The 53726-nt window shown below is 65.0% G+C and carries 60 protein-coding genes and 8 tRNA genes (1 of these 68 only partly in view); 43 read left to right on the top strand and 25 right to left on the bottom strand.

Going from position 1 to position 53726, the window contains the following annotated elements; translation table 11 throughout:
• The 3 genes from ABR323_RS06825 to ABR323_RS06815 all read left to right on the top strand — a co-directional run.
• Positions 1-586 carry the 3' end of a pilus assembly protein gene (locus ABR323_RS06825; protein WP_439448741.1) on the top strand. The gene continues 3209 nt to the left of window position 1, outside the view, so only the last 586 of its 3795 coding nucleotides appear in the window; the start codon falls outside the window, past its left edge; it ends in the stop codon at positions 584-586.
• Between the two features lie 13 nt (positions 587-599).
• Positions 600-1025: a type IV pilin protein gene (locus tag ABR323_RS06820; RefSeq protein WP_135272979.1), complete on the top strand. Its 426-nt coding sequence runs from the start codon at positions 600-602 to the stop codon at positions 1023-1025.
• A gap of 47 nt (positions 1026-1072) precedes the next feature.
• Positions 1073-1149 (top strand) — tRNA-Asn (locus tag ABR323_RS06815).
• 49 nt (positions 1150-1198) lie between these two features.
• Here the strand turns inward: ABR323_RS06815 and ABR323_RS06810 are convergent.
• Positions 1199-1693, bottom strand: coding sequence for a GspH/FimT family protein (locus ABR323_RS06810; RefSeq protein ID WP_439448917.1), 495 nt, complete (start codon positions 1691-1693; stop codon positions 1199-1201).
• A 164-nt stretch (positions 1694-1857) separates the two neighbouring features.
• Here ABR323_RS06810 and uvrB point away from each other — a divergent pair, with 164 nt between their 5' ends.
• The 3 genes from uvrB (at position 1858) to ABR323_RS06795 (ending at position 4236) form a co-directional block, all read left to right on the top strand.
• Positions 1858-3882 (top strand): excinuclease ABC subunit UvrB, encoded by a 2025-nt coding sequence (gene uvrB, locus ABR323_RS06805; RefSeq protein WP_135272980.1) that lies wholly within the window; start codon positions 1858-1860, stop codon positions 3880-3882.
• Between the two features lie 106 nt (positions 3883-3988).
• Positions 3989-4063, top strand: a tRNA-Val gene (locus tag ABR323_RS06800).
• A gap of 98 nt (positions 4064-4161) precedes the next feature.
• A tRNA-Val gene (locus ABR323_RS06795) sits at positions 4162-4236 on the top strand.
• Between the two features lie 97 nt (positions 4237-4333).
• On the opposite strand, the gene ABR323_RS06790 is transcribed toward ABR323_RS06795, so the two are convergent.
• Positions 4334-4666: a hypothetical protein gene (locus ABR323_RS06790; RefSeq protein ID WP_439448740.1), complete on the bottom strand. Its 333-nt coding sequence runs from the start codon at positions 4664-4666 to the stop codon at positions 4334-4336.
• A 182-nt stretch (positions 4667-4848) separates the two neighbouring features.
• Between ABR323_RS06790 and ABR323_RS06785 the strand changes: the two genes are divergently transcribed.
• On the top strand, positions 4849-4989 hold the full coding sequence (locus ABR323_RS06785; RefSeq protein ID WP_167796787.1) for a hypothetical protein: 141 nt from the start codon (positions 4849-4851) through the stop codon (positions 4987-4989).
• 60 nt (positions 4990-5049) lie between these two features.
• Here ABR323_RS06785 and ABR323_RS06780 read toward each other — a convergent pair whose 3' ends face one another.
• Together ABR323_RS06780 and ABR323_RS06775 are read right to left on the bottom strand one after the other, a co-directional pair.
• Positions 5050-5334: a hypothetical protein gene (locus ABR323_RS06780; RefSeq protein WP_439448739.1), complete on the bottom strand. Its 285-nt coding sequence runs from the start codon at positions 5332-5334 to the stop codon at positions 5050-5052.
• Positions 5335-5364: 30 nt separating this feature from the next.
• Entirely contained in the window at positions 5365-6132 is a 768-nt protein-coding gene (locus tag ABR323_RS06775; protein WP_439448738.1) for a MipA/OmpV family protein, read from the bottom strand.
• Positions 6133-6278: 146 nt separating this feature from the next.
• On the opposite strand from ABR323_RS06775, the gene ABR323_RS06770 reads away from it, so the two are divergent.
• From ABR323_RS06770 to ABR323_RS06690, 17 genes are all read left to right on the top strand, one after another.
• Positions 6279-6950, top strand: a complete 672-nt coding sequence (locus ABR323_RS06770) for a response regulator transcription factor (protein WP_135272984.1) — start codon at positions 6279-6281, stop codon at positions 6948-6950.
• Between the two features lies 1 nt (position 6951).
• Entirely contained in the window at positions 6952-8295 is a 1344-nt protein-coding gene (locus tag ABR323_RS06765; protein WP_439448737.1) for a sensor histidine kinase, read from the top strand.
• Between the two features lie 58 nt (positions 8296-8353).
• Entirely contained in the window at positions 8354-10753 is a 2400-nt protein-coding gene (locus ABR323_RS06760; protein WP_439448736.1) for a DNA internalization-related competence protein ComEC/Rec2, read from the top strand.
• Positions 10754-10756: 3 nt separating this feature from the next.
• Complete coding sequence (locus ABR323_RS06755) at positions 10757-11419, top strand: MotA/TolQ/ExbB proton channel family protein (protein WP_439448735.1); 663 nt, start codon at positions 10757-10759, stop codon at positions 11417-11419.
• A gap of 3 nt (positions 11420-11422) precedes the next feature.
• Positions 11423-11845: an ExbD/TolR family protein gene (locus ABR323_RS06750; RefSeq protein ID WP_135272988.1), complete on the top strand. Its 423-nt coding sequence runs from the start codon at positions 11423-11425 to the stop codon at positions 11843-11845.
• A complete protein-coding gene (msbA, locus tag ABR323_RS06745) occupies positions 11842-13590 on the top strand; it encodes a lipid A export permease/ATP-binding protein MsbA (RefSeq protein WP_135272989.1) in 1749 nt (582 codons plus the stop codon). The genes ABR323_RS06750 and msbA overlap by 4 nt, the downstream gene beginning before the upstream one ends.
• The gene (lpxK, locus tag ABR323_RS06740; protein WP_439448734.1) at positions 13590-14609 is read left to right on the top strand and encodes a tetraacyldisaccharide 4'-kinase; all 1020 of its coding nucleotides are present in this window, start codon (positions 13590-13592) and stop codon (positions 14607-14609) included. The genes msbA and lpxK overlap by 1 nt, the downstream gene beginning before the upstream one ends.
• Before the next feature lie 73 nt (positions 14610-14682).
• On the top strand, positions 14683-15456 hold the full coding sequence (gene kdsB / locus ABR323_RS06735; RefSeq protein WP_439448733.1) for a 3-deoxy-manno-octulosonate cytidylyltransferase: 774 nt from the start codon (positions 14683-14685) through the stop codon (positions 15454-15456).
• The gene (locus tag ABR323_RS06730; RefSeq protein ID WP_439448732.1) at positions 15453-15941 is read left to right on the top strand and encodes a low molecular weight protein-tyrosine-phosphatase; all 489 of its coding nucleotides are present in this window, start codon (positions 15453-15455) and stop codon (positions 15939-15941) included. Before kdsB ends, ABR323_RS06730 begins: the two co-directional genes overlap by 4 nt.
• Positions 15938-17350 (top strand): hypothetical protein, encoded by a 1413-nt coding sequence (locus tag ABR323_RS06725; protein ID WP_439448731.1) that lies wholly within the window; start codon positions 15938-15940, stop codon positions 17348-17350. The genes ABR323_RS06730 and ABR323_RS06725 overlap by 4 nt, the downstream gene beginning before the upstream one ends.
• Positions 17347-19191 carry an excinuclease ABC subunit UvrC gene (gene uvrC, locus ABR323_RS06720; RefSeq protein WP_439448730.1) on the top strand — a complete coding sequence of 615 codons (1845 nt, stop codon included), beginning with the start codon at positions 17347-17349 and terminating at the stop codon, positions 19189-19191. Before ABR323_RS06725 ends, uvrC begins: the two co-directional genes overlap by 4 nt.
• A gap of 18 nt (positions 19192-19209) precedes the next feature.
• Positions 19210-19836, top strand: coding sequence for a CDP-diacylglycerol--glycerol-3-phosphate 3-phosphatidyltransferase (pgsA, locus tag ABR323_RS06715; protein ID WP_004152330.1), 627 nt, complete (start codon positions 19210-19212; stop codon positions 19834-19836).
• A 328-nt stretch (positions 19837-20164) separates the two neighbouring features.
• Positions 20165-20240 (top strand) — tRNA-Gly (locus tag ABR323_RS06710).
• 138 nt (positions 20241-20378) lie between these two features.
• The gene (locus tag ABR323_RS06705; protein ID WP_439448729.1) at positions 20379-21485 is read left to right on the top strand and encodes an NAD(P)/FAD-dependent oxidoreductase; all 1107 of its coding nucleotides are present in this window, start codon (positions 20379-20381) and stop codon (positions 21483-21485) included.
• A 158-nt stretch (positions 21486-21643) separates the two neighbouring features.
• Positions 21644-21961, top strand: a complete 318-nt coding sequence (locus ABR323_RS06700) for a helix-turn-helix domain-containing protein (protein ID WP_439448916.1) — start codon at positions 21644-21646, stop codon at positions 21959-21961.
• On the top strand, positions 21954-23237 hold the full coding sequence (locus ABR323_RS06695) for a type II toxin-antitoxin system HipA family toxin (protein WP_439448728.1): 1284 nt from the start codon (positions 21954-21956) through the stop codon (positions 23235-23237). Before ABR323_RS06700 ends, ABR323_RS06695 begins: the two co-directional genes overlap by 8 nt.
• 113 nt (positions 23238-23350) lie before the next feature.
• Positions 23351-23426, top strand: a tRNA-Gly gene (locus tag ABR323_RS06690).
• A 67-nt stretch (positions 23427-23493) separates the two neighbouring features.
• Here ABR323_RS06690 and ABR323_RS06685 read toward each other — a convergent pair.
• The gene (locus ABR323_RS06685) at positions 23494-23841 is read right to left on the bottom strand and encodes a hypothetical protein (protein ID WP_439448727.1); all 348 of its coding nucleotides are present in this window, start codon (positions 23839-23841) and stop codon (positions 23494-23496) included.
• 190 nt (positions 23842-24031) lie between these two features.
• On the opposite strand from ABR323_RS06685, the gene ABR323_RS06680 reads away from it, so the two are divergent.
• From ABR323_RS06680 to ABR323_RS06665, 4 genes are read left to right on the top strand one after another with little or no spacing between them, the layout of a single operon-like run.
• Positions 24032-25495 carry an efflux transporter outer membrane subunit gene (locus ABR323_RS06680; protein WP_439448726.1) on the top strand — a complete coding sequence of 488 codons (1464 nt, stop codon included), beginning with the start codon at positions 24032-24034 and terminating at the stop codon, positions 25493-25495.
• Positions 25492-26631, top strand: a complete 1140-nt coding sequence (locus ABR323_RS06675; protein WP_439448725.1) for an ABC transporter permease — start codon at positions 25492-25494, stop codon at positions 26629-26631. Before ABR323_RS06680 ends, ABR323_RS06675 begins: the two co-directional genes overlap by 4 nt.
• Before the next feature lie 10 nt (positions 26632-26641).
• A complete protein-coding gene (locus ABR323_RS06670) occupies positions 26642-27370 on the top strand; it encodes an ABC transporter ATP-binding protein (RefSeq protein ID WP_439448724.1) in 729 nt (242 codons plus the stop codon).
• On the top strand, positions 27367-28287 hold the full coding sequence (locus ABR323_RS06665) for an HlyD family secretion protein (protein ID WP_439448723.1): 921 nt from the start codon (positions 27367-27369) through the stop codon (positions 28285-28287). The genes ABR323_RS06670 and ABR323_RS06665 overlap by 4 nt, the downstream gene beginning before the upstream one ends.
• A 9-nt stretch (positions 28288-28296) precedes the next feature.
• Here ABR323_RS06665 and ABR323_RS06660 read toward each other — a convergent pair whose 3' ends face one another.
• The 4 genes from ABR323_RS06660 to ABR323_RS06645 all read right to left on the bottom strand — a co-directional run bounded on the left by ABR323_RS06660 (position 28297) and on the right by ABR323_RS06645 (position 32007).
• Complete coding sequence (locus tag ABR323_RS06660) at positions 28297-28740, bottom strand: hypothetical protein (protein ID WP_439448722.1); 444 nt, start codon at positions 28738-28740, stop codon at positions 28297-28299.
• Positions 28741-30996 (bottom strand): T6SS immunity protein Tdi1 domain-containing protein, encoded by a 2256-nt coding sequence (locus ABR323_RS06655; protein WP_439448721.1) that lies wholly within the window; start codon positions 30994-30996, stop codon positions 28741-28743.
• A 173-nt stretch (positions 30997-31169) separates the two neighbouring features.
• On the bottom strand, positions 31170-31613 hold the full coding sequence (locus tag ABR323_RS06650) for a hypothetical protein (RefSeq protein ID WP_439448720.1): 444 nt from the start codon (positions 31611-31613) through the stop codon (positions 31170-31172).
• A complete protein-coding gene (locus ABR323_RS06645) occupies positions 31606-32007 on the bottom strand; it encodes a hypothetical protein (protein ID WP_439448719.1) in 402 nt (133 codons plus the stop codon). Before ABR323_RS06645 ends, ABR323_RS06650 begins: the two co-directional genes overlap by 8 nt.
• Positions 32008-32137: 130 nt before the next feature.
• On the opposite strand from ABR323_RS06645, the gene ABR323_RS06640 reads away from it, so the two are divergent.
• The 4 genes from ABR323_RS06640 (at position 32138) to ABR323_RS06625 (ending at position 33848) form a co-directional block, all read left to right on the top strand.
• Positions 32138-32213 (top strand) — tRNA-Gly (locus ABR323_RS06640).
• 142 nt (positions 32214-32355) lie between these two features.
• Positions 32356-32431: transfer RNA gene (locus ABR323_RS06635), tRNA-Gly, on the top strand.
• Between the two features lie 66 nt (positions 32432-32497).
• Positions 32498-32571, top strand: a tRNA-Cys gene (locus ABR323_RS06630).
• A gap of 161 nt (positions 32572-32732) precedes the next feature.
• On the top strand, positions 32733-33848 hold the full coding sequence (locus tag ABR323_RS06625) for a tyrosine-type recombinase/integrase (RefSeq protein WP_107432272.1): 1116 nt from the start codon (positions 32733-32735) through the stop codon (positions 33846-33848).
• On the opposite strand, the gene ABR323_RS06620 is transcribed toward ABR323_RS06625, so the two are convergent.
• A complete protein-coding gene (locus ABR323_RS06620) occupies positions 33836-34189 on the bottom strand; it encodes a hypothetical protein (RefSeq protein ID WP_107432273.1) in 354 nt (117 codons plus the stop codon). The two genes, ABR323_RS06625 and ABR323_RS06620, sit on opposite strands and share 13 nt — an antisense overlap.
• Positions 34190-34253: 64 nt before the next feature.
• Between ABR323_RS06620 and ABR323_RS06615 the strand changes: the two genes are divergently transcribed.
• Complete coding sequence (locus ABR323_RS06615) at positions 34254-34940, top strand: hypothetical protein (RefSeq protein WP_439448718.1); 687 nt, start codon at positions 34254-34256, stop codon at positions 34938-34940.
• Between the two features lie 28 nt (positions 34941-34968).
• Here the strand turns inward: ABR323_RS06615 and ABR323_RS06610 are convergent, their stop codons facing one another.
• From ABR323_RS06610 to ABR323_RS06555, 12 genes are read right to left on the bottom strand one after another with little or no spacing between them, the layout of a single operon-like run.
• Complete coding sequence (locus ABR323_RS06610) at positions 34969-35358, bottom strand: hypothetical protein (RefSeq protein ID WP_439448717.1); 390 nt, start codon at positions 35356-35358, stop codon at positions 34969-34971.
• A complete protein-coding gene (locus ABR323_RS06605) occupies positions 35358-37313 on the bottom strand; it encodes a DNA cytosine methyltransferase (protein WP_439448716.1) in 1956 nt (651 codons plus the stop codon). Before ABR323_RS06605 ends, ABR323_RS06610 begins: the two co-directional genes overlap by 1 nt.
• Positions 37306-38004, bottom strand: a complete 699-nt coding sequence (locus ABR323_RS06600; RefSeq protein ID WP_439448715.1) for a hypothetical protein — start codon at positions 38002-38004, stop codon at positions 37306-37308. Before ABR323_RS06600 ends, ABR323_RS06605 begins: the two co-directional genes overlap by 8 nt.
• The gene (locus tag ABR323_RS06595) at positions 38001-38393 is read right to left on the bottom strand and encodes a hypothetical protein (protein WP_439448714.1); all 393 of its coding nucleotides are present in this window, start codon (positions 38391-38393) and stop codon (positions 38001-38003) included. Before ABR323_RS06595 ends, ABR323_RS06600 begins: the two co-directional genes overlap by 4 nt.
• Before the next feature lie 7 nt (positions 38394-38400).
• The gene (locus tag ABR323_RS06590) at positions 38401-38889 is read right to left on the bottom strand and encodes a hypothetical protein (RefSeq protein ID WP_439448713.1); all 489 of its coding nucleotides are present in this window, start codon (positions 38887-38889) and stop codon (positions 38401-38403) included.
• Positions 38886-39125 carry a hypothetical protein gene (locus ABR323_RS06585; protein ID WP_439448712.1) on the bottom strand — a complete coding sequence of 80 codons (240 nt, stop codon included), beginning with the start codon at positions 39123-39125 and terminating at the stop codon, positions 38886-38888. The genes ABR323_RS06590 and ABR323_RS06585 overlap by 4 nt, the downstream gene beginning before the upstream one ends.
• A complete protein-coding gene (locus ABR323_RS06580) occupies positions 39122-39448 on the bottom strand; it encodes a hypothetical protein (RefSeq protein WP_439448711.1) in 327 nt (108 codons plus the stop codon). The genes ABR323_RS06585 and ABR323_RS06580 overlap by 4 nt, the downstream gene beginning before the upstream one ends.
• Complete coding sequence (locus ABR323_RS06575; protein WP_049400536.1) at positions 39445-39717, bottom strand: hypothetical protein; 273 nt, start codon at positions 39715-39717, stop codon at positions 39445-39447. Before ABR323_RS06575 ends, ABR323_RS06580 begins: the two co-directional genes overlap by 4 nt.
• Before the next feature lie 14 nt (positions 39718-39731).
• On the bottom strand, positions 39732-40052 hold the full coding sequence (locus tag ABR323_RS06570) for a hypothetical protein (RefSeq protein WP_199849305.1): 321 nt from the start codon (positions 40050-40052) through the stop codon (positions 39732-39734).
• A 2-nt stretch (positions 40053-40054) separates the two neighbouring features.
• Positions 40055-40204, bottom strand: a complete 150-nt coding sequence (locus ABR323_RS06565) for a hypothetical protein (RefSeq protein WP_439448710.1) — start codon at positions 40202-40204, stop codon at positions 40055-40057.
• Positions 40201-40566, bottom strand: a complete 366-nt coding sequence (locus ABR323_RS06560) for a hypothetical protein (RefSeq protein ID WP_439448709.1) — start codon at positions 40564-40566, stop codon at positions 40201-40203. The genes ABR323_RS06565 and ABR323_RS06560 overlap by 4 nt, the downstream gene beginning before the upstream one ends.
• Positions 40563-40787 (bottom strand): hypothetical protein, encoded by a 225-nt coding sequence (locus tag ABR323_RS06555; protein ID WP_049400533.1) that lies wholly within the window; start codon positions 40785-40787, stop codon positions 40563-40565. Before ABR323_RS06555 ends, ABR323_RS06560 begins: the two co-directional genes overlap by 4 nt.
• A 244-nt stretch (positions 40788-41031) precedes the next feature.
• On the opposite strand from ABR323_RS06555, the gene ABR323_RS06550 reads away from it, so the two are divergent.
• A complete protein-coding gene (locus ABR323_RS06550; RefSeq protein WP_125894680.1) occupies positions 41032-41571 on the top strand; it encodes a DUF4124 domain-containing protein in 540 nt (179 codons plus the stop codon).
• Positions 41572-41610: 39 nt separating this feature from the next.
• On the opposite strand, the gene ABR323_RS06545 is transcribed toward ABR323_RS06550, so the two are convergent.
• The 3 genes from ABR323_RS06545 to ABR323_RS06535 all read right to left on the bottom strand — a co-directional run bounded on the left by ABR323_RS06545 (position 41611) and on the right by ABR323_RS06535 (position 42907).
• A complete protein-coding gene (locus ABR323_RS06545; protein WP_279914214.1) occupies positions 41611-41775 on the bottom strand; it encodes a hypothetical protein in 165 nt (54 codons plus the stop codon).
• A 121-nt stretch (positions 41776-41896) separates the two neighbouring features.
• Entirely contained in the window at positions 41897-42451 is a 555-nt protein-coding gene (locus ABR323_RS06540) for a hypothetical protein (protein ID WP_279914212.1), read from the bottom strand.
• A 225-nt stretch (positions 42452-42676) separates the two neighbouring features.
• Positions 42677-42907 carry a hypothetical protein gene (locus ABR323_RS06535; protein ID WP_049423629.1) on the bottom strand — a complete coding sequence of 77 codons (231 nt, stop codon included), beginning with the start codon at positions 42905-42907 and terminating at the stop codon, positions 42677-42679.
• Positions 42908-42975: 68 nt separating this feature from the next.
• Between ABR323_RS06535 and ABR323_RS06530 the strand changes: the two genes are divergently transcribed.
• From ABR323_RS06530 to ABR323_RS06490, 9 genes are all read left to right on the top strand, one after another.
• A complete protein-coding gene (locus tag ABR323_RS06530; RefSeq protein ID WP_049423631.1) occupies positions 42976-43506 on the top strand; it encodes a hypothetical protein in 531 nt (176 codons plus the stop codon).
• A 407-nt stretch (positions 43507-43913) separates the two neighbouring features.
• Positions 43914-46328: a DUF5906 domain-containing protein gene (locus tag ABR323_RS06525; protein WP_439448708.1), complete on the top strand. Its 2415-nt coding sequence runs from the start codon at positions 43914-43916 to the stop codon at positions 46326-46328.
• Between the two features lie 342 nt (positions 46329-46670).
• Positions 46671-47315: a hypothetical protein gene (locus ABR323_RS06520; protein ID WP_439448707.1), complete on the top strand. Its 645-nt coding sequence runs from the start codon at positions 46671-46673 to the stop codon at positions 47313-47315.
• A complete protein-coding gene (locus ABR323_RS06515; RefSeq protein ID WP_439448706.1) occupies positions 47312-49237 on the top strand; it encodes a phage terminase large subunit family protein in 1926 nt (641 codons plus the stop codon). Before ABR323_RS06520 ends, ABR323_RS06515 begins: the two co-directional genes overlap by 4 nt.
• Complete coding sequence (locus ABR323_RS06510; RefSeq protein WP_197578046.1) at positions 49234-49551, top strand: hypothetical protein; 318 nt, start codon at positions 49234-49236, stop codon at positions 49549-49551. Before ABR323_RS06515 ends, ABR323_RS06510 begins: the two co-directional genes overlap by 4 nt.
• A 79-nt stretch (positions 49552-49630) precedes the next feature.
• The gene (locus tag ABR323_RS06505) at positions 49631-49846 is read left to right on the top strand and encodes a phage head-tail joining protein (RefSeq protein ID WP_015994693.1); all 216 of its coding nucleotides are present in this window, start codon (positions 49631-49633) and stop codon (positions 49844-49846) included.
• Position 49847: 1 nt separating this feature from the next.
• Complete coding sequence (locus ABR323_RS06500) at positions 49848-51338, top strand: phage portal protein (RefSeq protein WP_004152728.1); 1491 nt, start codon at positions 49848-49850, stop codon at positions 51336-51338.
• Positions 51339-51388: 50 nt separating this feature from the next.
• Positions 51389-53317 carry a prohead protease/major capsid protein fusion protein gene (locus ABR323_RS06495; RefSeq protein ID WP_197578045.1) on the top strand — a complete coding sequence of 643 codons (1929 nt, stop codon included), beginning with the start codon at positions 51389-51391 and terminating at the stop codon, positions 53315-53317.
• A 22-nt stretch (positions 53318-53339) separates the two neighbouring features.
• A complete protein-coding gene (locus tag ABR323_RS06490; RefSeq protein ID WP_049442274.1) occupies positions 53340-53705 on the top strand; it encodes a DUF2190 family protein in 366 nt (121 codons plus the stop codon).
• The last annotated feature ends 21 nt before the right edge of the window (positions 53706-53726 follow it).

Raw genomic sequence — 53726 nt, 5'->3', positions numbered from 1 at the left:
CAGCTTCTCGTTCGACAATGATCCGCAGGACATCACCGCGCAGTCCCTGTACGGCGTCAACGACATCAGCAAGGGGCAGCCTGACGCGACGATCGTCCCATCAGATCTGGTGGCCTATTCGGTGACCACCAGCGGCAAGCAGCGATCGATCACCGCCACGCCGTTCAGCGGGGCTGCACTCGGGTGGAGCATTGCGCTGCCGGGTTCGGGCGAACGCTTCGTCGGCAACCCTGCCGTGGCATCAGGCACGGTATTCATGCCCACCTACATGCCAACCTCGGGCGGTCGTGGCTGTTCAACCGAGGGCAGCAACTGGTTGTTCGGCCTCAACCCGATCTCGGGCGGTGCGTCGCTGGAGCTCGCGCGCGTCGGATCCATTGACGGGAAGGCGTACGGCCCGGGCGCAGCAGCAGTCAGCCTGGATACCGGCGGCACCGCGCCGGTAAAGGACGTCAACGTGTCGGTGATGCCGCGCCTGGACAAGGGCGGCGAACGCGCCTGCTGGATGGCGATCAACGTGGCAGGTGCTCCGACGATGTACGTGCCTTATCCCTGTGGCCGCCAGTCCTGGCGTCAGATCCAGTAACCAAGACACTCCCATGAGCCTGAATACTCTTTCCCGCACCCTGCGTCGTCCCGGCAAGCAGCACGGCTTCTCCCTCATCGAACTGATGATCGTGGTGATCGTGCTCGGCATCCTGGCGGCCATCGTGGTTCCCTCGTACCAGCAGTACATCCGACAGTCGCACCGTGGCGTGGCCAAAGCGGATCTGGTGGAGTACGCACAACGCGCCGAGCGCTATTACTCGGTGAACAACACGTACTCAGGCTTCGCTCTTCCCAGCAAGGTGTCACCGCGGGAAGGGGGGACCACACGCTATGCAATCACTTTCGATGGAAAGGCGTCCTCATTCACACTGACTGCGACGCCCCAGGGCAACCAGACCAAGGACAGCTGCGGCACGCTGGGCGTGGACCAGGCCAACCGTAAAACCGCCAGCGGCACCGTTTCCGACTGCTGGTAAATCGGGTGTTGATCTTCCCGTAAACGGCCAGTACAATGCGCCTCCCCGCCCGAATAGCTCAGCCGGTTAGAGCACTTGACTGTTAATCAGGGGGTCGTTGGTTCGAGTCCAACTTCGGGCGCCAGATACTGCAGAAGCCGCGAGAAATCGCGGCTTTTGCTTTTTCAGGCCTGTCAGCAGGGCAGGGCGCGGTCGACGCGTTCGCTGCGGGTGCGGCCGCCGTTGTTGACCACCAGCCTGCCATGCAGTCGGCTCCCCGCGCAGATGCGCAGGGTCAGGTTGGCGCCGGGGCTGCGTCCGTCAGGCTGGAAGAACAGCAACGGCCGTCCACTGCTGGTCTGGGCGACGATCGAGACATCCGAGCGGCCTTGATGATGGGCCAGGATGGCCTCCCGGGATTCCGGTGTGCCTCGCTTTCCGCCGCTGCGATAGATGATCCATCCGGCGCTCCAGTCGCGAGTACAGTGCTCACCGTCGTCGCTGGCGCACAGTCCGATCAGTTCACGACGCATCAGGGCTTCGCTGCGGGCACTGGAAAGGCTGGCGTGCAGGGTCAGCTGCAGTGCATCCGCGCGGTGCCGCAGCAACATCGGATGCAGGGCGGGCCAGCCCGCCGCCAGCAGCACGGCAAGTACGGCCACGACCACCAGCAGTTCGACCAGGTGCATGCCTTGCGGCGGAGGGGGGAAGAGGGGGCGGCGCATGTGTCCAGACTCCCCGACCGCCGCTGGCGGCACCATCAGGCACGGCCGCGCCCGCTTGCCCGGAAACCCCTCAGCCGGCCGTCACCGCTTGCCTCGTATACTCATCTTTCCCGGGAACTGGCAACACCATGAGCGACCGTTTTGAACTCGTCTCGCCGTATTCGCCGGCAGGCGACCAGCCTGATGCCATCGCCAAGCTGACCGGTAACTTCGAGGCCGGCATCGCCAAGCAGACCCTGCTGGGCGTCACCGGCTCGGGCAAGACCTACACCATTGCCAACGTCATCCAGAACGTGCAGAAGCCGACGCTGATCATGGCGCCGAACAAGACGCTGGCGGCGCAGCTGTACGGCGAGTTCAAGGCGTTCTTCCCGCACAACGCGGTGGAGTACTTCGTCAGCTACTACGACTACTACCAGCCGGAAGCCTATGTGCCCTCGTCGGATACCTTCATCGAGAAGGACAGTTCGATCAACGAGCACATCGAGCAGATGCGACTGGCTGCAACCAAGACGCTGCTGTCGCGCCCGGATGCGATCGTGGTGGCGACGGTGTCGGCGATCTATGGCCTGGGCGCGCCGGAAGATTACCTGTCGCTGCGCCTGATCCTGTCCAAGGGTGAGCGCATCGATCAGCGCGATCTGATCAACCACCTCACCCAGCTGCAGTACACGCGCAACGAGTACGAACTGCAGCGCGGTACATTCCGTGTGCGTGGTGAAGTGATCGACGTGTTCCCGGCAGAATCGGACAGTGAAGCCCTGCGCATCGAACTGTTCGATGGCGAGGTGGAAAAGATCACGATGTTCGATCCGCTGACCGGCGAGACGATGCGTAGCCTGCAGCGCTTCACGGTGTACCCGAAGACCCACTACGCGACCACGCGTGAACGGGTGCTGGCAGCGGTGGAGACCATCAAGGTCGAGCTGAAGGAGCGGCTGGAGCAGCTGTACGCCCAGAACAAGCTGGTCGAAGCACAACGCCTGGCCCAGCGCACCCAGTTCGATCTGGAAATGATGGCCGAGGTCGGGTTCTGCAACGGCATCGAGAACTACTCACGGCACCTGACCGGAAAGAACGCGGGCGAGCCGCCACCGACCCTGTTCGATTACCTGCCGCCCGATGCGCTGCTGGTGATCGACGAATCGCACGTGACCATTCCGCAGATCGGTGCCATGTTCAAGGGCGACCGTTCGCGCAAGGAGACGCTGGTCGAGTTCGGCTTCCGCCTGCCGTCAGCGCTGGACAACCGTCCGCTGCGCTTCGAGGAATGGGAGGCGCGCTGTCCGCGCAGCATTTATGTGTCGGCGACGCCGGGGCCGTACGAGTACCGCGAGGCCGGTGAAGACATCACCGAGCTGGTGGTGCGGCCGACCGGCCTGATCGACCCGGTGGTGGAGATCCGTCCGGTCGGCACCCAGGTCGATGACCTGATGAGCGAAGCCAATGAACGCATCAAGGCGGGTGATCGCGTGCTGGTCACCACGCTGACCAAGCGGATGGCCGAGAACCTCACCGAGTACCTCACCGAACACGGTATCCGAGTACGTTACCTGCACTCGGACGTGGACACGGTCGAGCGCGTGGAGATCATCCGCGACCTGCGCCTGGGCAAGTTCGATGTGCTGGTCGGCATCAACCTGCTGCGCGAAGGCCTGGACATGCCCGAGGTGTCGTTGGTGGCTATCCTCGATGCCGACAAGGAGGGCTTCCTGCGCTCCACCGGCTCCTTGATCCAGACCATCGGCCGCGCTGCCCGCAACGTGCGCGGCAAGGCGATCCTGTATGCGGACAAGATCACCCGCTCGATGCAGGCAGCCATCGACGAGACCGACCGGCGTCGTGCCAAGCAGGTCGAGTACAACGAAGAGCACGGCATCGTGCCGCGTTCGGTGGCGCGCCCGATCGTCGATGTGCTGGAAGGGGCCCGCTCCGACGCGGCCGAGAAGGAAGCGAAGAAGGGAAAGGGCAAGGGCCGTGCAGGCATTGCCGAGGACGCGGCCGACTATCGTTCGCTCAGCCCGGCCCAGCTGGCGAGCCGGCTCAAGGCGCTGGAGCAGCAGATGTACCAGCATGCCAAGGACCTGGCGTTCGAGGATGCCGCACGCGTACGCGACCAGATCCGGCAGCTGAAGGAGGCCAGCCTGGGCTAAGGTGGCAGCGCAGCATCATCTTCACAAAAGTATTGCGCTTCACGGCCGGCATCCGTAATATACGTGGCCTGCACCGACGCAATCGCGGACGTTCAGAAGCAAAAACGGGCGGTTAGCTCAGCGGTAGAGCACTACCTTGACATGGTAGGGGTCACAGGTTCGAACCCTGTACCGCCCACCACGACGTCTTCGAAAGAAGGCCGTCGTGAACTGCAAAGCCCGGCCCTGGCGCCGGGTTTTTACGTAGCAAGGCCAGCCTGCGGGCGGCAAGAACAAGATGGGCGGTTAGCTCAGCGGTAGAGCACTACCTTGACATGGTAGGGGTCACAGGTTCGAACCCTGTACCGCCCACCACCGGACTCCCGGCATTGCCGGTGCAGCGGTGGATCACGATGAAAGCCGGCCTCGGGCCGGCTTTTTTTCGTTTGTGCCTCTGGTCAGGAATTCCCTCTCAACGCGGCACGACCAGATCGTCGAGGCTGACCATGCGCTGCAGCTTCCAGTGGCCGTCCACGCGCTCCCAGAGCTGCGCAACGCGCGCCGTTGCGGCAGGCGTGTGCGAGCTGCTGGCGTGGCCTTGTGGCAGGGGCTGCCACTCCAGCCGCAGTACGCGGTCCTGGCGCAGCGGATACAGCATCACCGGCGCAGTATCGCGCCAATGTCCGGCGGCGGCCGGTTGCTGGGTTTCGGCGAGGTGAATCTGCTCGCGCAGCGCGTCCCCGGCGGGCCCATCGCCGGCGCCCAACAGGCTGGAGAGCAGCAGCATCAAGGCAAGCATCGGCATGGCACGGTGCTCCAGCGGGAAAGTGCACGCAGGCTGGCACGACATGCGGGGGAGTGCAGCCGGCCTGCGACGAAGGCCGGAATTGCGTCGCCAAAGACGGTGGGCGGCCGATGAATCAGGGCCGTGCCGGCGTAGACTCAGGCTTGGCGCGCAATCGCGCGGCCACTGAATGGAGATGTCGAATGAGCGATCACGTCCCGGTATCCAGGCCCAACCCGTTCTTCGAGCTGCTGTTCGGCGGCAACATGCTGGAAGGCACCTTCAAGGCCGTGATCTGGGTGGCCCTGCTGGCAGCGGTGCTGGCCTGGACCACGTTCGGCTGACTCCCGGCGGGCGATGCCACGCCGCCCGCCCGCCCGCGCAGGCGCAGGGAACCCCTTGGATCAGACGCTGAAGGCCTGCCGCAGGCTGCGCAGCGTCGCCTGGCGATGTTCCTTGGCAGTGGCTTCGCCCATTTCCAGTTCCTGCAGGCGCAGCCCGATCAGGGTCATGGACAGCGCATAGCCGCGTGCCGCGTCCGTCACGCGGGACAGGCCCAGTGCCCGTCGAGCCAGCGCGTTCACGTGCTCAAGGTCAGGCATCAGGCCGAGGTAGGCGCGCTCGGCGCTGTCCAGATCGGGTGCACGCAGGATCGCGTGCGCTTCGGTGGTGGGGGAGACGGAGGCCATGGGGGGTCCTTGTCCGTAACGGGTGCTCGTTCAGAACGAGCGCATCAGGGAAACGAAGGCTGACGTCTGTGTACCGCGTCGCGCCATCGGGCTGTCCTTCACTGCATCACCAAACCATTGGTTGGCGACCACGCCGGTCGCGCGCCACTTCGAGCCCAGGGGCGTGCTCACTGCGATCTGCAGGCTCGGCGACGTCGCACTGCCCGGCTTGTAGGCGGCAAGCCCCGAGCGCAGTGCTTCTTCGTCAGTGATGCCGTAGTAGTAGTCGAGCAGGCGCGCACTGGAGTGCACCACGCCGACCTTGGGCACCCAGGTGAAGCGACCGGCCTGGATCGGATAGCTGTAGTGCAGGCGCGACTCGATGCCGCCGCCATGGCCGGTGACCTCGCGCATCACAGCAGCCTCGACGATGCCCCAGTCGGCGTTGTACTCACCGTTGATGCCGGCCATGGCCGACATCTGCCGGCTGTGCAGGCGACGCAGCTGCGGATCGTTCACGTCGTCGGTCTTGAAGCGCAGTGTGTAGGGCGTGACCGCCGCCGACAGGCGCAGGCCTTCGCTCTTGTACAGGTACATGCCCAGCGAGCCGGGGCTGGCGAAGAAGCGTTTGCCCTGCCAGGCAATGGACGGCACGACCAGCGGTTTGACGTCGTAGTGCGCATACGCGCCCGAGGTTGCGCCAGCGCTGATGCCGGCCTGCACGCCCGGGCTGCGGTCGGCGGCGTGGGTGATCAACGGCAGACCGATGGCAGCGGAAAACAGCAACGGGCGCAGCAGGGTCGGGGACAGCGACGGCATCGATCAACCACTTTGCGGGGGGATGGCTGTGCATGGTGCGGGCCCAACATTGTCAGAACATTGCGCCTTGGCAATCGGCATGCGAAGGCGCCCAAACCCGGCGCCAGGCACTATGATCGGCACCGTTTCCGGTAGCCGAGCCCCCGATGCGCATCCTCCTGGTCGAAGACGATCCCGATCTGTCCCGTGCCCTGCAATCGGGCCTGGAGCGGCAGGGTGTGGTCGCCGATGTGGTCGGCAGCCTGGCCGAAGCTGCCATCGCGCTGCGCGAGCCGGTGCACCAGCTGATGCTGCTCGACCGACAGCTGCCCGATGGCGATGGCGCAGGCTTCGTCGCCACGGCGCGTTCGCTGCGGCCCAACCTGGCGGTGATCATGCTCACCGCCAAGGGCACGTTGTCGGACAAGGTTGAAGGCCTGGACGTCGGCGCCGATGACTACCTGGTCAAGCCGGTGGCGATCGAGGAGCTGATGGCGCGCATCCGCGCGGTTTCGCGGCGGCCGTCGGCGATGGTGACGCCGAGCCTGCATCTGGGCCGCTTGCAGTTCGACTTCGAGTCGCTGCAGGCGCAGGTGGAGGGGCAGCCACTGGCGTTGCCACGGCGGCAAGTGCTGGTGCTGCAGGCATTGGCGATGCGGCAGGGACGAACCGTCACCCGCAGCGCGCTGGAAGCAGCGGTGTACGGATTCGATGATGAAATCCAGTCCAACGCGCTCGACGCGCATATCTCCAAGCTGCGCAAGGCGCTGCAGCAGGCCGGGGCGGGCGTGGAGATCCATGTGATCCGCGGTGTCGGCTACCTGCTGGCGGAGGCCTGAGATGGCCCGTCCGATCCGTTCCATCACCCTCGGCCTGGCGTGGCGGCTGTTCCTGGCGCAGGCCTTCACCGTGTTGTTCGCGGTGGTCGCGTTGATCCTGACCTGGGGCGACAAGGACTCCTGGGGCATGAACATGTTCACGGCCGAGGCAGTGGCCAAGGCGGTGCACAGCGAAGGTGGCAGGTTGGTGTTGGACCAGGCGCGCTGGGACAAGCTCAACGCCGGAGCCGGCGGCAACCTCTGGTTCGCGGCGGTCGACGACAGGGGCACGTGGTTGGAGCGCGGTTCGGTTCCGGCGGTCCACGCGCCGTTGCTGGCGCGTTTGCCCACCGTGGGCGCCACCGAACTTGGCTCGCTGGTGCCGCCGTACCTGGACGTGGCGCGGGTGATGATCCGCAACGAGGATGGCCGACGCATCACGGTGATGGCCGGCGGTGCGCCGAAGGGCGGGCTACTGGATGGCGCGCTGATGGTGCTGCGCTTGATTGGCCTGTGGTTCTTCCTGCCGCTGATCGTGGTCACGCTGCTGGTGATGCCAACGGTGATCCATCGTGCAATGCGCGGCGTGCGCCGTTCCGCACAGCAGGCCAAGGAGCTGGACATCGGCCAACCGGGTGCGCGGTTGGATGCGCAACTGGTGTCGACCGAAGTCGCGCCGCTGGTGGAAGCCTTCAACGATGCGATCGACAAAGTGCAGCAGGGGTACGCGGCGCGTGACAAGTTCCTCGCCGATGCTGCGCACGAGCTGCGCGTGCCGATCGCGGTGGTGCAGGCGCGCCTGTCGCAGTTGCCGCAGGGCGAGTTGAAGTCGCAGCTGCTGACCGACGTTGCACGCCTGGGTAACGTGGCCGAACACCTGCTTGACCTGCAGCGGCTCGACCGCAATGTTGGCGCACTGCAGCGGCTGGACCTGGGGCTGCTGGTACGCGAAGCGGCCGCGGATCTCGCACCGCTGGTGGTCGGCGCCGGCTATGGCTTCGAAGTGGATGCACCGGACGCGCCGGTGTGGATCCATGGCGACAGCCTGGCGCTGGGGCGGGTGATCGCCAACCTGGTGCACAACGCCATTGTCCATGGCGGCGGGCGCGGCACCATCTGCGTGCGGCTGGATGCGTGCGGCCTGCTGGAAGTGAGTGACCAGGGCGCCGGCATTCCGGTCGGTGACCGTGAGGCGATCTTCGAGCCGTTCCATCGCCTGCGTGCGGCCGGCAGCGGTAGCGGCCTGGGCCTGCATCTGGTCAAGGAGATCGTGCAGCACCATGGAGGATCGGTCAGCGTTGGCGAGGCGACCGGTGGCGGCGCCAGTTTCCGTGTCAACTTCCATCGCGGTAGTGTCCGCCGCTGACGCCAATGCGGGGTAAAGCCCGATAGGCAACCTGCTGCCCCGGCGGCACGCTGGGGGAATGGTCGCCGAACGATCCGCTCCGCCGCTGTCTGGCAGTGGTTGTGCCGCCGGTCTGGTGCTGGGTGCGCTGGCCTGCGTGCAGCTGCCGGTGCTGCCGCCACTGTGGCTGTGCGTGCCGCTGGCCATTGTCAGTGCCGCAGGTTGGATCCTGCCTTGGCGCCGACGCGCTTGGGCGGCCGTGCTGTTCGGCCTGTCGTGGGCGTCATTGCACGGGTACTGGGTACTGGAGAACCAGCTGCCCCCCGGCGGGCCCGCCCAGGACGTGCAGGTCAGTGGCCGAGTGATCGATCTTCCGCAGCGTGGCGCGGGTTACACCCGGTTCGTCTTCCTGGTCGAGGAGGCCGATGCACTGCCTTCGTTGCGTGGCAGGCGCCTGCAGATCACCTGGAATGATCCCTGGCGTGGGCCGCCTGCGAGCAGCACCGACGGTGGGCGCCACGCGGTTCGAGCTGGCGCTCACTGGGAATTGTCGCTGCGCGTGCGGGCACCGCGTTCGCGGATCAATCCCGGCGGCTTTGACGGCGAGCGCCATGCATTGCTGCGGGGCATTTCCGGCACCGGTACGGTGCGTGATCCGGCGAGTGCACGTGAGCGGCAAACCGCGCATGGCCTGCCGGCCTGGCGTGAGCGCAGCAGTGCTGCCATCGTCGCCCAGGTGGCCCATCCTGCCGCTCGCTTCGTGCAGGCGCTTGCGCTGGGCGATACCCGCGGCTTGACCGATGCCGACTGGGAACACCTGCGTGCACTGGGCCTGACCCATCTGGTCGCCATTTCCGGATTTCATGTTGGCGTGGTCGCCGGCTTCGGCGTGATGCTGTGCCGGGCGCTGTGGTGGTTGTGCCCGGCGTTGGGCCGGTACTGGCCACGGCCGCAGTCGGCGGCCTGGGGGGCGGCACTGGCGGCTGCGACCTATGCGGTGGTCGCCGGTGGCGCGCTGCCCACCGTGCGTGCCGCGCTGATGATCGGATTGGTCGCACTGGCCCGCGCCGGACGTCGCCCGGTCGGTGCCGGGCAGGGATTGGCGCTGGCTGCGGTGGTGATGCTGCTGCCGGCGCCGTTGGCGGTGCTGTCGGCGGGCTTCTGGCTCAGCTTTGGCGGCGTGCTGTGGCTGATGTGGTGCCTGCCGCGGACCGGGCCGGAAGGGATCGGCGGTGGCCTGCGCGGTTTCCTGTCCGCACAGGGTGTGGCCAGCCTCGGCCTGCTGCCATTGTGCGTGGCGCTGTTCGGCGGTACCGCACGCCTGGGGCCGCTGGTCAACCTGCCGATCATCCCCTGGTGGACGCTGCTGGTGGTGCCCTTGTCGCTGTTGGGGACCGGGCTGCATGCGCTTCACGACGGGGCTGGGCGCTGGGCGTGGCGTGCCGCCGCCTGGCTGTTCGAGCTGAGTTGGCAGGCGCTGCAGCCATTGGCGTTGCACCCGCAGGCGATGTGGTGGCTGGCCGAGGCGCCGCCCTGGGCGGTGCCGGCGGCGCTGTTGGGGGTGTTCTGGTGGCTGTTGCCGCGCGGTGCCGGCGGTGGCATGGCCGGCCTGCTGTTGTGCCTGCCACTGCTGTGGCCCGCCCGGCATGCACCCGCCGAGGGGGAGCTGGAGCTGCTGGTGCACGATGTGGGCCAGGGCACGGCGGTGCTGGTGCGCACGGCACGGCATGCGCTCTGGTACGACGTCGGTCCGCCGACCGGCGGCGACGGCAATGAGCGGATCCTGGTTCCGGCCCTGCGCGCGCTCGGCCAGGCGCCGCCTCAACAGGCGATGCTCAGCCACGACCATCTGGATCACATCGGCAGCCTGCCCAGCCTGCGCCGGCAGCTGCCCGGGCTGCGGCTGCTGGCGCCGCCCGGCAGTGCCATCGCCGGGGCCGGGCCCTGCCAGCAAGGGTTGCACTGGCAGTGGGACGGAGTCGATTTCCAGGTGCTGCATCCGGCGCCCGGCAGCCGGCACGCCGAGAACGAGGACAGCTGTGTAGTGCGTATCACAGGCCGTCACGGCGTGGTGCTGCTGCCTGGCGACATCGGCCGGCCGGCCGAACAGGCGCTGCTTCAGGCGTCGCCGGCAGCGCTGAAGGCGGATGTGGTGCTGGTGCCGCACCATGGCAGTGGCGGCAGTTCCAGTGCGCCATGGGTGGCGGCGGTGGCGCCACGGTTGGCCGTGGTTTCGGCGGGGCACCAGAACCGCTTCGGCCACCCCCGTCTGGACGTGGTCCAGCGTTGGCAGGCGCAAGGGGCCGAAGTGCTGGCCACGGCCGAGTCCGGCGCCATCCGCGTATGGCTTGGCGCACAAGGGCTGCAGCTGCGTGAACAACGTATCCACGCATCCCGGTGGTGGGATGGCGCTGGGCGGGCGCGGTCGGCTGCTATCCTATCGCCGATTGAACAAGCGGCCGCTGGGCCGGAGGGTTGAAACGTGTGGGAACTGGTCAAGGCCGGTGGCTGGCCGATGGTGCCGCTGCTGCTGTTGGGCGTACTGGCTTTGGCGATCATCCTGGAGCGTTTCTGGTCCCTGCGGCGTACTGAAGTGCTGCCGCCCGGCCTCGGCCAGGAAGTGCGCAACTGGGCCGCACGCGGCAAGCTCGACCCGGCCCACCTGCAGACCCTGCGTGGCAACTCGCCGCTGGGCGCGCTGCTGGCCGCTGCGCTGGAAGCGCGCAACCGGCCGCGTGACCAGATCCGTGAACGCATCGAAGACACCGGCCGCCACCTGGTGCACCGCATGGAGCGCTTCCTCAACGCGCTGGGCACCATCGCCTCGGCCGGCCCGCTGCTGGGCCTGCTGGGCACGGTGATCGGCATGATCCAGATGTTCCTGGGCATCCTCGACCATGGCGTGGGTGACGTGAACCAACTGGCCGGCGGCATCGGCAAGGCCCTGGTGTGCACCGCCACCGGCATGATCGTGGCGATCCCGGCACTGATGTTCCACCGCTACTTCAAGGGCCGCATCCACGGCTATGTGGTGGAGATGGAGCAGGAAGCCAGCGCGCTGCTGGATACGCTCGACGGCCGCCCGGGCGTGTTGAACCCGGCCCCGGCCGCACGTCCGGCCAGTGCTGCCACGGCGAAGGCCTGATCGATGCGTATCGGCAACGACCGATCCCAGGATGAGCCGCATATCGATCTGGTACCGCTGATCGACGTCATTCTGGTGCTGATCATCTTCTTCGTGGTCACCACCACCTTCGACGCGCGCTCTACGCTGCAGGTGCAGCTGCCGACCGCCAGCGAGCAGCCCAACAACGCGCCGCCGCGCTCGCTCAGCGTGCTGATCAATGCCGAAGGCCGCTATTTCATCAATGACCAGGAAGTGCTGCGCAGCGACGTCGAGTCGGTCAAGCAGACCATCGCCGCCGTGGCCGGCAGCGACCGTACGCAGCCGGTGCTGTTACGCGCCGACGCACGCACTCCCTACCAGGCCGTGGTGACCGCGCAGGATGCGCTGGGTCAGCTCGGTTTCCGCCGTATTGCCATTGCAACAGCACCCGAGGTGCGTCCATGAGTTCCAAACACGCGCCGGTGTGGCCGATCTACAAACGACTGCTGGGGTATACCCGGGCCTACTGGGGCCTGATGGTCGCCGCCGTCATCGCCATGGTGGTGGAGTCGGTGGCCGGTTACCACTTCACCAAGCTGATGGAGCCGCTGGTCAACCGTGGCTTCGTCAATCCCGAACCGAAAATGGCGGTAATCCTGCCGTTGACCATCCTCGGCCTGTTCCTGATGCGCAGCGCTGCCACCTGGGTCAGCGACTACGCGCTGGCAAAGACCGGCCGCAGCGTGGTGCGCGACCTGCGTGAGCAGGTACTGGCCAAGTACCTGCACCTGCCGTCCTCGCATTTCGATACCGAATCGACGCCGGTGATGGTCAGCCGCCTGAATTTCGATACCGAGCAGGTCACCCAGGCCAGCGCTGATGCGCTCAAGACCGTGGTTGCCGACACCCTGACCATCATCGCCATGCTGGCGGTGATGCTGCAGATGAGCGTCAAGGTCACCGTGGCGATGCTGGTGGTAGTGCCGATGATCGGCGTGATCGTGTCCTACGTCGGCAAGCGCTACCGCCGAATCAGCCGCGGCATCCAGGACGGCATGGGCACGATGGCACAGACCGCCGAGCAGTCGCTGGCCGCACAGCAGGAAGTGAAGGTGCACGGCACCCAGCAGCATGAGATGTCGCGCTACTCGCGCCTGGCCAACCGCATGCTGGCACTGAACATGAAGGTGGAAATCACCCGCGCCGGTGCCTCCAGCGTGGTCCAGTTCCTGGCAGCGCTGGCGCTGGCGGTGATCGTCTGGGTATCAACCCGGGAAGCCTTGGCGGGACGCCTGAACGCGGGCCAGTTCATGGGCCTGATGATCTCGATGACCGCGATCATTCCGTCGCTGCGCCGCCTGACCAGCGTGCAGTCCTCGATTTCCCGTGGCGTGTCCGCCGCCGAGCGCCTGTTCGACATCCTCGACATGCCGGTCGAGCGTGACAATGGCCGCACCGCGGTGCAGCGCGTGCGCGGCGAACTGGCCTTCGACCACGTCATGCTGCGTTATCGCGAGGACAGTGGCATCGCTCTGGACGACATCAGCTTTGTGGCCAAGCCAGGCACGGTCACCGCCATCGTCGGCCGCTCCGGCAGTGGCAAGACCAGCCTGATCCGGCTGGTGCCACGCTTCTACGAGCCCAGCGGCGGGCGCATCACGCTGGACGGCGTGGCGCTGGACGACTATCCGCTGGCCGACCTGCGCCGCCAGGTGGCGATGGTCGGGCAGAAGGTCATGCTGTTTGACGACTCCATCGGCGCCAACATCGCCTATGGCATGGACGCCACCGAAGAGCAGATCCGTGCGGCGGCCGAAGCGGCCAACGCCTGGGAGTTCATCGCGCGCATGCCGCAGCAGCTGCAGACGCCGGTAGGCGAGAACGGCGCCCTGCTGTCCGGTGGCCAGCGCCAGCGCCTGGCGATCGCCCGCGCGATCCTGCGCGACGCCCCCATCCTGATCCTCGATGAAGCCACCGCCGCGCTCGACAACGAATCCGAGCGCCTGGTGCAGGATGCACTGCAGCGCCTGATGCCCGAGCGCACCACGCTGGTGATCGCACACCGCCTGTCGACCATCGAACATGCCGACCAGGTGTTGGTGATGGACCACGGCCGCATCGTCGAACGTGGCACCCACAAGGAACTGCTGACCATGGGCGGCCTGTACCAGCATCTGCACAGCATGCAGTTCCGCGAAAGGCAGGACTGATGGCCGGCAAGGGTACCCAGACCCCGCCGTACTGGTACGACGGCAGCCCGGTTCCGTGGGCGATGCGCCTGCTGGCACCGCTGTATGCCGGCGTCACCGCGCTGCGCCGGCGCGCCTATCGGCGCGGCTGGCGCAAGCACTACACGCTGCCGGTGCCGGTCATCGTGGTCGGCAACATCACCGCAGGTGGCACCGGCAAGACGCCGCTGACCATCGCGCTGGTGGAGCGCCTGCGCGCCGCAGGCTGGAAACCGGGCGTGGCCAGCCGTGGCTACGGCCGCGAAGACGCCGACAAACCGCTGTGGGTGAAGTCTGATACACCGACCGCCAAGGGCGGTGACGAACCGGTGCTGATCGCCTGGAAAACCGGCGTGCCGGTGCGCGTGGACCGCGACCGTGTGGCTGCAGGCAAAGCACTGATCGAAGCCGGCTGCGACGTGATCGTCTGCGACGATGGCCTGCAACACTATCGGCTGGCGCGCGACATCGAAATCGAAGTGGTCGATGCCCAGCGTCGCTATGGCAATGGCCGGATGATTCCGGCCGGACCGCTGCGTGAGCCGGTCAGCCGTGCCAGCGAATGCGACTTCCATGTGGTGAATCTCGGCCAGGCCGATGAGGAAAGTGCGGCCCAGGCCTGTGGCTTCGGCCAGTGGCCGATGGCCCTGCACATTGATAGTGCGCAGCCGCTGGCCGGTGGTCGTGCCCGTCCGCTGGCGTACTTCAAGGGCCAGCGCGTGCACGCGGTGGCCGGCATCGCCCATCCGCAGCGTTTCTTCGACATGCTGCGCGCACGTGGCATCGGCGTGGTGCCCCATGCGTTTGCCGACCACCATGCCTACCAGCCGCAGGACTTGTCCTTCGGCAGCCAGCTGCCGGTGCTGATGACCGAAAAGGACGCGGTGAAATGCCGTGCGTTCGGCAATGACTGGCACTACGCAGTCCCGCTGCGCGCCGAGTTGCCTGCGGCATTCTGGGTGGCGCTGACCGATCGCCTGGACAAGCTGCGACCGAACTGAGTGGCGCGGCGGCGCTTGCATTCATGCGCTGCCGGCCGCATTCCCGTTGTAACGAGCCTGCCGAGTACCGCCCATGACCGAATTCGTCGTCGCCATTCCGGCCCGCTATGCCGCCTCGCGTCTGCCGGGCAAACCGCTGCGCCCGCTCGGCGGTGAGCCGCTGGTGCTGCACGTGGCGCGCCGCGCGCTGCAGGCCGGCGCCGGTGAGGTCTGGGTCGCTACCGACGATCAACGCATTGCCGACGCACTGTCCGGCCTGGCCGAAGTGAAGGTGGCAATGACCGCCACCTCGCATGCCTCCGGCACCGACCGCTTGGCCGAGTGCGCGCGCATCGCCGGCTGGGCCGACGACACCGTGGTGGTCAACCTGCAGGGCGACGAGCCGTTTGCACCCGCTGCGGGTATCCGCGCGGTGGCCCTGGCGCTGGTTGAGGGCAACGCGCCGATGTCGACCCTGGCGACCGCTGTGGAGGATGCGGAAACCCTGTTCGATCCGAACGTGGTGAAGCTGGTGCGCAACGTGCGCAACGAGGCGATGTACTTCAGCCGCGCACCGATTGCCTGGCATCGTGACGGCTTCGCGCGCAGCCGCGACACGCTGCCGGCCGGTCACAACTGGCTGCGCCACATCGGCATCTACGGCTATCGCGCCGGTTTCCTGCAGCAGTTCGCGGCGATGCCGCCGGGCCAGCTGGAGCAGGTCGAATCGCTGGAACAGCTGCGCGTACTGGAAGCGGGCTTCCCGATCAGCGTGGCGATCTCGCCCGAACCGTTCCCGCCGGGCATCGACACGCCCGAGGACCTGGAGCGCGCCGAAGCACTGCTGCAGACGCTGGCGGCACGATGAAGCTGCTGGTCGTCTGCCTCGGCAACATCTGCCGTTCGCCGATGGCCGAAGGTGCGCTGCGCGCACGCCTGGAGGCGTCGCCGCTGGCCGGGCGGGTGCAGGTCGATTCGGCCGGCACCGGCGACTGGCATGTGGGAGAGCCGCCGGACCGGCGTGCGATTGCCTGTGCGGCTGGGCACGGCGTAGACATCGGCGGCCTGCGTGCACGCCAGCTGCAGCCCGTGGATTTCGACCGTTTCGGCTGGATCCTGTGCGCCGACGAAGCCAATCTGCGCTATGCTGGTCGCTTGGCCACATCTGCCCAGCGCGAACGCTTGGCACTGTACCTGCCATGGTCGGGGGGAGAGGGCCGGGTGGCGATCCCGGATCCCTACACCGGCGGCAGTGATCATTTCGAACAGGTCTGGACATTGGTCGACGATGCTGCAAAACGTGCCGTGGCACGACTGTTGCATGACGCCGACTCCGGCATAATCGGGCCATGAACGTCCAGCCCGTCCCGGACCTGCCCGAGTTCGCCACCTGGCTCAATGCCACCCCCTGCACCCTGACCGAACTGCGCGGTCGGCCGGTGGCGCTGTTGTTCGTCAACGCCGCCTCTGCCTGGAGCGCGCAACGCCTGGCCGAATTCGGCCAATGGCTGTCGCGCCACCCCGGCAAGCTGCAGCCGCTGGTGCTGCAGGTGCCGCGCTTCGACTTCGAACGCGAAGCTGGTGCCGCACTGAAGCTGCTGCGCCGCCAGGGCCTGTCGATGCCGGTGCTGCTTGATGCTGACTGGGATGGCTGGCGCCGCTTCGGCATCACCGCCTGGCCAACGCTGGTGCTGCTGGATGCACAGGGCCGCGAACAGCAGCGGCTGGTCGGGCAGGGCGCGCCCGGTGAACTGGAGCGTGCCTTGAATGCGCTCTGCGAGGGTGCACCGTCGGCGCCGCCGCGCGGCGGTAGCGAGCTGCATCCGGAGCCCCGCCAGGCGCTGCGCTTCCCGCTCGGCCTGGCGGTCAGTACCGAGCGCCTGTACATCGCCGACAGCGGTCATCACCGCATCCTCGAATGCAGCCATGGCGGCCGCATCCTGCGCCAGTTCGGGCTCGGCACCGCCGATTTCATGGACGGCAATCTCGCCGAGGCCGCGTTCCACCGCCCGCAGGCGCTGGTGCTGGAACGCGACGCGCTGTACGTGGCCGACACCGGCAACCACGCCGTGCGCCGCATCAACCTGCTGACCGGCATCGTCGACACGCTGTGCGGCAACGGCCGTCCCGGTGCGCCGGTGGAAGGTCCCGTCGCGCAGGCGCGGCAGGTCTCGCTGGACCATCCGGTCGGCCTGGCCATCGCCGACAATCAGCTGCACATCGCCATGGCCGGCGACAACCGCATCTGGAGCTACCACCTGGGCCAGCGCAGCCTGCAATGGCGCGCCGGCAGTGGCTCCATCGACGAGCGTGATGGCAGCGGCCATCTGGCTGCGTTTGCGCAGCCGACCGCGCTGGCCGTGGTGCAGCAGGTGCTGTACGTGGCCGATGCGTTGGGTTCCTCGATCCGCGCGCTGCAGTTGCGCGGTGACCTGGTGCAGACCCTGGTCGGGCAGGGGCCGTGGCGCTTCGGCAGTGAAGACGGCCCGCGCGCACAGGCCAGCCTGCAGTTCCCGCAGGCGATTGCATTGAGCCCCGACGCGCCGCTGTTGTGGATTGCCGATACCGGCAACGGCCGCCTGCGCACGCTGCGCCTGGGCGGTGGCGAACTGACCACCCAGCCGCTGCCGCGCCGCCTGCATGGCCCGGCCGGATTGGCGGTGGGCGCCGGTGCGGTGTGGATCGCCGAGACTGACGCCCACGCCGTGCTGCGATTCGACCCCGACAGCGGCGTGCTCAGCGAAGTCCCGATCAGCGAATGACCGACATTCCCGCTCCGGTCTTCGACGGCAAGGCCTTCGCGGCCCAGCTCAGTACCGCCCCTGGCGTGTACCGCATGTACGCCGCCGATGACACCCTGCTGTACGTGGGCAAGGCGCGCGCGCTGCGCAACCGCGTCGGCAGCTATTTCAACGGCAGCCCGAAGAACGCGCGGATCATGTCGATGATCTCGCAGATCACGCGCATGGACGTGACCGTGACGCGCTCGGAAGCCGAGGCGTTGCTGCTGGAAAACCAGCTGATCAAATCGCTGTCGCCGCGCTACAACGTCTCGCTGCGCGACGACAAGACCTATCCGCATGTGCTGCTGACCCGTGAGGACTGGCCGCGCATTGCCCTGCATCGTGGCCCGCGCGCCATTCCCGGCCGCTACTTCGGGCCGTACCCCGGCGTGACCGCCGTACGCGAAACGCTGAACCTGATGCACAAGCTGTTCAAGCTACGCAGCTGCGAGGACAGCGTGTTCCGCAACCGCTCGCGGCCGTGCCTGCAGTACCAGATCGGGCGCTGCAGCGCGCCGTGCGTGGAACTGGTGCCAGCGCCGGACTACGCCGAGTCGGTGCGCCGTGCGGCGCTGTTCCTGGAAGGCAAGAGCGACGAACTGACCCGCGAACTGGGCGAGCAGATGCAGGCCGCCAGCGAGGCACTGGAGTTCGAGCAGGCCGCGCGCCTGCGCGACCTGATCTCCTCACTGCGCAGCATGCAGACCCGTCAGTACGTGGACGGCCGCGCTGCGGATCTGGACGTGCTGGCCGTGGCCATGCAGGGCTCGCAGGCCTGCGTGCTGCTGCTGGCCTTCCGTGATGGCCGCAACCTCGGTACCCGCCCGTTCTTCCCGCGCACCAACGGCGAAGAAAGCCCGGAAGAAGTGCTGGCCGCGTTCGTCTCGCAGTACTACATCGAATTTGCACCGCCGCGCGAGATCCTGCTGGACCGCGAGATTCCCGACGCCGACCTGCTGGTTGCCGCGCTGTCGGCCTCGGCCGAGCGCAAGGTGCAGCTGAAGTGGAACGTGCGCGGCGAGCGCGCCGGCTACGTGGAACTGGCCAGCCGCAACGCGCAACTGACCCTGGCCACCGAACTCAACAGCCGCAACGCGCAGCACGCCCGCAGTGATGCACTGCGTGACATGCTGGGTCTTGCCGAGCCGGTCAAGCGTGTCGAATGTTTCGATATCAGCCACACCCTGGGCGAGGCCACCGTGGCCTCCTGCGTGGTGTTCGACGCCGCCGGTCCGGTGCGCGCGCAGTACCGCCGCTTCAACATCAGCGGCATCGAGCCGGGCGATGACTACGCCGCCATGCGCCAGGCCATCGACCGCCGCTTCCGCCGCGCGGTGGAAGAGCAGGGCGTGCTGCCGGACGTGCTGCTGATCGACGGCGGCGCCGGCCAGTTGGCCCAGGCCCAGGCCGCACTGGCCGACCTGGGTGTGGAAGGTGTGCTGTTGGTGGGCGTGGCCAAGGGCGTGGAACGCCGCGCCGGCCACGAAGCGCTGGTGATGCCCGATGGCCGCGAGCTGCGCCCGGGCGCGGCCAACCCAGCGCTGCAGTTCATCCAGCAGGTGCGCGACGAGGCGCACCGCTTCGCCATCACCGGCCACCGTGGCCGCCGCCAGAAGGCGCGGATGACCAGCAAGCTGGAGGACATCCCCGGTATCGGGCCGCGCCGCCGCGCCAGCCTGCTCAAGCATTTCGGCGGTCTGGTGGGCCTGAAAGCCGCTGGCGAAGCGGAAATCGCCAAGGTGGAAGGCATCAATGACGCCCTCGCGGCACGTATCTACGCTAACCTGCACGGGTTGGCCACGCCTGATGCGGCCGAGTAGAGAGAGAAGCACGCAAGCATGAAGTTGACCCTGCCCACCTGGCTGACGTTGTTGCGGATCGTGATGATCCCGGTGCTGGTGCTGGTGTTCTACCTGCCCTACACCTGGACCAACTTCGCATCGGCGGCGATCTTCGGCCTGGCCGCGATCACCGACTGGCTCGATGGCTGGATCGCACGCCGTTACCAGCTGGAGTCGGCCTTCGGTGCCTTCCTCGACCCGGTCGCGGACAAGCTGATGGTGGCAGTAGCGCTGTTCCTGATCGTGCAGGGCCACCCGACGCCGTGGATGGCGTTCTGGGCGGCGGTCATCGTCGGCCGTGAGATCGCGGTGTCGGCGCTGCGCGAGTGGATGGCCGAGCTGGGCCAGCGCGCCAAGGTGCGCGTGGCGATGATCGGCAAGGTCAAGACCACCGCGCAGATGGTCGCGCTGCTGTGCCTGCTGTATTCGGTGGCCCCGAACGTGCCGGTGCAAGACATCTGGATGGGCTGGCCGGTGTTCCACATCGGCGATTGGACCCTGGCCATTGCCGCCGTGCTGACCCTGTGGTCCGGCCTGCAGTACCTGCACGCTGCCTGGCCGAGCCTGCGCGATGACGAGCGCGCTGCGCGCGAGCGTGCACGGCAGAAGAAGCTGGGCAACTGAGCCCCGGGGTCGGATCCCTTTCCGAAGGAAAGGGCTCTGACCCCATCGATGCGCCCATCCACGCATGGCGTGGATCTACTCGACGCGCTGGACGGATCTACGGTGACGCCCCATCCACGCACGGCGTGGATCTACTTGAAATGCTGCATCCACGGATGATGCGGATTCATCTGGAAGTGTTGCGTCCACGGATGATGCGGATCCATCGGTTTGCGGGGATGCCGTGGTAGATCCACGCCATGCGTGGATAGGCAATGCAAGGTGCCTCGCAGACCCTGAGAAAAGCGCTTGACGCCATCCTTGGAATAGGTAAAATTTCGCCTCCCAAGCGGGAATAGCTCAGTTGGTAGAGCGCAACCTTGCCAAGGTTGAGGTCGCGAGTTCGAGTCTCGTTTCCCGCTCCAGATTCAAGAAAAACGCTCCCGCAAGGGGGCGTTTTTCGTTTGCGTACTGAGCGCTTCATCCCCACTTCACCCACACTCCATCGCCCCTCCATCCGCGCTGGCGAAGCTGCATCTCCGTTCCCCCAGGACGATGCAGCCATGCCCCACACTCCCTCCGCCTACGACCACGATGTGGTCATCGTCGGCGCCAGTTTCGCCGGTGCCGCCTGCGCGCTGGCCGCTGTCCAATACGGCCTGCGTGTCTGCGTGCTTGAACGCAAGGCCGATCCCGGCGAGCGCCTGCATACCACCGGCATCGTGGTGAAAGAGGCAATGGAGCAGACCTGGCTGGGGCGCATGCCCGAGCATCTGGTGCAGCGGGTCGCGAACGTGCGCCTCTATGCGCCGAACCTGCGCAGCGTGTTGCTGGCCGCGCCGGGCTATTACTTCCTCACCACCGATACGCCGAACCTGATGCGCTGGCTGGCCAGCGAGCTGCGCGCGAATGGTGTCGACCTGCGCCTGCAGCAGTCCTTCACCGATGCCCATCGCAATGGTGACGGCTGGCAGGTGGATGGGGCAGGGCGGTGTGCCTACCTGGTTGGTGCTGATGGCGCACGCTCACGCGTTGCCCAGAGTACCGGGCTCGGTCAGGTGCGCGACAACCTCTACGGCGTAGAACGTGAGTTCGCCGGCCTGCAGGTGACGCAGGGCGATGCGCTGCATTGCTTCGTCAGCAAGCGCTACGCGCCGGGCTATATCGGCTGGGTCGCGCAGAATCCGACCGGGCTGCAGGTGGGATTGGCGCTGCGTCACGATCCACAACAGGTACGGCCGCCGGACATCGAAGGCTTCCTCGACCACGTGCGCGATGTGGTCGGCATTCCGCCTTCGGCGCGTCCCTCGGCCACCCGCGCCGGCCTGGTGCCCTGCGGCCGGCCGGATGGGCCGATCACCGGCCAGCGGCTGATCCTGACCGGCGACGCGGCGGGCATCGTCTCGCCGCTTTCCGCCGGGGGCATCCACTCCTCCTGGCGGCACGGCTGGGCGGTCGGCGAGGCGATTGCCCGCCATCTACGCGGGCAAGGGCCGGAAGCGGAACGGGTGGCGCGGCAGGTGGCGCCGGCATTCCAAGGCAAGCGCCTGCTGCGCTGGGGGATGGATCATCTGCAGGCCGACTGGCCGCTCAATGCGCTGCTGCAGACGGCGGCCACGCGCCGCATCGCCGAGCAGGTCTACTTCCATCGCCGTGGCCTGCGCACGTGATGCGCGTTTCAAGAGCCCTGTAATTCCATAATTCTGTATTTATGCAGATGAATACGCAAATAAGGAGCAAAATTCGGGAATTACATCCATTGAATCCGGTTCGAGCTAATTCTATAATTTGGGGTGCTAACTGGCATGGAGAAGGGGTGGTGCGCGCTATGTTGGATTTAGGCTTCAGCAAGCCCGGCGAGGTCGTCAAGCGACTCTGCGGGCGCTTGCGCACAGAGCGCATGGCGTTGGGCATGACACAGTCGGACCTGGCCGGGCGTGCCGGCATTGGAACCAACACCGTGTCCAACCTGGAGGCCGGGCGCAATGTCGGCTTCGAGGCAGTCGTCCGGGTGGCGATGGTCCTTGGTCGGATCAAGGAACTCGAAGGCCTGTTCCAGCCAAAGCTGGACAGCATCGAAGACATTCGGCGCTACGAAGAGGCTGCGAACCGCCTCCGGACGAAGCGGAAGCCCCGCAATGCCTGAACAGGTGAAGGTCTTCTACGAGGGGTGGGGGGAGCGATGGCATTGGGGAACGCTGGTCTCCACCACCGCCCTGACCGGCCGCCCGCTGATTGTGTTCGAGTACAGCAACGAAGCCCGGCAAAGGGGACTGGAGCTGTCGTCGTACAAGTTGCCGCTGGGTGGTCCCGCATTGCGGCGGGATTTCCCGGACCATCAACTGCAACTGCCCGGCCCTGTGTATGACGCCTTGCCAGACGGCTGGGGCATGTTGCTGATGGACCGCATGTTCAGGCGTCGTAGAATCAGTACGGCACGCATTGGCCCGCTCCAGCGTTTGGCCTACATCGGTGGCAACGCGATGGGGGCCATGACGTTTGAGCCTGTGGCGCCCGAAGGCGAGGCGCCGGAGGTCCACGTCCCGCTGGAGCAGCTTGCCGCCGAAGTGCAGGAGGTGCTCCAGGGAGACGGTGGCGAGTTCCTGCAGACCCTGCTGCTGGTGGGTGGCTCACCCCAGGGAGCAAGGCCCAAGGCACTTGTCTATCGCGATCCACAGTCCGGTGGATTCACCACGGCTGCCCGGCCAGGCTTCGAAGCTTGGCTGGTCAAGTTCCCGGCCAGAGAAGAGCATGCCGAGGTGTGTGCCATCGAAATGGTCTACGCCGAGTGCTTGCGCAGGTGCGGCATCGAGACCCCGGACACGCAGTACTTCAGCCTGCCCAACGGGCTGGCCGCGTTCGCCAGCAAGCGCTTTGATCGCCACGATGGGTTGCGTGTGCCCATGCAGAGTCTTGCTGCATTCACGGGCGCCAACTACCAAACGGCGGGGTCGTTGGACTATGTCAACTTCTTGCGCGCGACCCAGCTGTGCACCAACGATGTGCGGCAAATGGCCGTGGCCTTCGAGCGTGCGGTCTTCAACGTTGCGTTCAACAACCGGGACGACCATCCGAAAAACTTTGCCTACATCATGTCGCCGGATGGGCAATGGCGATTGGCCCCAGCCTACGACGTGACCTTCTGCGAAGGGTCCAACGGATATCACCAGATGGACGTCATGGGGGAAGCGCTGGAGATTTCTCGTGCTGACCTGCTTCGGCTTGCCGAGGAAGCAGAGGTACAGCAGGGTGATGCCAGTCTGGCGATTGACAGCATTTGCGAGGTGGCCAGCCAATTCACGGAAATCGCCAACAGCATGTACTCAAACGTTATTGCTCAAGACACGTTGAGCATGATCCAGCGACGCATCAACGAGAACGTGGCTCTGCTGCGGCAGGTCCGACGCGGCCTGCGGACCTGAGGCCCGGCCCAGGGGCCTGAACGCCGCCGCACAATGCAGGCGAAAATTCCTGTTGACGCCGTGCAGCAATATCGACACAATAGCGCTCCTTCGACGCAGGTCGAACGGAATCTGCGGGAATAGCTCAGTTGGTAGAGCGCAACCTTGCCAAGGTTGAGGTCGCGAGTTCGAGTCTCGTTTCCCGCTCCAGATTCAAGAAAAACGCTCCCGAAAGGGGGCGTTTTTCGTTTGTCACACCGGTTGCACCACCGCCGCGCTAGCGTGCCTTGCCGGGAAGGGGGCTGCACCAGGTCCGCGCATCCTGCCGGTCGAAACCAGGGCAGCGGTTGTCCTGCCGGATGTAGACGTAGGGAACGTCATCTTCGTAGGTGAAGTGGTAGTAGTAGGTTCGATCCATCCCGTACAACCAGTAGTTCGACGCGCCCTGGTTGATGGCATATGGCTCGAAGGTGAAGATCGAAGATTCACCCGGGATGAAGTTGCTGCGCTCCATCAGTAGCAGCATGGCGTTCGAGACCAGTGGGGTGGTCAGAACGAGCACGATCACGCCGACAGTCACTGTCGTGATCGAGCCAATCAACAGCCAGCGGCGGGGATGTTTCACGGTCGGGCAGCATCGAAGCAAGGCAGTGCCGCAATGTGCAATACGCCGTGAAAGTCGTCCAGTGTTCCGTGCCGGGAACGCATTGAAAGCGTAGTGAAAGACTGGGTCGGCGTTGCCTGAACCGCACGCGTGCTGTGACCTTTTTCGGACGATTTCTCCATGTTCGCTCCACAATCGCACGGTAGCCTTCATGCTCCTTCTACACGTTGGCGGGCTGGTGGTCAGGCGTATCACTTCAGTGGCAGTGCCCAGGACTGGGCGCGGACTCTCCCTGCATGCAGTGCTGCGCCCTGGCGCGTTGTTGGCAACCCTGGCCCTGGCCGGCTGCATGTCGGTGCCGGTCCCGGACCTGCCTGATCGCACACCCAGCGCCTGGGCCCAGGTGCCGCAGGGGCAAGGCGTGATGGTGGATGCCAGGCAGTGGTGGAAAGTGCTGTCCGACCCGTCGCTGGATGGCCTGGTCGATCAGGCTGTTGCCGGCAATCTCGACCTGCAGCAGGCCACCCTTCGCCTGCAGGCCGTGCGCATCGTCGCCGGCACCTCCGATTCGCGTTTCCTGCCGGAGATCACGGCCAGCGCCAAGCAGGTGCAGGACGCTGCCGCCGTTGATACTTACTTCCATGCCGGCATCGAGGCGATCTGGGACCTGGGCCTGTTCGGCGCCGCCGAGAGCGCGCAGCTGAGCGCGCAGGCTTCGGCCGGCAATGCCGAGGCACTGCGCAATGCCGCGCAGGTGGCGGTGATTGCCGACGTGGTGCGCAGCTATCTGGACCTGACCGTTGCACAGGCCCAGCAGGACCTGCTGGCCCGGCAGCAGGCCGTGGATGATCGCGGCGAGCAATTGGCCCTGGTCCGCCAGCGCCTGCGCCTGGATGAGCCTGGCGAACTGGATCGCCTGCGTGCACGCCAGGCCGCGACCCGCGCCGCCATCGCACAGGCCCGGGAAAATGCCGAAAACGCGGCCCGCGCGCTGGCATTGCTGCTGGGCCGCGATGGCCCGGATCCGGCCTGGCGCGCGTATCGCACGCCGCCGAAGCTGGGCACGTTCTCGCTGCAGCAGGTGCCCGCGGATCTGTTGCGCCATCGGCCGCAGATCCTGCTGGCCGAATCGGAGGTGATGCAGGCTGCGGCCAGCAAGGGCTCGGCGCGCGCCGCGATGTATCCGCGGGTCAGCCTCGGCGGCTCCATCCTGTACGCCTACAACCTTACCCAGAATGCACGCTCCAATTCCGATTCCAGTCCGTCGATCGGCCCGTATGTCGATATTCCGCTGTGGGACTGGGGCCAGCGTCGCGCGCGTTTCCATGCCGATGAGAAGCAGCTGGACGCGGCGCTGCTCGGGTATCGCAAAGCGGTGCTGGAAGGCGTGAGCGAAGTGGAAGGCGCGCTGGGCAGCCTGGCGCGTCAGGACAGCAGCATCCAGTCGTTGCGTGTGGCCAATGATGCCGCCGGCCAGCAGGTCAAGCGCCAGGCGCGGCAGGTGCAGCTCGGCCTGTCCAGCGAGTTTGATGGGTTGGACACGCAGCGTGCCGCACTGGCTTCACAGGCCGATCTGATCGGTGCACAGGGCGCACGTGTGCTGGCGTTTGCTTCGCTGTACCGCGCGCTTGGCGGTGCACCGCTGCCGGCCGAGGGTGAGGGCGAACAGCAATGATCGCGCTGGCCCGCAAGACCCTGGCCTATGAGTGGCGCCGGTTCCTGCCGGTAGTGCTGGCGATGTGTTTCGCCGGCGTGCTGCTGATCGTGCAGGCCGCACTGGTGCTGGGCATCTTCGGTACCGCCGCGATCTACGTGAAGGCATCCTCGGCCGACATCTGGGCCGGCTTCCCCGGCACCCAGAGCGTCAATTACGGACACGCGATCAGCGCGGATGTCGAAAGCCATCTGCGCATGGACCCGGATGTCACCCGCGTGGAGCCCTACGAATGGGTTGATGGCGAGTGGCGTTCCAGTGCGCAGGGCACCGGCAACGTGTCGGTGTACCTGTCCGGCATCTCCACCCGCGACGACGCGATGATCTTCGCGCGCATCCTGCCCGCCGACCTGCGCGCGCAGCTGCGCGAGCCGGGTGCGGTGATCGTCGACAGCGCCGATCTGGATACGTTGGGCGTGGACCTGCAGAACAACCGCGCGTGGATCAACGGCAAGGCGGTGCGCGTGGTCGCTGCACAGCCGGGCCTGCGTGGCCTTGGTGGTGTCAACGTGCTGGCCTCGCTGGATACCGCGCGTGCCATCGCCGGCACCGACGCGCATGAGGGTAGTACCTATTTCGTGGCGGGGCTGCGCTCGCCGGATCTGGCCGATCGCGTGCGTGACCGCTTGGCCACATCGATGGGCCAGGCCACGCCGGTCGAGTTCTGGACCGCGCCGCAGTTCGCCAGTCGTTCGCAGCAGTATTGGTTGTTTGATACCGGCGCTGGCATCGCTGTGCTGTTCATGGCGGTCATCGTCTGCTTCGTCGGTGCGGTGATCACCAACCAGTCGTTCGCGTCGGTGGTGGCCGGTTCGGTGCGCGAGTACGCCACGCTCAATGCCCTTGGTGCCGGCCGCTATGCGCTGGCACGGGTGGTGTTCGAGCAGGCGTTGCTGATCGGCGGCGCGGGCATGTTGCTGGCGGCGGCCTTCAGCACCGTCGTTCTGTTGATCGCACAGACCCAGCGCGTTCCGGTGCAGCTGACGCCGATGGTGATCCTCGGCTGCGTGGCGCTGGTCGCGGTGATGGCCATGCTTTCCAGCATCATGGCGGTACGCAGTGTCGTCCGCTCCGATCCATCGTTGCTGCTGCGTTGAGGGCCGGCCAATGACTTCCATACGCGCCGTCGCCCCGACTCTGCAGGCCGACGCACTGGAAAAAGGTTTCATGTCCGGCGATGTGCAGGTGCCGGTGCTGCGCGGCCTGTCGCTGGACATCTATCCGGGCGAGCTGACCCTGGTGTCGGGCCCGTCGGGTTGCGGCAAGAGCACACTGTTGTCGCTGCTGTCTGGCCTGTCCGCACCCGATGGTGGCCGCGTGCACGCACTCGGGCAGGACGTGGGGCACATGACCCGCGCCGAGGTGGAGCGCTTCCGCCTGCACCATGTCGGCTTCGTGTTCCAGGGCTTCAACCTGTTCCCGGCATTGACGGCGCTGGAGCAGGTGCAGCTGCCGCTCGGCTACCGTGGCATGAGCAATCGCGAAAGCGAACCGCTGGCGCGCAAGGCATTGGAAGAGGTCGGCCTGACCCATCGCAGCCACATGCGTCCGGCGCAGCTGTCCGGCGGCGAGAAACAGCGCGTGGCCGTGGCCCGCGCTTTCGCCAAGTCGCCGACGCTGATCTTCGCCGACGAACCCACCAGCGCGCTGGACGCCGAGAATGGCCAGCGCGTGATCGACATCCTGCATCGCTACGCACGTGCGCATGGCGCCACCGTGCTGTGTGTGAGCCACGATCCGCGCCTGATCCGGCATGCCGATCGGGTGATCGCCATGGAAGACGGCATGGTCCGTGACGACCGCCGCCAGAACGAAACTGTAGAGTCCGCCCCATGATCAAGATGACGTACCTGCTTCCCCTCAGCCTGGCCCTGTCCGCGGCATTGCTGCTCGGCGCCTGTTCCAAGAACACGCCCGCGCCCGAACCGGCGCCGTCGGGCAAGACCGGTGCAACCGCCGCCGGCAAGGTTGCGGTCGCGCGCGGCATCATCGACGTCGAGGGCGGCCTGATCGCGCTGGCGCCGCCGGTGGATGGCTCGATCACCGCCGCGCCGGTGAAGGAAGGGGCCACGGTGAAGAAGGGGCAGCTGCTGCTATCGCTCGATGGCGCCCTGCTGCAGCAGGAAGTGGCAATGGCCACCGCCGATCTGGCCTTGGCCAATGACCGTTTGAAGGGCAGCCAGGCGCAGCTGCGCGAACTGGAGCGCAATGCCACCCGCCTGTCCACGGGCGCCAGTGAAGGCGTGTCGTCCAACCAGCAGGCCGATGCGGCCAAGCAGCAGTTGGCCGGTGTGCGCGCCGATGTCGACGTGGCCGGTGCGCAGGTGGACATGGCCCAGCACAAGCTGGAACACGCCAGGCTGAAACTGCAGCAGATGTCGTTGAGTGCACCGGAAGCCGGCACCGTGGTCGGCCAAGTGCCGGGACTCGGAGCTTTCGTGCAGGCTGGCAAGCCGGCAATTTCGCTATTGCCGGCGCGCCCACTGCAGGTGCGCGCCGAACTCAGCGCCGCCTACGCCGATGCCGTGCAGGTTGGCATGAAGGCTACCGTCGTGCCGGACAGCGATGGCGCCGAAAACACCGGCGCGCTGCCAGCTGCGCGCGTGGTGCGCATCAGTCCGGTGTTCGCGCAGGCACGCCTGCCTGAAGACGCAGGGCGTGGCGTGGCCAAGGTAGTGGAGTGCGTGCTGGAGTTTGAAGGCGAGGCCAAGGCGCGCTTCGGCCAGCATGTGCGGGTGGAGTTCCGGAAGTAGGCGCGGGCCTCAGTTCCCGAGCCAGCGTCGCAGGCGTGGCCAGAGTGAGGCCGGCACAACTACGAGCAGTGCCAGAAGAAGGATGCCGCTGGTTGCAAGCAACCAGAACAGGTGCACATCGCGCACGGGAGACTGGTGCATGGCGGTCACGCCCCAGAGTGTTGTCCAGCCCAGCCAGGGGAAGGCGCAGACAAGCATCCGCAGCCACAGGCGGTGAAAGCGCCATGGCTGCACGATCAGGCCCAGGACAACAATCTCCACCAGAATGATCAGCGAGAAGGTGACGACTGAATCTGTTGGGTAAGGCAGAGTCCCGGACTCGATGTGACGCAGTTGCCAGTAGTCTGGCTTGAAGCCGGCATGGATGAGCGCGCAGACAAGCAGCAGCCACACAACCAGTGCGAACTGCCAGAAGCCTATTGATGCTGCAGGGGGCTGGGAAGAGGATCTCATCTACTGGGTCAGGTAGCCCTGCCGCTTCCAGAAGTTCATCGCGAACGCATCATCTCTCGCGAAGTACGGGGCTTCTCCGCTCAGCAGGTCAGCATTCGCACTGCGCATTTCCCTCGCGCCACGCTTGTAGGTACGCAGTGCGCCTGCCAGTTCAGCCCCTCCAACGGGATCGAGCTGAGCCGGAGAGTCCTCCAGATCTTGGTCGGCCTTGTAGCGGATTCGGACGCGCTCACTGCCATCCATGCAGGTTTCAACGTCGAAGTAATAGCTTTCGATCACGCTCGTGCCGTCAGGCTGATTCAGTTCGCGAGACAGGCGAAGTGTGGGCTCCACCGGATCTGGTCCCTGCTCTTGTTGGCGAAACGCCGCATGACAGTGACCGACCCAGAATCCGCAACGGTCATCATCGTCATAGTTGTCGTAGGGCTTGCAGATCTCCAGCGCAAGAAGATCCTTGATCTCGCTCGCCGGAATGATCTGCGCGGTCCAATGGCGGCTGGACGCCCCTTCCTGCAGGAATTGCCAGGCCTTTAGGACGAGTGCAACGTGGGCGGGCGGGATCTCATGCGCTTCCACTCGCACCCATTCGCTCTGGTCGCTATTGACATCAGTGCAGATGTAATTCCAGAGACCCCAGCCAGTCTCGGGCCTTCGTCCCTTGAGGCGATCAATTATTCCGACAGGTGTTTCAACCCGCTCCATGACGAAGCGTGCGGCGATATTCCTTGATGGGTCTTCCATCTGCAGGATGTAAGAGGGGGCACCAGCATCCTCGATGTCCGCTCGTACTTGAAATGAGATGCCGTCGCGATGGAAATCATAGCCGCAGATATCCATCGGAAGCATGTCCTCGGCGCAGATCCGCAGGAAGTTGTCTGGACTGATAGTTCCGTCGCCAAACAGATTCACTGTGCATAGCAGCGGGTCCGGCGCTGACAGGCTCTCCGCACGGATGACGCTCTTTCCGGTGGTGAGCCTTTGCAACATGGCTCCCGCATCCAATGACCAGAAGCTGTCCGGATCCTCGGATTCGCGTGACAGGCAATCGGGTTCGATGATCTGCTCAATTCCGTCGTCAGTGATGGCTTCGTCGTCCATCCTGCGCATGCAGTGAACAGAGCCATCAAATTGCATGGAGTAGTCGGTCTGAATGAGAAGCGCTGCCTTGGTGTTTCCGACCACGTGCAGTTCCCCGTGGTTGTAGTCGCCCCAGAACAGCTCGCGGACCAGTAGGTTGCCGCCTACGCGGATTTCCTGTCCGCCGACGATGGCATTGGTTGTCGTCAGGTCGCCCGAGACAAGCAGTCCGCATGCGCCGTCGGTTTCAAGGCTGTGAACATGGCGTGCGATCTCTGCATTGCCGCGAACCAGGATGAAACGGATGTACGCACCAAGATCCTCTTCCCGCCATGGGGCCAGCGGGTCGTCCAGGTCCAGTGTGTCCAGCTTGAGGTCGCCATCAACCAGTAGAACCAACTCATCGGGATCACCCCAGACGTAGTGCTCTGGTGCGTATGTTGAGTCATGCGGTACCTCATCCTTGATGTCGGCGTATCGGACGACCTGAAAGGGGCACTCCAGAGAAAGGTGAGCAACGACTTCCTCAGGTGTCGGTACGGACGGTTGTCGCGTGACGGCAACGAGTTCGCCATTCGATGCTTCCTGGGAAAGCTGGAACTCGACAAGCTGGGCCAGTATCGAGAAGTGCACTGGTGCCTCAACCACCTGCAGTGAGTCCAGTTGCGCGACGCCTCCCAAACCGAGTGCGGGGAAGAATCCGTAGCAATGTCCTACACCCAAGCGGCCTTGCGCCAGCACTGCTGCATCGAACATTGGATGGCCGTCCTGGTCGACCAAGTCCAATCTCTCGTCAGGGAGCCGGAAGATGGAAGTTGCATCTCCGCCGATATCACCTGGCGAGAATCTGTCCTCCGTCAATCGCCTGCAGAGGACTAAGCCGCTCAAGAGATCGATCTGGCCCGGACCGTACTGTGTATGCACGAAGTAGATGGTGCCGAACGCAGAGTAAGCGTAGGCGAGTGTGTCCTCTGGAGCGAGATCCGGATCGTGCCGTAGCGCCAGCTCCATCACCATTGCGAGATCCTGCGGATGGCATAGCTGGATCCGGCCGCCTCTGAAGACTGATCGCCCGCGACGGATCAGCAGGTCGCGAATCGCAGCTGGTATTACGTTTTCGAGTGCGTCAACTTCTACGTTGCTGAGGGGGGCAGAATTCAAAAGGCTCGATTGCTGCATGGACGGTCCTGATTCGACAGGAGGTCACTGCAGGACATGGTCAATCGGAACGCTGCCAGTGCTGGAGACCTCGGGTCAGATACTGTCCGTCATAGATCTACCTTGAGGCTATGCAACTAATCTGAAAAGGGGCGCGTGGGGGTGGCTTCGCATTCACGATTCAGCGCCTTCGACTACCGGTAGTCTGGGGTGCTGGAAGAGGCTCGCCTCAGCGCCCGCCATGCGCTCACTGCCGATACCACGCACAGTGCCAGCAGCAGTCCCACATCCAGCAACAGCAGCCACAGCAGGTGCATGCCATGCACCGGCGGTTGGTGCATGGCCGACAGCATCCACGGTACCGACCACGCCAGCAGCAGGACGAAGGCAATCAACAGGCGCAGCCACAGTCGCTTCAGTTTCCACGGCCGCACGATCAAGGCGGCCACGACCAGCTCGACCGTGCCCAGCAACGCGAACACGATGACGGTGCTGGTCGGGTAGGGCAGCTCGGCGCCTTCCAGTCGGTGCAGCAACCAGTAGTCCGGGGTGAAGCCGGCATTGACCAGCGCAGCGACCAGCGTCAGCCAGGTCAGCGCGACCAGTAGCCAAAACAGGCGGACGTAGCGTCTAGGCATCGGCGGTGTCCGTGGTGGCGGGCAGGCAGTTGCGTGATGCATACCACACGGATGTGACGATCGCGGCCAGTGCCAGCAGGCTGGGCCCGATGGTGAAGTACAGCAGGCGCAGCGGGTGGTTGTGCATCAGCGTCCAGGTCGCGAACGCCAAGGGAATCGCCAGCACCAGCAGCTTGGCGAACAGCGGCCGCAGTACCGCGATCAGAGGCTGGGCGCCGAGGAACATATAGAACAGATAGAACTGGGCGATGCCAAGACCGATGTCGCGATGGGACGCGAAGCCGAAACTGTCGCGATACCAGTTCATCCCTACCGGAATCAGTGCCCAGTACAGCAGCGCCACCACCAGATGCAGCAGCAGGGCGATCAACAGGGGCTTGCCGCGAAGGAACATGGGCGAACGGGGCTGGGCGGGGCAGCGTACCCCAGTGCGGACGCCCGTGACCGCATGATGTGAAGACTGTTGACGGCGTGAAGGAATTTGGACACAATAGCGCTCCTTCGACGCAGGTCGAACGGAATCTGCGGGAATAGCTCAGTTGGTAGAGCGCAACCTTGCCAAGGTTGAGGTCGCGAGTTCGAGTCTCGTTTCCCGCTCCAGATTCTACAGGGCCCCGTCAGGGGCCTTGTTTTTCTCCCGCCACGGCAAGGCGGGGCACGTTGGGCCATAAGGCTTTGCGCGCAGTCAGAAAGGTGAAATCGCTGGTGTGTGTTCCGGGTTTCCGGTACCATGGTGGCTTACGCGGGAATAGCTCAGTTGGTAGAGCGCAACCTTGCCAAGGTTGAGGTCGCGAGTTCGAGTCTCGTTTCCCGCTCCATGTTCGGACAGGCCCCATTGAGGGGTTTTGTCATGTCAGGGCTCCGTTCCTGGCGCGCAGTACGTTGGCCTCATGGCAGAGTGGCTATGCACCGGATTGCAAATCCGTTTACAGCGGTTCGATTCCGCTTGAGGCCTCCAAATAAAGCCCTGATTTATCAGGGCTTTTTCTTTGCCTGACGTTTGGCCGTGCTAGCCGGAATCCCCTGATTCGGCCCTGAAATCATCGGTCTGCCACCCGTTTCCGGGTGGCAAACTCGCGTTAACATGTGCCGAGTGCGTTTACGTGAGTTTGAGCAGGGATGGCAACCAAGCGACGCCGGGGCGACTCCTGGCAGTACACGATCAAGCGGGCAGGGCTGCTGCCCCAGCCGGTCTACCTAAGCTTTGCCTCGGAGAGGGAGGGCGACGAGTACGTGCGCCGCCTCGAGGCGCTGCTCGACCGTGGAGTGGTGCCGGAGGAGCTGGCCAACACCAAGGCCGCCGCGAAGGATCTGCGCAGCCAGGTCAGCGAGTATCGGAGCGCTCAGCACATCTCGGTCGATGACGAGCAGCTGCTGCCCGTCCTGCTCTCTCGGCTGCCAATCGGAATTACCCTGCCGCAGCTGACGTTTACGTGGGCGACCGAGTGGGTCACGACCATGAAGCGTGAGCAGAACCTCGCGCCTTCGACCATCCGGCATTACGTGGGTGCCCTGTCGCGCGCCCTGGACTGGCTGGCTGCGCATGGCGCGCTGCCAATGAATCCACTGCGGCTTCTGCCCCGGGGCTATTCGACGTACACGGCTGACGACAAGGTAGCTGTGAAGCGTATCGACGGGGAAGCGAAAGCTGACCAGGAGCGTGATCGCCGTCTGGAGCCTGGTGAGGAAGAACGCATCCGCGAGATCCTGGCCGGCGCAAAGCCGCCGGGACGTCAGCGGCCGCTCGATCTGCCACAGCGCGAGGCGCTGATAATGATGTTCGACATGGCGCTAGAAACGGCCATGCGCATGCGCGAGATCTACACGCTGGAGCGCAGCCAGCTCGACGTGGCGCAGCGTACGATCTTCCTGGACAAGACCAAGAACGGGAGCAAGCGTCAGGTACCCATGACATCAGTTCTGCTGGCGAAGCTTGCCGCGTACGGGGGTGACTACGAAGGGCGGCTTTTCCCGTTCTGGACCGGCGAGCGTAGCCCTCTGGCCCTGCGGCGTGTATCGAGCAAGCTGTCGCGCCAGTTCGAACGCATCTTCGTCTCGGCGGGGTGCGCGGATCTCGGCTTCCACGATCTGCGCCACGAAGCGACGAGCCGACTGTACGAAAGGACCTCGCTGACGGACATTCAGATTGCGAAAATCACCGGGCATCGCGATCCGCGGCAGTTAAAGCGGTACGCCAATCTTCGCGCTTCCGATCTGGCCGATCAGCTTTGGTGATCGGCCTGTTCGTAGGCGCGGAGGTCGGGCAGCTTTGTGCGACGAGACTTGCTTACACGTCTCGCCTGCCCTGACGCCGAAGCGTTGGCTGCAGGTCGGTTGCCGATCGCCGATTTCTTTCGTTCGGCGGCTTGCCTGCGCCCTTCCGAGCGAAGGAAGTCGATCAGGTCCTCACGTAGCATGACCGTGTGCTTCTGATTCAAGCGTACGGCCGGCACCTCCCCCTTATCGACCAGTTCTTTCATTGCTTCCAGACCGAGCCGCAGCATCCTTGCCGCTCCCTCGAGGCCAAGCGTGTCCTCAACGTTGATTGGCGGCGCCTTCCGCTGCTGATCAGCCATGGGACCACCTGGCGGCGGATGGACCCGTGGCAGAATGGCGACCGGCGCACGAGGAGATCAGGGAATGGACTGGTGGCTTGGCTTCAGTCAATGTTGGCCGCTCGGGCAAGACGGGTGCGTGGTGTGGTGGGACGCCTGGGCGGCGATAGGCGCCTTCGCGGCTGTGATCACGACTGCTGTGCTGGGCGTTGTCACCTATCGTTTGGGAAAGGCAGCCAACGTTGCTAGTCAATTGGCAGTCAGCCTGGCCAGTAAGGAAGCCCAACGACAGCTTGCGCGCGACAGGAAAGAGCGAATTCTCCTGCTGATGCAAATAACCCCTGAAATCAGCGCAAACCGTGAACGCATAAATGCTCTGCATGCTCATCTCTCTAAAGAGGAGAGCGAGGGATTCTTCTTGGCCGACGTCGCCTACCGAAAAGAATTCATGGAGGACATGGGACAGGTGGCATTCCCGCTCACGGAGAAATTGGCGGATCGGTATCACTATCTCGACGACCAAACGGGACCAAGGTTGGTCAGAGGAATGGGCCTGTTTGTCTCTCTGCACAACAACTACGAAGCTCTCCTGAATGAGCAGCCCGTTGCAGAGCTTGTAAAGGCGCGCAATCTTCTTCTTGCGGTGCTGCCGCGCATTGCCGCTGATCTTGAGGTTGTGAGATTGGCGTGCGGCGCTGCGGTAAGGGAATGTGGGGTAGACAACCCGAGGATCGCGGACGCTGCGCCTAGAGAAGGCGGGGTTGAGCCTTAGTGACGGTGTTTCCAAGCCTCGATTGGAATCAGTCATTGATCACCGCCTGGCGATCATTTGTACGATGTCGCTCGGCGGCCATGACATCCAGAACCGAGTGGCGTCGAACTATGTCGTGCCCTTCGATCTGGTCGACCACGGCAGCTGTGGGGACGCGGAAGTGCAGTTCGTCCGGGATCACCACCTGCAATTCCTTGTTGCTGGCGGGAAGGCGCGCCAGGCGCAGAGATTTCCAGGTAAGGGGGTAGGGGCCACGCTTCACCCGCGTGTCGGCAGTGGTCATCGACACACCGAGTTCGTCGGCGATCTGGCGCATCGTGTAGCGCTTGTTCTCGATCACGCGGGCGTAAAGCGCGGCCTTTGCTCTGCCAGCCTTCACGCGGTATCGGTGGTGCCGCTCGCTCAGCGTTGGGTCCATCAGGCTGCCTCCAGCTGCGTCTGCGCAGCCGCGCCTACGTTCGCTTCCAAGATGGCGACCAGCGGCGGCGGGCTCACGCTGTTGCCAACCATGGCAACCGCGCGGCTATTGCTGACCTGTCGGCCATCCTGTGTGCGATCGATGATGTAGCTGGCCGGGAAGCCTTGAGCGCGGAACAATTCATGCGGTTTGAGCATGCGCAGCCCGATATCCACGATCACATACGGCACGCCGCTCAGATGCACCGTGACCAGCGCCAGCCGGTCCTTCGTGGTGATGGTCGCCAGCGGCTCGTTCAGTTCTCCGTGCTGTCCGCCAGTGCCGTAGTAGCGCATCAGGAACGCGGCAACGCGCAGTGCGCCGGCTTCCTGCTCAGTGCTCAGGACGCACTCGATCACCCCATGGTGAGTTGCACCCGCGCAGATGGTGCTGAGCGGCTCAGTCGTAGTCTGGCCGTCCGGGTTCCTGCTCAGCGTCACCAGGTGTGCGGTCGTGAGGCGCTGGTGACTGCCGTTGGCGCAGATGGTCGGCATGGGCTCATCGGCGGCGCTGCCGGCGCCCTGGTAGAACCCGCCGTTGGCCTGCTCCAGAAACGCCGCCATGATTCCCATGGCATGGGCGGCACCGGCTGGACGCGCCGCGCCAGCGCCGCTGGTGATGGTCGGCATCGGGTGGCCGGCGTCCGCACCATCGCTGGTGCCCCGGAACTTGACGAGGGACGCTGCGGCGAGGGCATAGCCGCCGCTGCCGCTGGCTGTGATGGTGCCCGCAGGCTCGTCGGCAGGTCGAACCCCGGCACCCCAGCGCTTCACGCCTCCAGGCTTGCCTTCGCCGTGTGCGGCCTGCACTAGCATCGGCGCCACGACCGCGTGCGAGCCGCCGCGCGGCCAAGCCGTGATGGTGCCCAGAGGATCGCCTCCGCAAGCGACGCCGTTTGCGGAAGCATTCGCGCACTGCACGATGGTGGGCGACACGATCATCATCTCGCCACGGTTGGCGGCAGTGATGGTCGGCATCGGTTCGCCGATGCCATGCGGCCGGCGTTCTCCGCCGTGCGTTGCGTGGACGATGAACGGCTCGGCGGCGTCCAGCACAAAACGTTTGATGCCTCGGACAATACGGGCCTCGGTCGCGGCCGCGAGGGGCTTCTTGCGGCCGAAGATGCTGGGACACGGGATGGACCAGTCGATGCTGGATGCCGCCGACACGTGCGGCTCTGCGCGGGCTGGTCCATGGGTCGGTTCGGGCCAGGTGATGGCCTCACCGTCGCACCGGGCGATCATGTAGAGCCGCTCCCGCGTGGTCCCGGCGCCGTAGTCGCAGGCCCGCAGCACACGCCACTCCACCTGGTACCCGAGCGCACGCAGCACAGCGACGAAGCGACGCCAGGTGCTGCCTTCGCGCTTCTTGTCCGGGATCAGGAACTGCTGCTCCAAGGGGACGCGCTCGCCGGCAGCGGCGACTGTGCCGTCCAGCTTGATCACGCGGCCGGTGGCCTTATCGCGCTTGGCGATTAGCGGGCCCCACTTCAGGATCTGCTTCACGTTCTCCAGCGTGATGATGCGCGGACGCACAGTGCCGGCCCAGCGCGGTACCACCCAAGACAGCGAGCGGGTTGCTCGGCTGCGCGGCTGACCGCCCTTGGCCTGGCTGAAGTGCGTGCAGTCCGGGCTCGCATGTAGTGCGCCGACAGGCCGACCGCCGCACTCGACGCGGGGGTCGGCTTCCCACACGTCCTGGCACAAATGGCGGGTATAGGGGTGATTGGCAGAGTGCAGTCCAACAGCCCAGGGGTTGTGGTTGATCGCAATGTCCACCGCTCGGGCCAGCGCTGTCTCCATCGCGTGGCTTGCGCCGCCTCCGCCGGCGAACAGATCAACGATGATCTCGTCCGCGCGGAGCCGTGACTTCAGGTCATGCAAGGGGAAGCGGAAACCGCCGGAGCCGTCAGCCATGTGCCGTCTCCTTCGCCGTCATTGCGGCGATCGCCAGTGGTCGCACAAACCACGCGGCAAGGCCGTCCTTGGTCTCTCCCAGCCACGCAATCCGCCAGTCCTTGCCGGGCGCCTCCGGGTTCCAGTCGTGCAGTTCCTGCGCGTTGGCGTAGACGCCCGATCCGATGCCCTCTTCGGAATACTCGCCCTCGACCACGACCAGGTCGAAGCCCTGCGCGAGGAACAGCGGCCGCAGCGATACCTCGCGACCGTCGGCCCACGCCGGCACGTCCGGATGGCACAGGATCTCGCCGTAGGCATTGCGCGCTGGGAGGCGACTCGGGTGGTACAGGCCGCGCCACGGGTCTGCCGGATCGACCACGGTGTGTGTCTGATTCCTGACCAGCTCCAGTAGCTCGGTCGCCTGCGCCAGCCGGGCCCGGGTGGTATCGCAAAGCGGCGTGTCGCCGTCCTGCATGCTGCTGCGCAGAGTTGAGACATGGGCGGCAACGGCGGCTTCGAACACGCGCAGATCCTGCAAGCGCGGCAGGCGGTGGTGCAGATCCCGCAGCGCGGTCTGGGCCTGGGCGAGGGTGATGGCCTTCGCTTGGTTAGGCAGCCACACGGCCTCGACCGCGATCGCGTTGATCGTGTCGAATGCGTCGCGCAGGACGGGGCAGTTTGTCGGCAAAGCCGTGGTGTTAGCGGTCATTGGCGGGCCTGATCGAATTGGGTGAAGGTGTTGACGAAGGCGCCGGCGAGCGGTGCATTGCAGACGGAATGCGCTTCGTCGGCAGGGCGACAGGGAAACGGCGGCGTGCGGCGGTACCGGCAGTTGGGGTCGTTGGCGTACTTGCCGTCGTTGAGCCGAATCACCTGGTACTCAGGGAACGCCTCATCAGGCAGCGTCTGACGGGCCTCCTGCATCAGCGCGACAAAGCGCGCCTGCCACTCGACCGGCATCGACTGTAGGGTGCGTCGCGGCGCGACGTGGTAGGCCGCGCGACTGAAGCCGAAGGCGTGCCATGCCGGGCCATCGGAGTAGGTACTACCGGGCCTGCCGGGTTCTGTGACGGTTGCCGGGTGCGATTCGCTTCTCATGGTTGCCTCAGTCGATGTCATGGGTTGCCATGCGCTCTGCATAGCTACCGAGGTTGGCCGCATGACGGCTGATCAGTGGGCGAAGCGGGGTGTGCCCCAGCACTTCGATGCGCCCGCCCGCTGCGAGGAAGGCGTCCAGGTCGTCGGCCAACTGCTGCCGGTCGAGTTCCCTGTGTCGAATCGTGGTCGCCGCGTCACTGACGCCGGTGAGCGGACCTGCCACGCAGCTCGGTCGTTCCCGCACCGGTACCGCACGCATCGGTGCGATCGCATGTTGGGTGTGGCTGGACAAACGCCAGATCCCGCGCACGCCGGAGCGGTGGCAGATGGCCTGGCCGCTGCGTGCCAACCCCTTTAGCGTGTAGCCGATAGCCTGGTGGGTGCTGTTGATGCGGCCAGCGGTCTTGATCTGTTCGACCGTTGCGCCTTGCGGGAACATGGACAGGACCTTGCGCACTTCGGCGGCCCGGCCGATCTGCTGCGGGCGTGCGCTCATGCGCGGGCCTCCGCGAGCAGTTCGCGCATTGCCCAGCCGTGGTGCAGTACACGCGACGAGTGGTGAGCAACGGCATCCGGATTGTTGGTCAGGACGAGCGTGTCGTGGAGCGGATAGGCGGTGTGGCCGTCCCAGTCGTCCAGTACCTCGCGCAGGCCAAAGTGCTCGCGCAGCTCCTGCGCGTTGGTGGTTTTGCCGCAGCGCTGCGGCCCATAGATCACAACTGAACGGCTCATGCGGGGATTCCTCGCGTGCGGCGCGTAGCGCGGTTGGTGGGGGAGATCGACCGAACACGCACGCCCTGGCGGTCGAGCCAGCGGCGCGCGGCCTGTGCGGCAAGTCGGTTGAGGGAAAACGTGACGCCGCCGAGGGTGAGCGAGTGGTGCGATACCCCCACGCTCCGGCTGGCGCTGGCGGCGACCTTCAGGAGCGACTCGCGGGGCGCAGCGGTGTAGAGGCCGGCCCATAGCCAGCCTTGGCACACCATCAGCACGAGCGACTCGCCCTGGTGGCCGGTGGCGAATTGCTGCTCCACTGGCAGGATGGGCTGCACGCTCATGCTGTGAGCGCCAGGTCGCGTGCCCTCGCGATCTCGGCCTCTGCGGCAGCGAGGCCGAGATCGGTCAGGGTCGCCTTGCGCGGCAGTTGCGGGTCGTCGTACCGGATTAGGACGCGCTCATCCAGCCAGTTCATGACGCGGCGCGTGAAGACCTTCTCCGGTCGGTTCGTGGGCGCGAATCCGGCGCGGGTGCGGTGCAATGCGTGGTCCGAAGCGGCATGCGCTGCCAGCAGCGCGGCGCGTTCTTTCGGCTTGAGTGCGGCGGCCATAGCGTGTCTCCTGATCAGGCTGCGATGGAGGTGGAAGGGGCGGCTGAGGCGAGTTCGGCCAGCACTTCGCCGCGGTGGCGGGCGAGGTGGGAGATCGGAATGCGGTAGTGGGCCAAGGTGCTGTCGGTCCAGCGCAGCTCGGCCAACGCGGCACGGTCGCAGGGAACCGGCCGGGTCGCGATGCCGCAGCGGTGGCACTCGATGTGGACCAGGTCGGGGCAAGCCGTCCCCAGGCGATGGCCGGTGGGTGCGCCGCTGGTGGTGACGATCTGCGCGCGATGGCCGTGGCCGCAGGAGGGAACCGATGCAGGCAGCGGGCGGGAGGTCTGGCGCATGGTCAGCCCCTCACCGAACTGCTGGTTGCCCAGCGGGCCTTGGCCGCATTGCGGTCGGCGTGGGCGACGTGGATCTCGGCGATGCGCAGCGGCACGACAACGGCAGCCAGAAGTGCAACTGCCAGCCAGGCGATGCGGAGGCGGCGGCTCATTGCGTCGCTCCGTCGGTGCTGGACTGAGAAGATGCGAGGAGCAGGCGGTTCAGCAGGTTGAGCCACTTGTTGAGGCCCTCGGCTTCCTTCTCGGGCACCCAGAAAATGGTGCTCTCCGCTTTAAGCAGTAGATGGCCGCGGTTGTCCCTCCGAATGCCCATCAGGCGGTCCGGTAGAAGGGTGAGCTGGGTCAATGTGGCGCCATCAATGCCGCGCGCTTTCTGTCGGGCCGTCGCATTGCGGCGGAGGGCCAGCGAGAACTGACGCTCGCCCTGGTCATATGTGATCGTCAGGGTGCACGAACCGGGCATGTGTACTTCGTGTACCTGTTCCCGTTCGCCCACAAATGCGCAGCGCGTCATGCCCGCACCTCCGCAGACATGTCCCGTGAACAGGCTTCCAGGCGGAGGCTGGCGACACCCATGCGCCGGGAGCGGCGCAGCTGGTTGCGGCTGTGTTCGCCCTTGCTGCGAACCCACAGGGTCCGGGCGGTGCTGTGATCGCGTGCTGCCACGGCCCGCAGGGCCTTCACGGCCAACAGCGGCAGCAGGCAGGGGCTTGGATCGGCGTAGCGATGAGACATGGCGCGCTCCTATTCGAAGGAGGGCGCCGGCGGGTCAGTTGCCGAGGGGGCGGCTACTGCCGGTCAGGGGAGGGGCCGGCAAGGTGGCGACCCGCCGGTCGCCCGCCGGTCGTTGGCCGGCGAGGCAATTTATCCCACAGCTAAATTATCATTGCAATAGCTGTGAGCTAAATTTTCGTCAGGGGCTGAAAAAGGGAAGGGCACGCCTGATAATTCCTAGGCATACAGGGCCAGGGAGGCTGCGATGTTTAACAGGTTGGTGATGCTGGGGGTTGCGCTTGCAGTTTCACCTTGGGCTTCGGCAGAGGTGTTCAAGTGCAAGGGGGCAGCCGGGGAGACGGTCTACTCGCAAGCCCCGTGTTCCGCAGGCGCAGCGCCGATGAAGCTGCGCTCCAATCGAGCTTCAACAGAGAGTGCGGGCGAGGCTGCCAATCGTGCGGCGGTGTATCAGACGACAGAGCTTGCAGATGCTGGCATCTCCGAACGGAACTGCTTGTCCTCAGAGCAAAGTAGGATTTACGGCCCGGTCAACGCCCGTGGGCAGGATGTGTCACGTCAGATCGCTGCGCTAAACCGTGAACTGGCTACTGCAAGGAATAACCTTGCCGGCGCAACTTATGCGTCTGGGATAAGGTCTCAGATTGCTAGCCTGCAGCAGGCCCAGACAGCCGACAGAATCTCTGCAGATAGCCAGATGGCCGAGGCCAGGAAGCGATGCGGCGACGCTCGTGCTGAGCGAGAACGAGCCACGCGGGAAAAATACTCAGGTGCCGGCACGCCATAGGTGTGGGCGCGTTGCGCGCCCACTTGCTTTGATTCAGGGTCACGCGTCCTGGATGGAAACATCTCGGATGAAGCCAGCTTCATCCAAAGGAACTCCGTCCATACAGCATTCTCTGGCGGCTTCCATCTCCCGATGCAGACGCACCAGCGCGTCGTTTTCAAGGCAATCGATGCCTGGCGTGTTGAATGTTGCCTGGTCGATCAAGCAGCCCAAGTTGTAGTGATCCCGGAGCCAGCGGATACGCCGGAGAATGCTGTCTCGCGTTACGTTATCGATGGCTGATGGCCTAGGTGCTTCGACTAAGCGAAGCTTGGGCTTTTGCCCGTCACGCCTTGCGACGCGTTGCGCGATCACCTGAGCCAATGCTTCGAGCGTCCCGGCGGCCGGGGGTTCCTTCTTCTGCTTCTCCATCCTTCTCCCTGAGCCTTTGTGCAAGCGCCTTGCTGAAGTCAATCAGGTTGTCGGGAGTTACCGTTGCCTCACCCCGCTGGTATAGGTACTCGTAGGCATAAGCCAGTGGCGTACCGTCTTCTTCATTGCTGAAGTCATCAATCCCAAGGTTGGCGAACGTTAGCCTCACGAGCCTGATCGCGGAGGCGATGATCTCAGGGTCGATTCGCAGATCCTGAGAACCAGCAGGGGCCCCAGCACTAGCGTCGTCGTCGGACCTCGGCTGGTCCAGCCAGCCATGGGATAGCCCGGCCGCGCGTTCGATCTTGCGCGCAACGTCATCCCCCATCTTCTTGCCGCTCAATAGCTGGTTCAGATAGGAAGGCGCCATGTCCAAGTGGATGGCGATCGCTTTTTGCGTCCCCAGCTGTGGTTTGAGCGTGGCGACCAGGGCCTGGAGGTTGAGGTGTCTGGCGGTGATGGCATCCATACGGCAAGCGTAGCTAGTAGCTAAACGACGAAGTTGCGCTGTGTGCTTGACATTAACGTTTAGCTCGGGGCTAAATACTGGCCCTATGGACCTACTCACCTTCATTTCGGACCCCGAACGTAAGCGGCGCCTCGCTGCCTTGACCGGCAGTTCTGAGGGATACCTGTGGCAGTGCGCGACCGGTTGGAGGAACAAGAAGCCCAGCCCGATCCTGGCGCGAAAGATTCAGCTGGCGTCAGTGGAGATCGGTGGCGAGCTTGGCTGCGAGCCTTTGGCTCTTGCTGCGATCCGCCCTGACATCTGGCCGGCTGAGACGGCATGAATCGGTCTACATACAAGAGCCTTGCGCGCCGGGGCGAACAGGACCGCTACCACGCCGCCGATGCCGGATGCGGCGTCGTAGGTTCGGATCGCGGTGAAGCGCATGCGCTGCGGGAAGCTGATGATCTCTGCCATGGCGCCAATGTTGCCCCGGCCGCAATCAGCCTTCCCACGATGATCGTTGGCCCGTTTCAGGGGGACGCATGACCTGCCTCCGCTCTGATCTTTACTGGCGGGATGCCCTGCACAACGCAGTGGCCCGCGCCCCAGGTGGTCTGCAGGATGCGGCCGCACACATCAGCAAGCGTAGGGGCAAGTCGATCTCGGCAGAGACCCTGCGCAAAAAACTGCGAGGCATCGATGGTGAGTCTATCTCCATGGAGATGGCCGAGATCCTGACGGACTACCTGCAGCAGTTCGTGGTCACGCAGGAGATTGCCACCGACTGGGTGTGCTCCCTCGCAGGTCAGTACGACCTGATGGTGGATTACGTACCGCCGCCACCCGAGGGTGGTTGGCCGAACGAGCTGGCCGCGATCCAAGCAAAGCTGCTGGAGCTGCACAAGCTGACCGGCGCGCTGGCTGGCGCCGGTATCGACGCTATGGCCGACCAGCGCTTGACCGTCCCCGAGGCGGATCGAATCCAGGACCTATCGCGCGACGTGCGCAGGCTCTGCTACCGACTGGAGCGCAACGCCTGCCGTGCTGCTGGTAAGCAGGGGATGGAGGACTGACGTGGCAACCCACCACGCCCATCGATCCCGATATCGACGGCGTGGCATAGCCAGCGCAGCTGCGCGGCAAGCAATGGAACTGGCCGCCTTGGCGCTGACTGACGCGGTGCCCGGTTTGGTAGGTGAAGAAGCATTGGCGGAGCGCGAGCGCATTCGCCAGCGACAAGAGCGGCAAGACAACCGGCAGCACTGCCTGCCTTTGGGGAATCCAGATGTACCAAGCAAGCACTGATTCGGCCCCATCCCCCCGGGTGGCTTGTGAAAGGCCGCGTGCTGCCCGCGCTACTGAATCCGCCCTGGCATTGCGAACCATTCGCGATACCAGCGACGGGTCCTCCCTGGACCTGACGGACGCGGGTATTCCGACGCGCATTTCCTGGGTAGATAGCGGCTCGGGAAACTACTGAATGTCTGAGAACTATGGGGATGTGCTGCAGCAGTTGCAGTCAGCCGGCCTGCTGGTCACCGAGTTGGACACCACAGGGCGCATGGTTCGCTGCCGCGTCGAGGGCTCACGCGAGCGCCGTGGCTGGTACGCGCTGCACGAACTGAATACCTCGGCCGGCGAAGTGCTGGTCGTCGGCACCTATGGCGTCTGGCACGGCAACGAAAACGGCGCGACCAAGGTTGATCTGCGCAAGCGCGACAAGACCTTCTCTGATGAACAGCGCGAAGCGGTGCGCAACCGGTTGGCCGAGGATCGTCGCAGGGCCGAGTCTGCTCGCCAGACCCAGGCGAAGCGGGCGGCCGAGCGGGCATCGTCGGCCTGGGCCAAGGCGAATGCAGCCGGCGAGGCCGACTACCTGGTCAGCAAGGGCGTGCAGGGATTCGGTCTGCGCTATGGCACCTCCGGCGCGGCACTCGTCCCGCTGCTGGACGTCAACGGCCAGGTGCATGGCTTGCAGGTGCTGCGCAGCGCGAAGCTGGCCGCCGCAGGACGCAAGCCGGCCAAGGAGTACTGGCCGGCAGGCATGGTCAAGAAGGGCCACTTCCATCTGATCGGCGGAAGTCCCCAGTGGATCTTGCTGGTGGCCGAGGGCTATGCCACTGCGGCCACGCTACACATGGCGACGGGATACCCGGTGGCAGTGGCGTTCGACGCCGGCAACATGCTGGCCGTCGCCTCGGCACTGGCAAAGCGCTATCGCGGCATCAAGATGCTGCTGTGCGCCGATGACGACGTGCTGCAGAAGTGCCGACACTGCAAGAGCCGCCTCGTCCTTGCCGACCATCCGCAGTTCTGCCCCTCCTGCGCGCAGCCTCATGGCGCATCGAATGCAGGTCTGCTTGGTGCCGAGGCCGCAGCGCTGGACGTGGGTGGAGCGGTGCTGCATCCGGTCTTCGCCGATGAGTCGGGCAGGCGTGAGCGCTTCATCGACAGCGGCCGCAAGATCAGCGACTTCAACGATCTGCACGCCCAAGAGGGCCTGCATGTCGTGCGAGCGCAGGTCGAGGCCCGTCTCACGGAGCTGTCCTGGCGGGTGCCAGCAGAAAAACGCGCGCCTTCCATCACCAGCAACGGGGGCGAGGGGAATGATCGCCTGGCACCGATCCACTCGCTGAACGAGTTGCTTGAGCGCTTCGCCCTGGTCTATGGGCAGGGCGGCACGGTGTTCGACCACAAAGAACACATGTTGGTCGCACTGGGCGACATGCGCGATGCCTGCGTGCGCAAGGAATTGCACCGGGCGTGGATGGAGCATTCGGATCGGTCCATCGTGCGGGTACGCGAAGTTGACTTCGACCCCTCGTGCGAGAAGCCAGGGGTGACATGCAACCTCTTTGCCGGTTGGCCGACCGTACCGCAAGAGGGCAACTGCGACCGGCTGCTGCAGCTGCTCTGGCACATGTGCGGCAACGAGGCCAACCAGAAGGCGCTGTACGACTGGGTGGTCAAGTGGCTTGCTTACCCGCTGCAGCATCCTGGCGCCAAGATGAAATCGACCATCGTCATTCATGGTCCGCAGGGCACCGGCAAGAACATGTTCTTCGATGAGTACATGAAGCTCTACGGTGACTATGGGCGCGTGTTGGACCAGGCGGCGCTGGAAGACAAGTTCAATGACTGGGCCAGCCGCAAGCTGTTCCTGCTGGCCGACGAAGTGGTCGCACGCACCGAGGTGTACCACCTGAAGAACAAGCTCAAGGCGTTGATCACGGGCGACCGCATCCGCATCAACCCGAAGAACATTCAGGCCTACGAGGAGGACAACCACGCGAACCTGGTGTTCCTCTCCAACGAGGCGATGCCTGTCGTGCTGGAGGAGGATGACCGGCGTCACGCGGTGATCTGGACGCCGGACAAGCTCAGCCAAGAGTTCTACACCGCGGTGCTGGCCGATATCCGCAATGGCGCCACGGCGGCACTGCACCACTATTTGCTGCAGGTGGATCTGACTGGCTTCACCAATGGCACCAACCCGCCGATGACCCAGGCGAAAGAGGAGCTGATTGGCCTGAGCCAGGATAGCCCGCAACGGTTCTTGGACGAGCTTTACGGCGACGACATCCCCGGGCTCAAGCCCATGCCAGCGCTCTCGAAGGAGTGGTACGAGGTCTATAAGGCCTGGTGTGCGCGAGAGGGCCTGCCGCGCCCGGCGCCGTCACCAAAGTTCATCAACGCGCTGGTGCGCAAGCGCCAGATCACCCATCCCGATCGGGCGCGCAAGCGCTACCAGATCGAGCAGAGCGTGAACGGACCTCACGGCTTCCTGATGCTCGGCAACTGCACCGTGCCTGACGGGAAGACAGAGGCAGCATGGCTGGGAGACCAGGTCGTGTCCTTCCGTCGCATGTTCTCCGACTACAAGGGGCGTGCGTGATCACTACACCCATCAATGTGCGGCGCGTGCGGGATGTGCGGGCCGATGTGCGGGCATTGAATTGCCGTGAATCTCTTGCAGCAGTAGGCGCGTGCGGGACGTGCGGGACTCGGCCTACATGGGCGGGCGCGGGCGCGAATGGGCGTCATGCCGTCGCACGACGATGCGCCTCGCGTGCGTATATGGGTGGGCGCACATCCCGCACACGCCGCACACGACTTGTGCCACAGCCATTCAGCGGATATCGCATCCCGCACACGCCACCGCACAGCCCGCACATGCTCGCGCGCGCGCGTTTTTCCGCTTTAACGGTCTTCGAAGGAAATGGAGTAGGGGGTAGCAATGGCTGAAGATGACGTGACGATCACTGGCAAAGAGCTGGCCTCCCTGATCGGCTGCAAGCCGTCCTACGTGGTCGAGTTGAGGAAGAAGGGTAGGGTGGTGGTGGGTACTGGCGGAAAGGGATTCCTGAAGACCGCCTCTCTGGATCTCTACGCTCGTACCGCAGATCCGGTCTATGCCGGCGTAGCCCAGCGCCACGCCGATGAGCGTGGCGGCTCGCTGGTGGGCAGTGGGGAGGGTGCCAATGCTCTCGACCCCGACATCGATGACGATGAAGAGGACAGCGACGAGGACGATTCCAGGCCCTCACGGGCCGGCCGGCCGCAGACTCCGGATTCCGCGCGCAAAGCAAAGGCGCTGGCCGACAAGGCAGAGACCGACGCGCACATGGCGCACATTGCGCTGCAGAAGGAGCTGGGTTTGCTGCTCCCTCGCGCGGACGTAGAGGCCTTCCTTGCTGAGCACGCAACGACCTTCCGGGGGGCGATGGAGCGCTTGGCCGATACGCTGGCGCCGCAGCTGGCTGCAACGCTGGATGAGGCTGGGTGCCGGCGTCTGGTGTGGGATGAGGTGAGCCACGCACTGGAAGAACTGAGCCAGGGCTTCCGCACGTTGGCGGCAAAGGCAGCGGAGGCTGCGGAATGATGGAGGCACAGAGCTGTCTGGCGTCGGTGCTGGCGCGCTCGCTGCAGCCGCGGCGGCCCATGAGCGTGTCGCAGTGGTGCGATGAGCACATGCGCCTGTCCACCAAGAGCGGCAGCAAGCCCGGGCGCTGGGTGACGGACCGCAACCCGCCACTGCGTGAGCCGATGGACAACATGTCCGCGCGTAGCCCGGTGCATGACCAGGTCTGCATGTTCCCGATCCAGTTCGGCAAGAGCCAGCTGGCGACCAACGCCATGGCTTACTGGATGGACTATGCGCCTGGCCCGATGATGTACGCGCTGCCGGGCGAGGTATCCATGAACAAGTGGATCGCTCAGAAGCTCAACCCGATGATCGAGGTGTGCGCGGCGGTCAAGAAGGCGCTGACCAGCACCGCCAGCCGCGACAGCGCCAACCAGCGCACGTTCAAGGACTTCGCTGGTGGCCAGCTGTTCGTGGAGCATATGGGCAGCCCGCAGCGCCTGAAGTCCTCGACGGTGAAGTACCTGCAGGTGGATGAAATCGACGAAGCGCCGCAGCAGCTCTCCACCGGCGACGATCCGGTGAAAATGCTGGACGGCCGCACATCGTCCTTCCCGACCACCTACAAGCGGCAGTACATCAGCACGCCTGGCATCGCAGGACTCAGCCGGATTGCGAAGCTGTACGAAAAGAGCGATCAGCGCCGGTATCACGTGCCGTGCCCGCACTGCGGCTACTTCCAGGCGCTGCAGTGGAGCGGCCTGGTGTGGTCGCCCGACAAGAGCCACGCGTGGTATGCCTGCTGCGAATGTGGGGTCGCCATCGAGGAGCACTTCAAGACCGACATGATTGCGAATGGGCGCTGGGTGGCGGCCAACCCTGATTCGCCGATTCGCGGCTACACCATCAACTGCCTGTACTACCAGTTCGGCCTGGGGCCGCGCTGGTTGGACCTGGTAAAAGAGTGGCTGGAGGCGCAGGGTGATCCAGCTTCGCTCAAGACCTTCGTGAATGACCGCCTGGCCGAGACGTGGGAAGACCCCGCAATGCGGGCAGTCAAACACAACGTCATCAAGGATCGTGCCGAGCCCTATGCGCTTCGCTCGGCTCCGCAAGGTGTGCTGGCTATCACCGTAGGTGTGGATACGCAGGACAACCGTCTTGCTATTCACGTCGTCGGCTGGGGGCGGGGTATGACCGCCTGGACGCTGGACTATGTGGAACTGCAGGGCGATCCAGCCGAGGAAGCGGTGTGGGTAGCCCTGACCGATTTGCTCAACCGCGCAATCGAGCGCGAAGATGGCGCGCTGCTACGGCCGATGGCAGTGGCCATCGACGCTGGTGGCCACCGCACCGAGGCCGTAAAGAACTACGTCCGTCAGCGACGCATCACCCGACCAATGTGCATCTTTGGTGCTGTACCCAACAACGCTCCTGTGCTGTCCAAGGGCAAGCTGGCTGACGTCACCTGGAAGGGCAAGACTGACAAGCGCGGCATCACCATCAACCACGTGGGGACCGTTGCAGCCAAGCACTACCTCTACAGCCGTCTGTCGGCCGACGCCGAGCGCAAGCCCGAGAATCGCATGGTCCACCTCAGTGACCAGCTGCCCGAGGAGTTCTTCCCGGGCCTGGTGTCGGAGGTCTACAACCCAGTCAAGAATAGATTTGAGAAGAAGGTGACCCGAAACGAGCCGTTGGACACATGGGTGTATGCCTACGCGGCGACCCATCACCCAGAGGTCCGTATCAACCGCTTCACGCGTTCCGATTGGGACCTTCTGGAACAACGGCTGGCTGCGCCGCCAAGCGTGAGCGTTTCACGCGAAACGCCATCTGCTGCGTCGGAGGCCGACGCTCCCACTGATTCCCGTGAAACATCGAGTGTGCCTCGCCGGCAACGGCCTGCGCAGCCTCGCGGCATGGGGAGGCAGTGGTGAGCAGGAACACAGTCCGAAACAAGGTGCGAATCAGTGAGCTGACGGAGGAACTCGCGGTCGGCGCCGCGCTGCGCCTGCGATGCGACAGCGACGATATACGCAGCGTTGTGGAGGCCGTGGTGGCCTATCTTGTCGAGGAGTACCCAGCCCAGGATCTGTACATCCCCGCCAGCATGCAAAGCAGTGCCTACCCTGTGGATGAGATCCGGAAAGGAATGCAGGAACAGGAGTCAGTACGGTCGCTGTGTAGGAGGTTCAGGATCGACAGGCGGACGCTGTACCGCTTGCTTGATGAGCCTTGCGCCAATGAGTAGGGGGTGCGGGTGAGTTCCCCGAGACTCACCCGCACTTGATCAGGAAACTGGCATCCATGATCTCGCGGATGCCTCACTGATGAGCTGGACTAAAGACGATGTGCAGAGGCTGAAGGCCGCCATCGCCAGCGGCCAGTTGTCCGTTCGGCATGGTGATCGTCAGATCACGTATCAGTCCGTCGAAGCAATGTTGACCGCATTGGATCGTATGGAGGCTGAGGTTGCCGCCACGACGGCTGGACGACGGAAGTCGGCCACGCGCCGTTACCGCTTCACGACGCTGAGGGGCTTCTGACATGGCGGCCTCGCTGCTGGACAGGGTCATCGGCGCCATTTCTCCGCAGGCAGCCCTGAAGCGTCACCGCGCCAGGGCGACGCTGGAGGCGGTACGTGCCTACGAGGGCGCCTCGCGCACTGACGGTTGGCGTGTTCGTAGGGCGGGGGCCAGCGCGAACACCGATCACCTGGCGGACGCCCGCGAGCTGCGCAACCGCGCTCGGGCACTGGTGCAGAACGTTCCGTACTGCGCGCGGTCCCTCCAGGTGCTGGTCAGCGCAACGATCGGGACTGGCATTACTCCCAAGGCCGAAGGGCCGAACGCTCCTGCGCTGGACACCCTATGGGGCCGCTGGGCCGACGTGGCGGACGCGGATGGAAAGTCGGACATCTACGGCCTCATGGCTACTGCGTATCGCGCGATGGAGCAGGACGGTGAAAGCATGATTCGCCGCCGTACCAGGCGTCAGTCGGACGGTCTCGCGGTCCCGCTGCAGCTTCAGGTACTGGAGATCGACTGGCTGGACGGGAACAAGAACGGGTCTGCGTCGGGCGGTGGTCAGATCATCAACGGCATTGAGTACGACGCGATCGGTCGGATTCGCGGCTACTGGTTGTTCGGAGCGCATCCCGGTGAGGCTGTGCGCGGCTCTGTACGCCTGAGCAGTTCGTTGGTGCCGGCATCCGACATCATCCACCTCTACAACCCCGTCCGCCCCGGGCAGGGACGCGGCATTACGCGCTTCGCCCCGGTGATCGCACGAGTGCGCGACCTGATGCTGTACGAAGACGCCGAGCTGGCGCGGAAGAACCTGGAAGCGCGGCTTGGCGTTATCGTCAGTGGCGACATCGACTCGATGTCCAACGCGGACGATGACGGCCCTTCGCAGCTCGGCTCAGATCGCGACCAGGTCACCGACCTTGGGCCACTGCCCAGCGGTGGCGTCACCCACATCACTGGTGCCACCGCCTTCCAGACTGTCGAGCCAAAGCCGGCAGGGGGATACGTCGAATACTGCAAGTTTAACGCGCACATCATCACTGCTGGCATCGGTGTCCCCTACGAGTCGGCCACCGGTGATATGCGTGAGGTGAACTTTTCCAGTGCCCGCATCCGGCAGATGGAGTTCCGTCGTGATTGCGAGCAGATGCAGTGGCTGGTGCTCGTCCCGCAGATGTGTAAGCCGATCTGGCGCTGGTTTGACGAAGCAGCTGCGCTTGGCGGTGGGGTGCGTTCCACGGGAAGCACTGCCGACTGGAGCACGCCGCGCTGGGACTACGTCAACCCCAAGCAGGACATCGAATCGGAAATCGCAGCGATGGGTGCCGGTCTCAACTCACCCAGTGAAGCGCTGCGTCGGCGTGGCTACGACCCGGATGCGGTCTACGTCGAGATGGGCAAGGACTTCAAGCGGATGAAAGAGACCGGCGCCCTCGGTCTGATGACTTTCCTTCAATCCAGTGGCGCCCGGACCGGCCTGGTCGACGCCTCACCAACCAACGAGGAATGACCATGCCCCAGCCAATCCAGGCTCCGACGCAGGACGGTACGACACGCCTCATGCCCCCGCAGTTGCGTGAGGCCGAGCTGCAGCCGACCAGCTTCGATAGCGAGGCACGCACGATCGAACTCCAGTGGACCGCCGGTACCCGAGTGCGCCGCTACGACTGGTGGAACGACACGTACTACTGGGAAGAGCTGGTAGTTGATGAGGCTGCCTGCAACATGGAGCGTCTGTCGTCTGGCGCTGCACCGGTCCTGGACAGCCATAACACCTGGGGTATCGGCTCACAGATGGGAGTGGTTGATCGCGCCTGGCTCTCCAATGGCGAAGGCCACGCCCTTATCCGTCTCTCCGGTCGCGAGGAGCTGGCCGGCGTAATCGCCGATATCGGTGCCGGAATCATTCGCAATATCTCGGTTGGTTACACCGTGCAGCGCTATGAGATCGAGCGCGCCGTCAACCCCGGCGATTTGCCGATCTACCGCGCGGTGGAGTGGACGCCGAGCGAGATCAGCTTCGTCACTGTGCCGGCAGACCCGGCAGCAGGTACCCGCAGCAATCAACCCGCACAGGGGACCCCCTGTGTATTCACCCGTAGCGCATCGTCGCAGGAGCACACCATGCCTCAGCCCGCCGCCCGCGCCGCCGAATCGGCGGTCCAGCAGGAACCCATCAACAACACCCCGGCTCCGGCAGCGCCGGCCGCAGCTCAGGCTCCGGAAGGTGACACGCGCGCAGCCGACATCGTGGAGCTGGCAGCCCGCCACGGCCAGACCGAGCATGCAGCTGGCTGGATTCGCGCTGGTCACTCGGTCGACCACGTGCGTGGCCTGATCTTGACCACGCTGGAGCAGCGCGATGCCGCTGCTGGCGGCAACATCAACCGCATCAGCGTCACCGAGGACGAGCAGGATCTGCAGCGCTCCGCTGTGACGCATGCGCTGCTGCACCGAGCCCAGGTGATCGATCCCGCAACCAAGCGGATCTTCGCGCTCACCGGTGACAATCCAGTGCGCGGCCTGACCCTGATGGACCTGGCCCGTCGTAGCCTGGAGCGCTGCGGCGTACGCACCGATGGCATGGCGAAGCTGGAGCTGGTCGGCCGCGCGTTCACGCAGAGCGGCAGTGACTTCCCGGTGCTGCTCGAAAGCACGATGCACAAGGCGCTGCAGGCGGCCTACGCCGTTGCGCCGGACACCTGGTCCCGCTGGTGCGTCACCGGCACCGTCAGTGATTTCCGCGAGCATTCGCGCTACCGCGTGGGCAGCATTGGCAACCTGGACAAGCTGACCGAGGCTGGCGAGTTCAAGAACAAGAAGATCCCGGACGGCGAGAAGGCAACCATCACCGCTGGCACCAAGGGCAACACCATCAACCTGACGCGTCAGGCGATCATCAACGACGACCTGGGTGCGTTCCTCGGCTTGGCAACCGCCTTCGGTCGTGCCGCAAAGCGGACCATTGAGGCCGACGCGTATGCGTTCCTCGCCAGCAATCCGAAGCTGGATTCCAACAAGACGCTCTTCCACGCCGACCACGGCAACATCCTGGCGGCAGCAGTGCCGAGCGTCACCTCGGTCGACGCGATGCGCGTCCAGCTGGCCCAGCAGAAGGACGTCGGCGGGAACGATGTGCTGGATCTGTCGCCGGCACTCTGGCTCGGTCCGACCAAGTACGGCAGTGCCGCGCGTGTCACCAACAAGGCCGAGTACGACCCGGACGCTGAAGGAAAGCTGCAGCGCCCGAACGCGGTGCAGGGTCTCTTCCGCGACATCGTCGACACAGCGCGCATCAAGGACGACAAGTGGTACCTGTTCGCCGATCCGAACGACTGTCCGGCCATTGAGGTCGCATTCCTTGATGGGATCACCGAACCCTTCCTGGACTACGAGGAAGGCTTCACCGTCGACGGTGTGCGCTGGAAGGCCCGCCTCGATTTCGGCATTGCCGCCCTCGACTATCGCGGCGTGCAGCGCTGCGGCTGATCCCCAACTGGAGCACTGAGACATGGCACAGAACTTCGTATCCGATGGGGACGTGATCCCCTGGACCAACACCACCGAACAGCAGGTTGCATCGGGTCAGGCGGTTGTCGTCGGTCATCAGCTGGGGGTTGCCCTGGTCAACATCGCCGCCGGCGCGACGGGCAGCGTAGCCCTGGGCGGCGTGTTCACGCTGCCGAAGGTGCCTACGGCGGTCTTCGAGCAGGGTGAAAAGCTGGTGTGGAGCGCAAGCGCCAAGGCAGTCGACGGTAGTTCCGCGACCGCCGTGGCCGGCGACATCACCGGTGCGGCGTTTGCCTGGGCTGCCGGTTCCACCGGGCAGACGACCGCCGAAGTCCGTCTTTCGCCCGGCAACGCGACCAAGGCGTAATCGACAGGCCGGCACCGCTCA

The sequence above is a fragment of the Stenotrophomonas sp. ATs4 genome (assembly GCF_051861585.1).
In the GTDB taxonomy this organism is placed as follows: domain Bacteria; phylum Pseudomonadota; class Gammaproteobacteria; order Xanthomonadales; family Xanthomonadaceae; genus Stenotrophomonas; species Stenotrophomonas maltophilia_AS.
The sequence above is the reverse complement of the archived record's forward strand: the minus strand, read 5'-3'. Positions and strand labels throughout refer to the sequence as shown.

Coding starts and splice junctions, on each gene's coding strand:
- kdsB (WP_439448733.1), top strand. CDS start 14,683: ATGACCGAATTCGTCGTCGCCATTCCGGCCCGCTATGCCGCCTCGCGT.
- ABR323_RS06730 (WP_439448732.1), top strand. CDS start 15,453: ATGAAGCTGCTGGTCGTCTGCCTCGGCAACATCTGCCGTTCGCCGATG.
- uvrB (WP_135272980.1), top strand. CDS start 1,858: ATGAGCGACCGTTTTGAACTCGTCTCGCCGTATTCGCCGGCAGGCGAC.
- ABR323_RS06785 (WP_167796787.1), top strand. CDS start 4,849: ATGAGCGATCACGTCCCGGTATCCAGGCCCAACCCGTTCTTCGAGCTG.
- ABR323_RS06495 (WP_197578045.1), top strand. CDS start 51,389: ATGCCCCCGCAGTTGCGTGAGGCCGAGCTGCAGCCGACCAGCTTCGAT.
- ABR323_RS06680 (WP_439448726.1), top strand. CDS start 24,032: ATGCTCCTTCTACACGTTGGCGGGCTGGTGGTCAGGCGTATCACTTCA.
- ABR323_RS06500 (WP_004152728.1), top strand. CDS start 49,848: ATGGCGGCCTCGCTGCTGGACAGGGTCATCGGCGCCATTTCTCCGCAG.
- ABR323_RS06595 (WP_439448714.1), bottom strand. CDS start 38,393: ATGAGAAGCGAATCGCACCCGGCAACCGTCACAGAACCCGGCAGGCCC.
- ABR323_RS06810 (WP_439448917.1), bottom strand. CDS start 1,693: ATGCACCTGGTCGAACTGCTGGTGGTCGTGGCCGTACTTGCCGTGCTG.
- ABR323_RS06550 (WP_125894680.1), top strand. CDS start 41,032: ATGTTTAACAGGTTGGTGATGCTGGGGGTTGCGCTTGCAGTTTCACCT.
- ABR323_RS06820 (WP_135272979.1), top strand. CDS start 600: ATGAGCCTGAATACTCTTTCCCGCACCCTGCGTCGTCCCGGCAAGCAG.
- ABR323_RS06555 (WP_049400533.1), bottom strand. CDS start 40,787: ATGTCTCATCGCTACGCCGATCCAAGCCCCTGCCTGCTGCCGCTGTTG.
- ABR323_RS06675 (WP_439448725.1), top strand. CDS start 25,492: ATGATCGCGCTGGCCCGCAAGACCCTGGCCTATGAGTGGCGCCGGTTC.
- ABR323_RS06750 (WP_135272988.1), top strand. CDS start 11,423: ATGCGTATCGGCAACGACCGATCCCAGGATGAGCCGCATATCGATCTG.
- ABR323_RS06725 (WP_439448731.1), top strand. CDS start 15,938: ATGAACGTCCAGCCCGTCCCGGACCTGCCCGAGTTCGCCACCTGGCTC.
- ABR323_RS06765 (WP_439448737.1), top strand. CDS start 6,952: ATGGCCCGTCCGATCCGTTCCATCACCCTCGGCCTGGCGTGGCGGCTG.
- ABR323_RS06600 (WP_439448715.1), bottom strand. CDS start 38,004: ATGACCGCTAACACCACGGCTTTGCCGACAAACTGCCCCGTCCTGCGC.
- uvrC (WP_439448730.1), top strand. CDS start 17,347: ATGACCGACATTCCCGCTCCGGTCTTCGACGGCAAGGCCTTCGCGGCC.
- ABR323_RS06655 (WP_439448721.1), bottom strand. CDS start 30,996: ATGCAGCAATCGAGCCTTTTGAATTCTGCCCCCCTCAGCAACGTAGAA.
- pgsA (WP_004152330.1), top strand. CDS start 19,210: ATGAAGTTGACCCTGCCCACCTGGCTGACGTTGTTGCGGATCGTGATG.
- ABR323_RS06610 (WP_439448717.1), bottom strand. CDS start 35,358: ATGGACCCAACGCTGAGCGAGCGGCACCACCGATACCGCGTGAAGGCT.
- ABR323_RS06535 (WP_049423629.1), bottom strand. CDS start 42,907: ATGGCAGAGATCATCAGCTTCCCGCAGCGCATGCGCTTCACCGCGATC.
- ABR323_RS06560 (WP_439448709.1), bottom strand. CDS start 40,566: ATGACGCGCTGCGCATTTGTGGGCGAACGGGAACAGGTACACGAAGTA.
- ABR323_RS06570 (WP_199849305.1), bottom strand. CDS start 40,052: ATGCGCCAGACCTCCCGCCCGCTGCCTGCATCGGTTCCCTCCTGCGGC.
- ABR323_RS06505 (WP_015994693.1), top strand. CDS start 49,631: ATGAGCTGGACTAAAGACGATGTGCAGAGGCTGAAGGCCGCCATCGCC.
- ABR323_RS06660 (WP_439448722.1), bottom strand. CDS start 28,740: ATGAGATCCTCTTCCCAGCCCCCTGCAGCATCAATAGGCTTCTGGCAG.
- ABR323_RS06605 (WP_439448716.1), bottom strand. CDS start 37,313: ATGGCTGACGGCTCCGGCGGTTTCCGCTTCCCCTTGCATGACCTGAAG.
- ABR323_RS06490 (WP_049442274.1), top strand. CDS start 53,340: ATGGCACAGAACTTCGTATCCGATGGGGACGTGATCCCCTGGACCAAC.
- ABR323_RS06540 (WP_279914212.1), bottom strand. CDS start 42,451: ATGGATGCCATCACCGCCAGACACCTCAACCTCCAGGCCCTGGTCGCC.
- ABR323_RS06615 (WP_439448718.1), top strand. CDS start 34,254: ATGGACTGGTGGCTTGGCTTCAGTCAATGTTGGCCGCTCGGGCAAGAC.
- ABR323_RS06705 (WP_439448729.1), top strand. CDS start 20,379: ATGCCCCACACTCCCTCCGCCTACGACCACGATGTGGTCATCGTCGGC.
- ABR323_RS06760 (WP_439448736.1), top strand. CDS start 8,354: ATGGTCGCCGAACGATCCGCTCCGCCGCTGTCTGGCAGTGGTTGTGCC.
- ABR323_RS06645 (WP_439448719.1), bottom strand. CDS start 32,007: ATGTTCCTTCGCGGCAAGCCCCTGTTGATCGCCCTGCTGCTGCATCTG.
- ABR323_RS06575 (WP_049400536.1), bottom strand. CDS start 39,717: ATGGCCGCCGCACTCAAGCCGAAAGAACGCGCCGCGCTGCTGGCAGCG.
- ABR323_RS06620 (WP_107432273.1), bottom strand. CDS start 34,189: ATGGCTGATCAGCAGCGGAAGGCGCCGCCAATCAACGTTGAGGACACG.
- ABR323_RS06700 (WP_439448916.1), top strand. CDS start 21,644: ATGTTGGATTTAGGCTTCAGCAAGCCCGGCGAGGTCGTCAAGCGACTC.
- lpxK (WP_439448734.1), top strand. CDS start 13,590: ATGGCCGGCAAGGGTACCCAGACCCCGCCGTACTGGTACGACGGCAGC.
- ABR323_RS06565 (WP_439448710.1), bottom strand. CDS start 40,204: ATGAGCCGCCGCCTCCGCATCGCCTGGCTGGCAGTTGCACTTCTGGCT.
- ABR323_RS06525 (WP_439448708.1), top strand. CDS start 43,914: ATGTCTGAGAACTATGGGGATGTGCTGCAGCAGTTGCAGTCAGCCGGC.
- ABR323_RS06775 (WP_439448738.1), bottom strand. CDS start 6,132: ATGCCGTCGCTGTCCCCGACCCTGCTGCGCCCGTTGCTGTTTTCCGCT.
- ABR323_RS06520 (WP_439448707.1), top strand. CDS start 46,671: ATGGCTGAAGATGACGTGACGATCACTGGCAAAGAGCTGGCCTCCCTG.
- ABR323_RS06625 (WP_107432272.1), top strand. CDS start 32,733: ATGGCAACCAAGCGACGCCGGGGCGACTCCTGGCAGTACACGATCAAG.
- ABR323_RS06515 (WP_439448706.1), top strand. CDS start 47,312: ATGATGGAGGCACAGAGCTGTCTGGCGTCGGTGCTGGCGCGCTCGCTG.
- ABR323_RS06665 (WP_439448723.1), top strand. CDS start 27,367: ATGATCAAGATGACGTACCTGCTTCCCCTCAGCCTGGCCCTGTCCGCG.
- ABR323_RS06790 (WP_439448740.1), bottom strand. CDS start 4,666: ATGCCGATGCTTGCCTTGATGCTGCTGCTCTCCAGCCTGTTGGGCGCC.
- ABR323_RS06670 (WP_439448724.1), top strand. CDS start 26,642: ATGACTTCCATACGCGCCGTCGCCCCGACTCTGCAGGCCGACGCACTG.
- ABR323_RS06590 (WP_439448713.1), bottom strand. CDS start 38,889: ATGAGCGCACGCCCGCAGCAGATCGGCCGGGCCGCCGAAGTGCGCAAG.
- ABR323_RS06780 (WP_439448739.1), bottom strand. CDS start 5,334: ATGGCCTCCGTCTCCCCCACCACCGAAGCGCACGCGATCCTGCGTGCA.
- ABR323_RS06770 (WP_135272984.1), top strand. CDS start 6,279: ATGCGCATCCTCCTGGTCGAAGACGATCCCGATCTGTCCCGTGCCCTG.
- ABR323_RS06585 (WP_439448712.1), bottom strand. CDS start 39,125: ATGAGCCGTTCAGTTGTGATCTATGGGCCGCAGCGCTGCGGCAAAACC.
- ABR323_RS06530 (WP_049423631.1), top strand. CDS start 42,976: ATGACCTGCCTCCGCTCTGATCTTTACTGGCGGGATGCCCTGCACAAC.
- ABR323_RS06580 (WP_439448711.1), bottom strand. CDS start 39,448: ATGAGCGTGCAGCCCATCCTGCCAGTGGAGCAGCAATTCGCCACCGGC.
- ABR323_RS06650 (WP_439448720.1), bottom strand. CDS start 31,613: ATGCCTAGACGCTACGTCCGCCTGTTTTGGCTACTGGTCGCGCTGACC.
- msbA (WP_135272989.1), top strand. CDS start 11,842: ATGAGTTCCAAACACGCGCCGGTGTGGCCGATCTACAAACGACTGCTG.
- ABR323_RS06695 (WP_439448728.1), top strand. CDS start 21,954: ATGCCTGAACAGGTGAAGGTCTTCTACGAGGGGTGGGGGGAGCGATGG.